This is a genomic window from Planctobacterium sp. AWM4_229, from assembly GCF_056160305.1.
Genome location: NZ_JBSWWX010000003.1, coordinates 345,248 through 397,182 on the forward strand (window position 1 = coordinate 345,248; position 51,935 = coordinate 397,182).

Consider the following 51,935-nt stretch of genomic DNA (forward strand, 5'->3'; position numbering starts at 1 on the left):
CAGTAAAGAACGCCCGATTGATGGAGATGGAAAGCAAAGTCAAGGAAATGAACGCGCTGATGAGTATCTCCAATGAGGTGGTATCCTCACTGGATATGGATCAGGTACTTAATCTGGTAGTTAACCGTACAAATGAGTTAGTGGACCTCTCCCTTGGTGCTATTGCGCTATTGAATGATGATCAAACGCTCTCTATGAGTGTTATATCCGGTGGCCAAAAAGTCGATGCCGCAGATGCCAGACAAGTTGCAATGCTGGCATTAATGAAACAGGTTCAAAATCTTGAACGCTCAGTTTATGTTGCAGATCGCGAACGCTACATCGCCAGTCAAAAGGGCAAACTGAACGATTGGGTTAAGTATATGCGAGCACAGGACGTACAGAGTCTTTGGTCTATCGCTATTAGAGATGAGGAAGGCGTTTTAGGGGTACTTTGGTTTGAAAGTAAAAGTCCTCATTTTGCTGACGGCGGCAAGGGGGATTTGTTGCATATTATGGCGTCACAAGCGACAGTCGCGCTGCGCAATGCTAGCTTGTTCAACAGCATCACCAATCGCAAGTCGCTAAAGGGTTTAAAAGACGCAACGATTAAGTGGTTTAAAAACAAAGGTCAGCGCGCAGCTATTATTGCTGGCACACTTGCCACTCTGTTATTGAGTTTTCATTTTCTACCGGTTTTGCGGTGGGTTTCTGCCCCCACAACGGTAGAAACGCAATTAGGCAGAGGTATTTTCACTCCCGTAGACGGTCGGATCAGCAACATTCTTGTACGTGAAGGACAATCCGTAAATGCCGGCGACGTTGTGGCCGAGCTGGATAAAACTGCCATACGGCTTGCACTGACTGAGGCTCAGGCACAAATGGCGATAGCGGAGCGGCAGATTGTTGAGGCTCGGGCTGAAAAAGACAGTTTCGCTTTATCCAATGCCATTATTCAACGTGAATCCACTCTGGCCAAGGTGGTCAAATTGCAAAGTGATTTAAGCAATACAGAAATCGTTGCTCCCATCTCAGGTGTCGTGCTAAACACCAATGTTGGCGAATTGATGGGACGCTTCTTTGGGCAGGGTACAGAGATTTTTCGCATCGCCAATCCCGATAAATTCCGACTCGTGGTACATGTTGCTGAAGAAGACATCATGGATGTGCAACTGGAGCAAGATGTCAGAGCGGTACTGAGAGCCCGTCCCGGTGAGTACGTGTATGGCAAAGTCCTGCATGTAGGGCGGTCTTACGAAGTTCCCACCACCATACTCGAAACGGAAGAGGAAGTAGATACCAGTGAACTTAAAACCGGTTTTGTGGCAGAGGTATTGATTACTAACTCTGATTACAAAGTACTGCCAGGGATGACCGGACAAGCTCTGATATATACGCCAGAGACATCAGTAGTGCAGCGCTACTGGCGAAGATTGCGCAATTTCTTTATTTATACGTTTGGGCTGTAATCCTTGAGTGCCATACCCGCGCCATTGAGAGAAGAAGTCAAAGTTCGTCGCTTTGTGCAGCAAGGTGACGTCAGCTTTGTGGTTAAAGAGCCGGATAAGCAAGAGTATTATCGGTTTAGTGTGCCCCAGATGGAGCTGATCAAGTTATTTGATGGCGTGCACGATCTCACTGCCATAGTTGAGCGCTTTAATGAAACTTCAGAGTTGTATGAATTTGATGTGGATGCTGCAGAATCGGTATATCACGCCTGTAAAGATTACCAAATACTGAAACGGACTAAACAAGAAGAAAATGTCGCATTATTGGAGCGCATCAGAGATGAACGAAAGAAGTCGCTAATTCAGGCAAAGGGTAGTGTCTTGATGATGCGTTTTCAGCTGGTTAATCCCAATAAGTGGTTTGACAATATCATCGAATCCATTCGATTTATGTGGTCACCGCAAGCGTTAAAATTACAAGCGGGCTTTATTTTGTTGGCCTTTATCACGATATTGTTTAATGCTGAACGTTTTGCTCAAGACTTTACCCAAGTTTATCTGCAAACCCAGGTAAGCGGTGTGATTTATATCTGGATGATCGCACTTTGCGCCATTGCGTTGCATGAATGCGGCCATGGACTCACTTGCAAGTATTATGGCGGTGACGTGCATGAAATGGGATTTCTTCTACTGTGTTTTCAGCCCTGCCTGTATTGCAATGTCAACGATGCATGGCTGTTCGAAAACAAAACCCACAAAATTCAGGTGGCCCTTGCCGGTGTCTGGGTGGAACTCTTATTGGCGGCGCTAGCGACAATGATTTGGCTGCTGGTGGATGTCTACAACCCCATTGGTTATATCGCATTCGTGTTAATGACTATTGGCACAGCAAGTTCCCTATTGATCAACCTTAATCCTTTGCTCAAATTTGACGGTTATTACATTTTGACAGATTGGTTGGAAATGCAAAATTTACGACAAAACTCTCTGGCCTGGTTTTCATGGAATCTTAAAACTACACTTTTCAATAGTGACGATGAAAAACCCCTTAATCCGACGCCAAGGGAGAGACGGGTTTATTGGATTTACGGTACGGCTGTGGCGGTATATATGACGCTGATGTTGTCCTTTATCGCCTGGCTAGGATATCAGTTTGTTTATGCTCAGTTGGGCTTCTTCGCCATTATAGGCTTTTTATATCTTGCCTATAGATTGATTAAATCCATTACAGGAAATTGGTTAATGACAATTGTGCAATGGACCCGGCTACATCTGTGGCAGGGGCGGAATAGGAAAATTAGAACCTTAACCTGTAGTTTGGTTGCTCTATTGGTTGCGATTTTTTGGCAACCCAACTTGACCTTGTATTCCGACGGAGAAATCTCGGCCGATACTCATGTTGTTTATAGCCCGGCAAATGCCTTTGTGGTCAATGCAAACTATTCAGATAGAAAAAAGTTGGAGTTACAGACAGGGGAACCATTTCTGCAAATGGCCTCGCCTGAATTGACTATTTTAAAGCAGGAGCTAGAAGCGAGACAGATGGAGTTGCAGGGCCAAAAGGTTGCAGCCATGCTGGAAAATGAATCTTCACCTCAGGCGAGATTGGCTATTGAGCTCGGGCTGGTGGCAGAAAAACTACTGTCCACAGAACAGAAATTGCAAGCTTTACAGGTGAATGCACCTGAGGGTAACTGGTCTGTGGAAGGTTTATCACCTGATCTTATTCAAGGGCGTTTTTTCTCAGAGCAACAAGAAGTGCTAAGGCTGTTGTCAGAGGATAGTCGCTATTTTGATGCCATTGTTGATCAGCGTGATGTGTCCTACCTGTCCCCGGGAGATAAAGCTAAAATTAAACTTAATGCTCAGCTAAGTGACGTATTAGATGCTGAGATTCAGGTGATTTCTGCACTGGCAAAATCTGATGGTGTAGAGCAAAAAGTGTTGGTGCGCATGGTGATAGATGGATGGGATGGTGATGACTATCTGCCGGTGGGAATAAGCGGTGAAGCTAAGATATACGGAGAAAAGCGGCCTCTGTGGCAGCATTTTGTTTTTAAAATAAGAAAGTTCTTTAGAGCGGATTTATGGTTGTGATGAAATTTGTATTCACTTGTGCACTGCTTTTAATTACACAATTGGCCCTAGGCGATGCCCTAACGTCAGTGCATCTCAGGGGGGTTGTGGTGCCCGCGCAACAGGCCAAACTATCCGTAGCGCAGCAAGGACAGGTGGAGTGGATAGCACCAGATGGCACTGAAGTGAAAAAAGGGGAAACCCTTATTCAAATTAACGCTACGAAGCTGAATGCAGAGATGATTCAGGCACAGGCCATGTACCAGTCATCACTCGCTGAGTTGGCGGCAGCAAATCACAGCCTGGAAAAAAGCCGCCGTTTGGTGCAGGAGAATATACTATCTGATATCGCTCTCACTGAAGCTGAGTTTTCGGTTAAAACCGCTGAAGCGAAAGCGGCGGTAAATCAGTCGAAATTGGAGCTGGCAGAACTGGCCGTAGAGCAAGCAATCGTTGTTGCTCCCTTCGATGGTGTGGTGGCCAATAGCAAGATTTCCATCGGTGAGTGGGCGCAGCCTGGTGATCCGATATTGGAATTTGCATCCTTGAGAGCATTGAGTATGTCGCTGGATGTGCCTCCTGAATATACCGAAACATTATCTCCCGGAGACAGCACAACTGTTTTATTTGCTGGTAAAGCAATTGGTACCGCGACAGTAAAGCGTTTATTCCCTCTTTTACAACCTTCCAGCGGTTTGCGCAGGGTCATCTGGACTGTGGAAACTGATGAAACCATGTTGATTTCGGGACGTTATGTGGAGCTTAAAGCATGGTTTTAAGGTTAGTCAGGTTTTTGGTGCTCAGCGTTTTGCTGATAGTTGAATTGGCCAGTGCCGAGACCTTAGAGGAAGTATTAAAAAAGGCATTTAAGCAGAATTTAGATTATCAAATTGCCCTGGAGCAATTGCAAACCGCCTACAATAATGAGCGAACTGCCTTTGGGCAGCTGTTTCCTGACGTTAACCTTACGGCAAATCGCAACGAGCAACTAAGTAATAATCAGCAGCTACTCAACAGTAGTGATTATTCCGCTCGACTTGAGTTAAGCCAGGTATTGTATGACCCTGCCGTGTGGCACGCCTGGAAAGTGAGTGAGCTGCGCACATTGACTGCTGAGTTGGCATACTTGCGACAAAAACAAATTTTGGTGTTTAACGTCAAGCAGGCCTGGTTTCAATTGATTACTGACAAAGCGCTTGCAAAAGAAGCTAAGGCTTCGCTTGAGCGCTTGAAACAACACCGCAATAATGCTCAACATTTGTATGCGAATGGCAAGATATGGCGCAATGATTTATTGCAAGCTGATGTGCGCGTGGCACGCGGAGAACAGGCCAGGTTGATAGCCGAGAATACAGTAAAACGAACTTTGACCAATCTGAACGTACTTTTGAATCAAAATATTCTGGTTGATATCCAGCCGCTAGAGGAAACTTACGAGGTGAATTCGGCAGCGGAACTAGGGCAGAGTTTGTCCACTGCACTGGCCAATCGGCCCGATCTTAAACAGCTTCAAGTGGCTGTTCAAATTGCTCGCAACGAAAAGCAAAGTGCGCGTTCTGGGTATTTTCCCAAACTAACGGCGAGGTTGACGCAAAACCACCTCTCAGACCAGTTTGATTTTGCTGACTCCTCGAGAAATACCCAGCTAAGTATTAACATGAATTGGACCTTGTGGGACAACTTCTCCGTCCGCAATCAGAATCGTAATGCCCTTCATGCGATTGAAATCGCGCAAAAAAGCCATCAGCAAACCAGAGAGTTGGTGCAACAGGAAACCCACAATGCCTGGCTGGCATTGCAGGAGGCAAAGCAAAACATAGCAGTGTTGGAACAGGCGGTGGATCAGGCCGAAGAAAACTTCCGGGTAACGGAGATTCGTTACAAGGAGCAATTGAGCACTGCGAATGATGTATTGGATGCACAAGACTTGTTAACCAGCACACGCAATGATTTGTTAGCCGCCAGAGGCGACTTCTTTAGCGCTTTAGCGCAACTAGACTTTGCCATGGGTGTTGAAAAATAGGAGCTTACAAAGATTCTGCCGCACTTGCCCAAAGCTTTGATATAATTGAGCTTTCCTGTTTCCTCCCAATTGAGATGTGCGAGCATGCTTAAGAAAATTAATATTGCTGAAAAGTTTTCATTATTTGATGATTTATGGGCACCTAAGGTTTTAGGAGAAGCTAACCAGCAGCTGATTAAAATTGCCAAAGGGCAGGGGCAGTTGGTGTGGCACTGCCATGATCATGAAGACGAACTCTTTATCGTTTTTAAGGGTGAGTTAAAACTGCATCTTCGACCTGATAATCAGGCACAGCATACCGTAGTACTAAAACCAGGTGAATTATTTGTTGTTCCTCAAGGCATGCAACACTGCCCGGAAGCTGATGAAGAGACGCATTTCATGATGTTGGAACCCAAAAGCACACAACATACTGGAACACATAGCACGGAGCAGACTAAAACCTTAGCAGAGCAAACATGGATTTAATATGAGTAGGCATGATTTTGATGTAGTGGTTTTTGGTGGTGGCATGGTGGGGGCTGCAGCTGCCTTGGGGTTTGCCAAACAGGGCTACAAAATTGCCATCGTTGAACCGGTTTTACCTAAGGAAATCGAAGCTGGCACAGAGCCAGAACTTCGAGTCTCTGCCATTAGCCTTGGATCTGAACAACTGTTAACGCAACTGGGAGCCTGGCAGTATCTGTTGAGCCAACGAGTGCAGGCGTATAAACAGCTTTCTGTGTGGGAAATGCCGCAGGCCAAAACACAATTTGATTGTGAACAGGTACAAGTGAGTTGGCTTGGACACATCATGGAGAACCTCAACCTGCAACTGGCATTGCATAAAGCATTGCAAAACTTTGAGACTCAATTGACCTGGTTTACTTCAGGTGAGGTTATTGATGCCGATTTGGGGCTGTGTAATCTTGATGGTCAAGAGCAATCTGCTTCTTTGGTGATTGCCGCTGACGGAGGCTTTTCAGCAGTCAGACGCAGTGTGGAACTAGGTGAAACCGGATGGCAGTACCAACAGAAAGTATTGTCAGTGAATATTCGGACTCATGAGCCTAGTTTAGCACATACTTTTCAGCAGTTTAGTGAAGATGGCCCTATGGCCTATTTACCCTTGTTTGATCACTTCGCTACCTTGGTTTGGTACCACGATGCTAATCGGGTAGATGAATTAATGAAACTCAACAAGCCACAATTAAAGGCGCAATTGCTTGCTGCGTTCCCAGCATTGCATAGTGATTTCGAGATATTACAGCAAGGCAGTTTTCCGATTCGACGCAATCATGCCAATCAATACTACAGGGGAAGAGTGGTACTATGCGGAGACGCTGCCCACAATATCAATCCATTAGCCGGGCAGGGGGTTAATATTGGTTTTCAAGACGTCAAAGCGCTATTACAGGTCAACCCAAATTTACCGCTACAGGCGCAATTGGCTGGCTATGAAAAGGCGCGGCGCAAGGAAAATACTTTGATGATGTCAGCAATGGACGCATTTAACCTTGCATTTTGCGATTCCAATCCAATATTAAAAGGCATACGAAATGTGGGATTGTTTTTGGCAGAGCGCAGTGGTCCACTTAAAACAATTGCACTTAAACGGGCTTTAGGGATAGGTACAACGTTATGACAGTTTTTATAATATTGGGGTTGCTGTTCCTGGCACTGTTTATTGTGGTGCCCCTGGTGGAAAAGCACGGTAAGCGCCACACGCCAGAAGAATTAAACAAGATCACTCGCTGGATATGGCCATTGGTGGGCATTATGCTGGTATTGCAGCTACTTAATATGGCATTTTTCTGAAGCAGGATTTACACCTGCTTCAGAGCATTAAACTTGCAATAATTACTACCAGATCCCTTTTTCAGTTTCGCCTTGAATTTCACACTCGCCGGTTTTGTATTCCGGTTTCTCACCGGCATCCCGCTTGTCAAAATAATGCTGACTGATTGCTACTATGGTGGGGGTTAACATAACAATGGCAATAATATTAATAACCGTCATCATACCCAAAGCCATATCCGCCATGGCCCATACTTCCGGTAAGGCCGCACTGGAGCCCCATAAAATCATGGCCAGGTAGCCTGTTGTATAGATTGTTCGTCCTACCTTGTGGTCAAGCTTAAACATGTGCAAGTTACTCTCACCATAAGCATAGTTAGCTACAACTGAGGTAAAGGCAAACAGGCTTATTGCTGCGGCGACAAAATCAGCACCGATTTCACCTAAGTGGCTTTCCATTGCCGATTGGGTCAGACGAATGCCTTCCATTTGATCGCTTTGCGAGCCGCCTGCCAGAAGAATGATAACCGCAGTACAGGTACACAGAATCATGGTATCGATAAACACCCCCAACATTTGTACATATCCTTGTGATACCGGATGGTTGGGGTTTGGTGTAGCGCCCGCGGCCGCATGCGGCACACTGCCTGAACCTGCTTCGTTGGAGTACAAGCCTCGTTGGATACCATTTTTTATTGCAGCACCTAAGGCACCAGCACCTGCTTCGTGTAAGCCGAACGCCGAGCTGATAATGTCACCCAGGATAGCAGGAACATGTTGAATGTTGAGTAAGGTGATAATCAGTGCGGTTGCGACGTAGGCCACAGCCATAAAAGGCACAATGTATTCAGCAAAGGTGGCGATTCTTTTGAGCCCACCAATAACGATAGCGCCTGCCACTAAGATGATCACTAAACCACTATAAAAAGTGGGAATGCCGTAGGCATTATTGAGTGCGTCGGTAATGGTATTGGCTTGTACTGCGCTAAAGATAAATCCATAACCAAGAAACAGACAAAGGGAAAAGGCGATAGCCAACCAGCGCTTGTTCAGACCTTGCTGAATATAATAAGCCGGACCACCACGAAATTCGCCTTTTTCATCCCTGACTTTATACAACTGTCCTAAAACGCTTTCCGCGAAGCCGGTTGCCATACCTAATAGCGCAATCATCCACATCCAGAAGATGGCACCTGCACCACCTAGAGATATAGCGACAGCTACACCCGCCAGATTTCCCGTGCCCACTCGGGCCGAGAGACTCGTGCAGAGTGCCTGAAAAGAAGAAATACCTGATTCGTCGGATTTGGTACTGCCTTTCATCACCGAAAACATGTGACCAAAGTGACGGAATTGCAAAAATCCCAACTTGGCGGAAAACCAAAAACCAGCAAAAACCAGCATGGGAATGAGAATCGGGACCCCGCCAATTCCGGGGAGAGAAATGGTGCTGCCCCAAAGCACACCATTGATGGCTGAAACAATATCGTTTACCAAAATATTTGACCTTATTGTTTTTTGGCAACAATACTGACTTCTGTGAAAGGAGATGTCCAGACGAAACTGGTTAGAACAGATTTTTGATTGAGAAATAAAAAACGCCAGACAATGTCTGGCGTTCTTATTTGGCTGGGGTAGCTGGATTTGAACCAACGAATGGCGGGATCAAAACCCGCTGCCTTACCGCTTGGCTATACCCCAATAGATAACAGCAAACGCTGCTATCTAAAAAAGGTGGCTGGGGTAGCTGGATTTGAACCAACGAATGGCGGGATCAAAACCCGCTGCCTTACCGCTTGGCTATACCCCAACAATGTATGGTGCGGAAGGAGAGACTCGAACTCTCACGCCGTGAAGCACTGGAACCTAAATCCAGCGTGTCTACCAATTTCACCACTTCCGCAGAATTTGGTGGCTAAGGCGGGACTCGAACCTGCGACCCCATCATTATGAGTGATGTGCTCTAACCAGCTGAGCTACTTAGCCTTTAACCCGACCTCTCGTCGAGTGGCGCGTATTATGCTCATCTCCCTTTATCAGGTCAACCCCTTTTTATGACAAATTTATTAACTGCTGCTGATATGTACAAATCGTACAAAAACTAGCGGTTTTGTGACGGAAAATTAACCCTTTGGTCAGAAACGGAGGATAAATCCCACAATAATCTGGTTTTAAATTGGCAGGAAACATCAAAACAAAACCGGAAATAGCTCTTTTTTCTAAAAAATAGGTATTTAGCTGCAATTTATTGCGATTTTAAATCTAAAAAATGTAACTAATAATAATCTTACTGAAATTAACAACACAGTGAGACCTTATTATGAGCAATGTATTAGTGGTGAACAGCAGTATTAATGGTGAACAGGGTAACTCTAACAAACTTGTGCAGAGCTTTATTGATGCTCTGGCTGCGAAAGAGGAGATTACCCTTAAGGAACTGGATTTAGATAAAGAACAATTGGGGCATTTGTCATCTGAAGAAATGCAAGCCTGGATGACAGCAGTTGAGCAACGCAGCGAAAAGCAACATCAGTTGGCTGGTATCTCTGATAATTATGTAGAACAAGTGAAAAAAGCCGACACCTTGGTACTGGGCGTACCCATGTATAACTTTGGCATTCCTTCAGCTCTGAAAGCTTGGATCGATCGCATTGCCAGAGCAGGGGTTACCTTTAGATATACTGAAAATGGCCCTCAAGGTTTGTTGAGCGATAAAAAAGTATATGTGTTGGCTGCTCGTGGCGGCATGTATGCCGGTACGCCAAAAGATACTCAGACAACTTACCTGAAAGACTTTTTCGCTTTTGTTGGCTTAACTGATGTGGAATTCATTTATGCGGAAGGGTTGGCGATGGGGGAAGAGTCAGCATCTGAAGCTTTTGCAAAAGCAAATGAAAAAATTATTGAACTAATTGGTCAAAGAGGTGCCTAAACTATTGCAGTTAGCAAAGCTGACGTTGTTATCTCCCCGATAACAGCTCCGTTAGCTAAAGTGTGTTCCAAGTTGAGTGTGCTTATTGCCCCGTTGTATATAACGGGGCTTTTTTTTGCTCTAAAATAAGCTTACTTGGGCAAGGCGCTGTTGATATCGTCAATAAATTTTTGATCTTGCGGTTTGGTATAGGAGGTATAGCTGGTAATGGTTTTACCATCGCTGTCTATCAGGTACTTATAAAAATTCCATTTTGGTTCAGTACCCGTAGCTTTGGCCAACTGGCGAAATAGGGGATCAGCATCGTCGCCTTTAACATGCAGCGGTTCAAACATCGGGAATTTAACCCCATAGGTCAACTCACACAGTTCCGCCGTTTTAGCTTCGTCTTCATCTTCTTGATTGAAATCGTGACTAGGAAAACCCAGCACCACTAATCCTTTGTCTTTGTATTCTGAATATAGCGCTTCCAAACCCTCAAATTGCGGGGTAAAGCCACAGTAGCTGGCAGTGTTAACGATGAGTACGGCTTTATTACCGAATTCTGCACACAAGTTGACGGTTTCCTGGCTATTCAATTTGCGCTTTAAGTGCTTAAGTGGAGCTGCGCAATCTGAGGCCATCACCGGACTGACCGAAAGAACGGAAAATAAAATAAGACCGAGTATTTTTTTCATTGAGGAGTTCTCTTTATTTTGTTTAGCAATGGTACTTCATTTGTCCAATGTCGGATCAATTGTTAGATAATTTGTAATTATCATAATACCAATTCCAATAAACATTTACCCAACTCAGTGGGAGATGAAAAGCATTTAGACAAGACGGATGTTTAAAGGTCTAGTGGGGCTCGATAACTGCTCCTGCGTTATTCTAATCACCTACATCCATGTAGGGATAAATCAAAAACATCCAACACCGTATAAATGCTTTTCAGCCCCATCGAAGACGCGCCTCAGAAACATTATTTATGATATTCATCCCTGAATATCACCTGCTTCGCAGACCAGCGAAAGCTGTTCAAAAGTTTTCCCGAAACTTTTGTCTTTGTTGTGCGAAGTTCACAAGACCACCAGTATTCTTTCATTCGCACGCCTCGAACTAATGTCCCTGAGGTTGCGCTGAGTGTGCAAATGTTTATTGGAATTGGTATAAGACCGTTTGCAACTGCGTTAGATTGCAGCTTTAATTAGCTGCGATAAAAAATCAATAAACGACGGAATATTTATGTTCTCCAGGAAATTTAAATTAACACTTTTGTCAGCGACTGCTGTGTTAGTAACGGCCTGCGGTGCCACGGCGGATAGTGCTGGTTCCGCTTCTGCTATGGCTCTGCAGCCTACATCTGTGCCACCTGTTATTGCGCAAATGGCGAATCAGGCTGAACCAAAAGGCATTACTTTAGAAAAAATTATGTCGGATCCTGATTGGTTAGGGCGTCAGCCTGGTAATTATTTTTGGGCCGATGATTCTCGTACTGTGTACTACAGTCGAAAGCAAGCAGGCACCCCGATTCACGATCTTTGGTCCATAGACACGCTAAATTCTGAAGCAGGAAATGGCCAGAAGGTAGCAATACAGGAGCATTTTTCTATCAGTGATGAATTGGTCTATTCACCGGATCGAACAATCGTAGCCTGGATCGCAAATAATAGTGTTTACAGTAAAAATTTGGCAACAGCAGAAGTGCAGCAGCATACGCAGCACCTGGGCTCGCCTTATGATCTAAAGTTCAGTTCTTCAGGCGATCTGATTTATTCAGATGCGGGTGCGGTGTACCTGATTGCCATGGAGAGTGGAAAAGTATCACAATTGTTGGCCTGGCATTATGCTAAAGAGCCTCAGGCGCTAGAAGAGCCAGCAGATTATATCGCTGAAGAGCAAATTAAACTTATTCAATATGTCGCATCAGAGCGAGATAAGCGCAAACAGCGTTTCGAACACAATAAAGCGGTAAAGCAGTCGAACCCCACGGTAAACCAAAACGTCTTCTATTTTGATAGCAGTATGGAACTGGTGGAAGTCAGCGTATCCCCAGATCTTAGCAAAGCTATCGTAGTTAATCGCCAATCGGGTGAGTCTCGCTCCGATGACGATATTATGCCCAACTACATCAAAGATAATGGCCGTATTAAAGCCGAATCTGTGCGTGCCAGAGTGGCAGATGCCGAACCGGTTGAGCATCAAATCTGGTTTCTGGATCTCAACACTCAAGAAAAACACAAATTGGAGTATGACGCGCTTGATGGTTTTGATGAGGATGTATTAGCCAGTGTTAAGGCAGAAAATGCCGCCCGTAAAGGTGAAGAGTACGAGAGTGAAAAGGCGCCCAGAGCTATTGGTTTAATGGTGGACTGGTACTGGGATCAAAGTGCCATTCAATGGAATGCTGAAGGCACAAACGTGGCGATCATGCTGGAGGCTTGGGACAACAAAGACCGCTGGATAGCGACAGTAGACTGGCAGGACAAGGTATTGCAACAGCAACATCGATTGCATGATAATGCCTGGATAAACTACAAATTTAATAGTTTTGGCTGGTTGAATAACAGCGATTCACTGTATTACCTGTCTGAAGAAACCGGTTTTGCCAACTTATATACAAAGCCGCTGAACGGCAAAGCGAACAACCTTACGCCGGGTAGTTACGAAGTGGACGAGCTCACGCTTACCCAAGACGACAACTATTTTTATTTCCAGGCCAACAAAAAGCACCCCGGTATCTATGAGATTTATCGAGTGGCGTTGATATCTGGCAAGATAGAAAGCATGACCGACCTCAATGGCCAAACCTATTACGCGCTGAGCCCGGATGAAAAATCCTTGTTATTGCATCACTCCAAATTAACCTTACCGCCAGAGTTGTATTTACAATCAGCACAGCCTCAAGCCATGGTTACGCGTTTGACTCATACTGTGAGTGATGAATTTCTGGCTTACGATTGGGTGGCCCCACAAATAGTGCCCGTTGCATCAGATCACGTTGAGAGTCCGATATATTCGCGTGTTTACATGCCCAAACACTTGAGTTCAGAAAAGCAATATCCGGCAGTTATCTTTAATCATGGAGCGGGTTATTTACAAAATTCCCATTTAGGCTGGTCTGGTTATTTCCGGGAGTTTATGTTCCACAGTTTCCTTGTACAACAAGGCTACATAGTGATGGATATGGATTACCGCGCTTCAATGGGATACGGCCGAGATTGGCGCACAGCTATTTATCGCCAAATGGGCACCCCAGAAATTCAGGATCTGCAAGATGGCGTTGACTGGTTAGTGGAAAATGCCCGAGTGGATAGAGACAAAGTGGGTACCTATGGTGGCTCTTACGGTGGCTTTATGACATTTATGGCGTTGTTTACTCAGCCTGAATTATTCCAGGCGGGTGCTGCGCTGCGTCCGGTAACTGATTGGGCTCATTACAATACGCCGTATACATCGAATATTCTGAATATTCCCGATGTCGATCCCATCGCATTTGAGCGCAGCTCCCCCATCTACTTTGCTGAAGGCTTGAACAAACCACTGTTGATTAATGCTCCGATGGTGGATGACAACGTCTTTTTTGTTGATGTTGTGCGTTTAGTACAGCGTTTGATTGAGTTGAAAAAGGAAGATTTTGAAACGGCTATTTATCCGGTAGAACCTCATGGTTTCAGAGAGCCAACTTCCTGGCTGGATGAATATCGACGCATTTATAAGCTCATGGAAACCCATGTGAAATAGAGCGCGAAATAGCTGACCAACTCAGGCACCTTCGGGTGCCTTTTTTATTTCTGTTGCAGGTTTGAAAATGAAAGCACATAGCATTCCGGTAATAGCACCAAATAAATGAGCATCAAAAGCAACGTTGGCTTCTATCAGCATCGCTGTATGTGCATCTCCTCCGGCTATTTGCTCATGAACAATCTTAGCGATTATCGCGATGAGTAATAGCCAGCCAGTTGGATCCTTATGTTTGATGTCATGAATCACTCCCCATACGAATAACCCATGAATAACACCGGATAATCCCACATAGAGGGTAATATCTGAAAACAGCAACATGGTTGCGGAGATACCGGCTGCAATGCTAATGAACAAACCTAATAACAGGGCAGGGCGATAATATTCACCGTGCAATGCCCACAACAGAAACAGGCCCCCAAGATTAAGACACAAGTGGTAAAAATTGGTATGTAACAGATGGCCGGAAATCGTTCGCCAATATTCACCAGCTGTAATCATCAGGTTATTGTAATTCAGTAAATGATGTACCGACTCATCTATCATGAATAAGACGGTGGTACAGATACCGATTTGCAAGAACATGAACCAATGTTCCATTTGCACGGGTAACTGAAATCTGGACATAAAATCGATTTTATCTCGGTAGCAATTGCATCACAGCGTTGCAGGGTTTATGTTGGCATACTCTAATTTAAACTTCAGTTTAACAGAATAACGGATCCCTATGTCACTGATTTTGATAGAAATACAACAGCACTGTCTGGTGCTAACCTTGAATCGCCCAGAAAAACGCAACGCCCTGAGTTCTGAGATGTATCAACAGTTGGCTGATGCATTGAATGCTCATCGCGATAATGAACAGATCAAATCGGTACTGATTACTGGTGCTGGAGAGCATTTTACCGCGGGCAATGATTTGAGCCAATTTGCTAAAGTACAAGGAAAAGATGAGTTGGCATCTACTTTGGCCTTTATGCAGGCATTGTCCTCGTTTCCCATGCCAGTGATCGCGCAAGTTAGAGGCATGGCAGTGGGGATAGGCACCACCATGCTTTTACACTGTGATTTCGTGTACTGCGATAACACGACAATTTTTTCACTGCCCTTTATTAATTTAGCATTAGTGCCGGAGTATGCATCAAGTTTACTATTGCCCGAATTGGTGGGGCACCGAAAAGCGTCGGAATGGTTGATGCTTGGGGAGTCATTTGATGCGTCTGAAGCGGAAAACCAAGGTTTGGTCAATAAAGTAGTGGCGACACAGGATTTAGAAAGTACCTGTGAGAAAGTGGTTGCCAGTTTGGCCAAAAAACCAGCAATGGCGCTAAAGCAGACGAAAGCATTAATGAAATCTTCGGCAGATAAAGTAAACTTGCAAATAGACACTGAAATTGACGTTTTTGTACAACAGCTCAAGTCTGAGGCGGCGAAAGAGGCTTTTTCAGCTTTCCTGGAGAAGCGCAAGCCGGATCCTTCGAGGTATCGCTAGCCTCAAAAAGACCTTTAACTAACGATTGTGTTGTATAATTCGGCGTCAAATTATGACCTGCATTTAGAGGATTTGTTGATTTGTTGAAAACCATCCTGCCTGTTTTATTGTTGATTGTTGTAAGCCAGTTCGCTTTTGCACAATCCAATAAAAAGCCAAGAGAAGACGGAGAGCCTGAAGCCGCAACGGGTTATAAAACCAAAGCTGCGGTTTCAGGTGAAAAATATATGGTGGTGGCTGCACACCCTTATGCGTCCTGGGTAGGCAAAAAAATCATCAACGAAGGCGGTAGTGCCATAGATGCAGCGGTAGCTATCCAGGCCATGCTGACTTTGGTAGAGCCTCAATCTTCCGGCATAGGCGGTGGTGCCTTTATTCTCTATTGGGATAATAAAAACAAACAATTGCATACCTTTGATGGCCGGGAAACAGCGCCTTCGGCCATTAGCCCCATAGAATTTATGCGGGGCAACAAACCCATGCCTTGGAAAGAAGCCGTCGTTGGCGGCAGTTCGGTTGGCGTGCCCGGTGTTTTAAGAGCCTTGGAATTGGCTCATAATGAATTTGGTGTGTTGGATTGGCAGCGACTTTTTTTAGATGCCGCAGCCATTGCTGAAGAAGGGTTTCAGGTTACGCCGCGACTGGAAAAATTGGTGGGGCTGGATATCCATCCGGGACTGAAAAAATTCACCAATACCAATATTTATTTTTACCCCGGTGGTAAACCGATTAAAGCTGGCTTTAAGCGCAAAAATGCCAAGCTTGCTCGCACCTTTCATGGCATAGCGCTCGAAGGTGCAGACTATTTTTATAAAGGAGAGCTGGCAAATCGCATCGCTAAAACTGTGCAGAACTCCTCTATCAGACCAGGTAAGCTGAGTGTCAAAGATATCGCGGATTACCAGGCGCTTAAGCGGGATCCCATTTGTGGCTTGTACAAACGCTTTAAGATATGTGGCATGGCACCACCGGCCTCAGGCGGTATTTCAGTGTTGCAGATTTTAAAGATGTTGGAAGGGTTTGAGATGCAAAATTATTCCCCCAATAGCGTTGAAGCCATTCATTTGTTCACGCAGGCATCGAAACTGGCATTTGCCGACAGAAATACCTACATTGCTGATATCGATTTTACCCGTTTACCCGTCGCAGCTTTGATTAATCAAAGCTATCTCACTCGCCGCGCAGAGCAGATATCGCTGGACAGCAATATACGTTATGCACGGCCGGGGCCCGCTTATTCAGAGGCATTTTTACAGAATGACGGTGCCTACGAGTTACCCAATACCAGCCATATTTCAATCGTTGATAAGGAAGGCAACGCGGTATCCATGACCACCAGTATAGAATATGCCTTCGGTTCGGGGTTAATGGTGGAAGGCTTTCTTTTGAATAATCAGATGACGGATTTCAGCTTTAAACCTTCTAACGGGGCAAACAGAGTATTAAACCGGGTAGAGCCAGGCAAACGCCCCAGAAGCTCCATGTCACCTACCATGGTATTTGATGAGAAAGATAACCTGGTATTAGTTATTGGTTCTCCGGGCGGCAGTCGTATTATTAACTATGTGGCACACACCATTATGGCGGTGTTGGATTGGGAACTGGATGTTCAACAGGCGATTAGCTTGCCTAGATTTACTAATCGCAATGACTATACCGCGCTTGAAAGGGGCACTGCACTTGAAAAGTTGGCTGAAGAGCTCAAAGCAAAAGGCCACCAAAAACTTAAAGTTATCGATTTAAATAGTGGTTTACACGGAATTCAGATTAAAAACGGGCGACTGATAGGTGGGGCTGACCCAAGAAGAGAAGGCATTGCTGTAGGGCAATAGTGCAAATGCAGTACAATTCTTAACAAGGAGATTTTATGTGGGAATATAAAATAATTGACTCTAACAGTGTTGAAAAAGCCGGTTTTCTCAAAGGACGCACATTGGAAGCGGTAGAGGCTTACTTAAATGAATTGGGACAGGACGGTTGGGAGATTATTGATCTGGATTTCAATATGGATCCCACTTTGCCGGGCGGTCCCACTAGTTTTTTAGGTGTTGCAAAACGCCAAAAATCATAGTCTTTAAAAGTGGCGCGTCTGTCACCAGACGCGCCATTTCATCAAGGGTTTAGTTGATAACTGTTACCCAACTCATCTTGCAATACCATGGCGATGCCATCTACGGCAGATACCTGCAGTGTTTCTTCTATTATGCGGCTACTAAATGTCCAGCCACCCGGCAGGTTTAGTTGCTCTCCTAATGTTTTCAAATCGTCCATCTGGAGTTCGGGAGCTGAAATACGGCTAAAAGACTGCATGACGTATTGATTACCATCGCTGTCGGTTATCTCGTAAATTCGTCTGCCTGGATAAAACACCCAGGTATTGCTTCTGGACACTGCACCTGGAATGTAGGCTTCACTTTCACCTTCACTCGCTGTTAAATCAACGGTGGTTAACAGACGCATGTTGATTGCACCAAATTGTTGAAATTGATCGTCGTCACTCACGCCAACAGTATCTCCGCCAATGCTTTCATCTACGACGAAGAAGCGCGGACCATTAGGGATTGCGCTCAATGCACCACTTTGTTGTGCAATAGCATCAAAATCCATGGCATCCCACTGTGCTTGTGGACAAAATCCAGCACCAGGTGTACCCCATATTTCGGCGGTGAAATTGGCACCATCTGAATAGGAAAGTAAGATCTCGCAGTAGCGGAAGTTGTATTGTGTTCCACCTGCTGCTAATGGTTCATCAGGAGTTGTGGTTTGCAGAAAGTCAAGGTAATGCAGTCCCAGATCCAAACCTACATCATCTTGGATAAAGTGCCCTGCATCGAATCGACGGTGATCATTACCATCGGAACCAGGTACGTGTGATATCCATTTTTGTTGATGTTCTTCACTGCCAAAGCCGTCATCGTGGATGCCTGCATTGATCATAAAGGGGTTGTGATATGCTCCAAGGGTTTGCCACGCTCGCAAGCCTTGCATGGTTATGCCAGTCATCATAGATGGAAAAGCTCTGATTGCGGCTTTGTGATCCATATTCGGATAGGGCGCATTATAAGCTGCGAGTTCTTCGTCGGTGAGTGTAATTTCGGTTAACGACTGTAACACATCTCCTGCCAACCAATCTGGTGCCGCTGCAGCATAATCTATCCATTGCTGAAAACCTTCTACAGGATCCTCTGATTTACTGGCAAAAAAGGTACTGGCATCGGGTAAAGACTCATCTATTTCAAAACTTGGATATTGGTAAGGATTGCCATCTTGGGGGAACAAGAATAAGTCGCCATTGGCAATAGTCACCCTGGCAAAGCGCTCAGACATATCACCCGCGACACGAAGACCAATCAGACTGCCCCAATCTTGTACAAATAAGTTTATATCGGTTAATTGCAATTGCTCAATGAAACCTTTGGTCAATGCAACATGGCGCTCGTATTGATGGAATTCTACGTCAGTTGGTTTATCTGATTTCCCCATACCGAGGTTGTCTGGCGCGATAACGCGATAGCCTGCATCGGCAAGTACCGGGATCATTTTCCGATATAAATATGACCAGCTAGGTTGACCGTGCAACATTAATATAATTTCACCATCTTCCGGGCCTTCGTCCACGTAATGCATGCGTAGGCCATTCAGGTTCACGTAATTCGCTTCAAAGTCGTATTCCGGTAAGCCGTCAAAACAGGCTTCTGGCGTGATAAGGTATTCGATGCCAGATTCTGTGGTTTGCAGTGTATTCTCTGCTGCTGTGCATGCCTCACTTTCTGGGCCGGTATCAGAAGGCGTATCAACAACGGGGGGACTCGTGATTGGTTCCTCTACAGTTTCTACTGTATCGTCAGAACCACAGGCGCTAAGAAAGCCCGAAAGCATACACGCGAAGGCAAGTTTACGCAGTTTCCATTTGTTTCGTGTCGCGTTCATCTTTGACGCTAAAGGTAATTCACTCATTTTTGATTTATCCTCTAATTTGAGTTTTTGGCTGCAAGTTTTGATGGAGACTATGGATAACATCAAAGGTTTTATTGCCTATAGCTAAGTCTGTATGGATGGTGAATTTTGCGGTATCAGCGGTACACCCGAGTGCTATTCAATTTTTGTGAATGTCGATAATATACACACTCACATTAAGAGAGAGTTAATAGATATTGCAATTCGATAACACGCAAAAGTCCGGTCACTTAGTTAAATATCGCAACAAAGCTCAGTTGTGGATTTTCCTGTTGGTATGGCCATGGCTAAACATTTGTTTGATGACAGTGGCGTTGCATTTTCAGGAATTGTTGAGTTTCGACATTTTTCTCAATGCTGCTACCAAAATCTGGGGGTGCTTTGCCGCTGCTTATGTTGCATTTTATGTTATTGAAAAAGTACTTCTGAAGTTGACATTTGCTCGATATATCGAGCGAGATTGGTTATTCAGGCCCTTTTTTGTCATCTTATTGTTTTTACTTTTTGCGCCCGTGGTCGATGTGCCAGTTGAACATACCGCTCCAACAGCGAAGCTTATTCCCCTTATTCTAATTACTCTCGAAGCACTTATTTATATGGCTGTCATGTATATATTACATCAACAGCAACGCTATTATTTGTCACGATTGCGAACACAAGAAGCGGAACTGCAAATGTTAAAAATGCAATCTAATCCTCATTTTTTGTTTAATACCCTCAATATCATTGCTTCTGAAGTCACCCAGGACGCTGAAAAAGCCAAAGAAATGATCTTTGACTTATCAGATTTGCTAAGAAGAACGGTGCAATTATCCCAGCAACAGTGGGTCAGTTTAGAACAAGAACTGCACCTGGCTGAATTGTATTTACTTTTGCAACAGAAGCGCTTTGAGGATCGCCTGACTTTCGACATCGACAGCCCAGAGGATTTAAATTATAAAAAAGTCCCCTCACTGATGCTTTTACCCGTGGTGGAAAATGCCGTTAAATATGGCATAGCACCTTTCGCACATCCCGGTCATATCAGTATTCATGTCGCATTGGAAAAAAAACATCTTGTAATAGAAGTGCTTGATACCGGGCAGCCATTCGATACCAGGCAGGTTAAACAAGGAGAGGGGTTGAGGATTTTGAATGAAACGATGCGGCTGCATTTTGGTGATGAATTTGATGTGAAATTACTATCAACTAATGAAGGTGCGAGTATGCGCATTGGATTTCCTGAGTTGAGTAGTACAGATTAATCAATGGAATGGGGATGAAGTGTAAAACAATTATTATTGTTGATGATGAGCCCGCCGCCAGACGCAGCTTAAAAACCGTAATTGATGATTTTTCAGAACTTAAGGTGATTGCGCAACTCGGTGACGGTAAGTCAGCTATAGAGCAAATCACTATGCTCAAACCTGATATTGTATTTCTCGATATTGAAATGCCGGAAATCAATGGTTTTGATGTGGCAAAGGCAACTCGGCATTTAGATTACCAATTGGTATTCTTAACAGCTTACGAGCATTATGCCTTACAGGCATTCGAGACTAATGCCATCGATTACATGGTGAAACCTGCTCGTCCAGAATTAATCAGAAAAAGTATCAACAAAATTTTGCGTCAGGAAGATGTTGCATTAAATAAACATGAGAATGAAGAGGATAGTGGTCATCTGGTTTTAAATGATTATCAACAGCAAAAGGTAGTTGCACATTCTCATATCAATTTTATTGAAGGTATTGGTCGTTACAGGCGTATCCATCTCACTGAGCCAGGTTGTGAATTGCACAATAGTGAAACTATTATTTGTGATATGACGTTAGATGAATTGAGCTCGCGCTTACCGGAGAATGCTTTTTATCGATTGCACCGCAGTTATATTATCAATAGCGCACGAATTCTTCAGTTAACCGCTCAGTCCCGGCGTCATTTTGTCCGTCTCGCTGGTACAGAGACACTGATCCCAGTTTCCCGCAGTTTTTTAACGACACTGAAACAGCATCTGGATGATTTGAAGTAAAAATGGGTCAGCCAAATTTATCCGCTAATATGGCTTCCACCACCCACTTGCCATCTTCTTTGATCATCTGAACCGTGCGTAACTCGTCAACAACATTACCCTGATAGTTACCGGTGAAGAAAACCGAAACTTTTTGGCGGGTGGCGAATTCAGAACGGCCCACTGAGTCTCCGGCATCGATTTCCATAATCACTTCGCCGTCATAGCGCAAATTGATTAAGTGTCGCGCCACATTGGTGGAGGTGTGGTAAGACTTCATCAGGCGTTGCATACGCGGAGATGCGTGTTTTAGAGCAGTTTGAAAGTCGTTGCGATTGTAGATACTGTCGAAAAAAATGAGTGCCGACATGTCAGCGCTGTTATTGATCTCTGAAGAGTCAAAATCGTTATCACACGCAGTCAACAGAAATACTAAAAAGGGAATGATGAGAGCCAGTTTTTTCATACAACCTAAAAACGCTGTCAGTGAGTTTCAGGCACATATAGTCTGAGTTTTTCTCTTAAAAGTAAAGGGAGGTATAGCACCTCCCTTAAATTTAATAATAGAGCAGTCTTACTGCTCTAATTCATTTTCTGAGAACAGGCCTGCGAACAGCGGGCTGGAGAGATAACGCTCGGCCGAACTTGGCATAATAACAATGATGTTTTTACCTTCATTCTCGGGGCGCGCTGCGATTCGTTGAGCAGCGACCACTGCGGCACCAGAAGAAATACCAGCCAGGATGCCTTCTTCTTTCATCAGACGGTGGGCCATAGCAATGGCATCGTCGTTGCTGACTTGTTCTACCTCGTCAACCAAATCCAGATCCAGGTTACCCGGGATGAATCCTGCTCCGATACCTTGGATTTTGTGAGGTCCCGGGGTCAACTCTTCACCCGCTTTGGCTTGAGTGATAACGGGTGAATCAGTAGGCTCAACCGCAACAGTTGTAATTGCCTTACCTTTAGTTTGTTTAATGTAGCGACTAACACCCGTAATTGTACCGCCGGTACCCACACCTGCGACAAAGATATCAATGTTGCCATCAGTATCTTCCCAGATTTCAGGACCTGTAGTTTTCTCGTGAATTTCAGGGTTGGCTGGGTTATCAAACTGTTGCAGTAAGACATACTTATCTGGATCCGAAGCAACAATTTCCTGAGCTTTTGCTACTGCGCCTTTCATGCCTTTGGGTGGCTCAGTTAATACTACGTTTGCACCCAGCGCTTTTAATAATTTACGACGTTCCAAACTCATGCTTGCTGGCATGGTTAGTGTAAGTTTGTAGCCTCTGGAAGCAGCCACAAATGCCAGAGCAATACCCGTGTTACCGGACGTTGGCTCTACCAGCTCTTTGCCCTCGCTTAAAATACCGCGTTTTTCGGCATCCCAAATCATGTTAGCGCCGATACGGCATTTAACACTGAAGCTGGGGTTTCTGGATTCCATTTTTGCGTAAACATTACCTTGGGTAACGCGATTAAGCTTAACTAGCGGCGTACCACCGATAGATTGTGAATTATCTTCAAAAAACTTCATAATATGTCCTTGAAATACTGGCAATTATAATTTGCAGGCGCACAGGTTATTATCACACCTGAACACGATTAAGCACTAGATTAGGCCGATTTGCTTAAAACGAAAGTGTATTTTGCTATAACTTATTGTTAAATTTTTTGAAATTAAAATTCTTTGGAGAAAAGATGTCCTTTCAGGGTTCAGAAAACTACCTTGCTACAAAAGACTTACAAATGGCTGTGAATGCCGCCATTACGCTGGAAAAGCCGCTGTTAATCAAAGGTGAGCCCGGAACCGGGAAGACCGTGCTGGCTCAAGAGTTGGCTAATAGCCTGAATGTCCCTTTACTGCAATGGCACATTAAATCTACTACTAAAGCACAGCAAGGCTTGTATGAATATGATGCAGTTTCTCGTTTGAGAGATTCACAACTAGGTGATGACAAAGTACACGACGTTGCCAATTACATTGTAAAAGGCAAGTTATGGCAGGCGTTTGAAAGTGAACAACGAGCCGTCTTGCTGATTGACGAAATAGACAAAGCTGACATTGAGTTTCCCAATGATTTGTTGCTGGAACTGGATAAGATGGAGTTTCACGTTTATGAAACTCAGCAAACCATTAGAGCAATACAACGTCCCATCGTCATCATTACCTCAAACAATGAAAAGGAACTACCGGATGCGTTTTTGCGTCGTTGTTTCTTTCACTACATTAGTTTTCCGTCTGAAGACGAAATGCGTCAGATAGTGCAACTGCACTATCCTGATTTGAAAAAATCTTTGTTAAACCGCGCATTGGAGTCGTTTTTTAATTTACGGGATATTCCGGGGTTAAAGAAAAAACCTTCAACTTCTGAGTTATTGGACTGGTTAAAGCTGTTAGTGGCGGAAGATATCTCCGAAGACGTACTGCATGACAGCAACAGCAAAAAAGCCATTCCGCCGCTGTATGGCGCATTGTTAAAGAACGAACAAGACATTCACTTGTTTGAAAAGCTGGCTTTCATGGCCCGTCGCTAATGCTTATTCCGTTCTTTTTTAAATTGCGGGAATACCAGTTGCCAGTTTCTTTGCGGGAACTACTGGATTTACTCAATGCCTTAGACAATAACCTGGCTTTTGCCGATCTGGATGGATTTTACCATTTGGCGCGAGTGTGTCTGGTGAAAGATGAAGCCAACTTCGACAAGTATGACAGAGCCTTTGCCGATTATTTTAAAGGCGTACAATCGATTGACTTGTTAGGTAAGGAAATACCTGAAGAGTGGTTGCGCAAAGAGTTTGAGCGTTTGTTTACGGATGAAGAAAAAGCGCAAATTAAAAAGCTCGGTGGCCTTGAGGAGTTAATGGAAACCCTGAAAAAACGTCTGGAAGAGCAACAAAAAAGACATCAGGGTGGCAATAAGTGGATAGGCACTGGTGGTACGTCTCCCTTTGGTTCAGGCGGTTACAATCCCGAAGGCGTACGTATTGGTCAGGAGGGCAATGGCCAATTTTCGGCGGCCAAGGTTTGGGATAAACGGGAATTTAAAGATCTGGCCAGTGACGTTGAATTAGGTACCCGTAATCTGAAAGTGGCACTGCGCAAGCTGCGCCAGTTTGCCAGAACCGGCGCACAGGAAGAACTGGATATGGCTGGCACTATCGGTGCCACTGCAAAAAACGCAGGCTATTTGGATATTAAAATGATGCCGGAGCGTCACAATGCTATTAAAGTGCTGTTGTTTTTTGATGTTGGCGGCTCGATGGATGCCCATATTCAGGCCTGTGAAGAGTTGTTTTCAGCTGCCCATGCCGAGTTTAAACATCTGGAGTTTTTCTATTTCCACAACTGTATTTACGAAGGCGTCTGGAAGGACAATAGCCGTCGCCGTAAAGAGACGATTTCTGTCTGGGATATCATTCATAAGTATGGCAACGAATACAAGGTGATTTTTGTCGGTGATGCCACCATGGGGCCTTATGAAATCACCTATCCAGGTGGCAGTGTAGAGCATTGGAATGAAGAAGCAGGGGCAGTATGGATGAATCGCTTGCTGCAACACTTTAACAATGCCATTTGGTTGAACCCACAGCCAGAGCAATACTGGTCCTATTATGCCTCGGTGAAAATCATGCACGAGATTATGGAAGCGCGAATGTTTCCATTAACTCTGACTGGCATAAGTAACGGCATTAAAGAGCTGCTATAACGCAGCTGCTGAAGGTCAATTCACCATAAAGCGGGGATAAATCCAGTCCAGATTTTGCAGTATTATCTCTTTGCCATGGATTTCCAGTGAGTTTATCAGCTCACTCATGGCCAAAGGGGTAAGTGCCGACTGGAACTCGGATGCCTGAACTTTGTGGCTAATATGCCAGGGTTCGAAGGCGACTCCATCACTTTTTCCAGTGAAAGGACAATAGAAGCCGAAATCCTCGAGATGGGCGTCCATCCATCTTTTCAGGCGTCCACACGGCCCGGTGCTTTCGTACTCTTGCGGTACTAACTGCAGTGAATTACCACTATCTTTAATTGCCGGGGCATCATAGATATCAATATCCGTTCCCCAGTGATGACGACTTGAACCTGGCAATGCTGACCAGATCAAGATGGTTTCTAACTTTTGTTGATCGCCTAGCCGAGCAATATCGCATTGCTTACCATCGCGATCCAGAACCGGCCGTATGCCATCCCATTTTTCGTTCCAGATGGTTAATTGGCGCTCCACTGAGCGATAGCTACTGGCGATATCCAGGCTGACTCCCGCATTGCTAGCTGCTTGCTGCAGTTTTAGAAAATCCGTTACAACCGCCTCGTGCAGCTGATGCTTACCATCAATGGTGACTAAGGGCAGGTTATTCAGTAATTGCATCAGGCTCAGTCTAATAATAGTTCCATCAGAATAGCTTCGTACATCAGAGCCAATTGCTCAAGGTCTGCCATACGCACACATTCATTGACCTTGTGGATAGTGGCGTTAACCGGGCCCAACTCAATGACTTGCGCCCCCGTCGGAGCGATAAATCGGCCGTCAGAGGTGCCACCTGCCGTAGACAGTTGTGTCGCTTTTCCTGTCACCGACTGGATAGCCTTTTGCGTTGCGGCTACCAGTTCCCCGGATGAAGTTAAAAAAGGCTGACCATTAAAGGTCCATTTGATGTCGTACTCTAAGTCGTGCTTATCCAGTATTTCTCTGGTTCTGGCGATGAGTTGCTGATCGGTAACCTCAGTGGAAAAACGAAAATTAAAGCAGATATCCAGATGACCGGGAATAACGTTACCCGCCCCCGTACCCGCGTGAATATTGGAAATTTGAAAGCTGGTTGGCGGGAAAAACTCATTGCCTTCGTCCCATGTCGTTGCGCTTAACTCTGCTAGTGCAGGGGCTGCAATATGCACCGGATTTTTAGCTAAGTGAGGGTAGGCCACATGGCCCTGAATTCCTTTGATGATAAGATCACCTGTCAGGGAGCCACGCCGTCCATTTTTGACGATGTCACCTACATGTTCGGTGCTCGATGGTTCGCCCACCAGACACCATGTGATTTTTTCGTTGCGCGCTTCCAGGGTATCAACCACCCGCGTGGTACCGTTGATAAAGGGGCCTTCTTCATCACTGGTTATGAGGAATGCAATAGAACCTGTGTGTTCAGGGTATTTTTCCACAAAGCGTTCAGTGGCAATTAGCATGGCTGCCAGACTGCCTTTCATATCTGCAGCACCACGGCCAAATAAATATTCACCGTCTTCAGTGGCGTTAAATGGCGGATGTTGCCAATTGGCTTCCGGGCCGGATGGCACCACATCGGTGTGCCCGGCAAAGCAAAACACCGGGCCCTTACTACCACGTCGAGCCCACATATTGGTGGTGTCTTCAAATACCAGCTGTTCAATATTAAAACCGAGTTTACTCAGTTTTTGCGCCATCATTTCCTGACAGCCAGCATCTTCCGGTGTTACAGAGCGACGATTTATCAGGTCTTTGGTGAGATTAATGACATCGCTCATCAGCTAAAGCGCTCATCAAGTTGCTTGACTGAAAAGCCCAAAATGAATTCGCCATCCACTTCAATGATAGGGCGTTTTATCATTGCCGGGTGTTGCAGTAGTAGCTCAGCGACATTGTCGCGCGATACGGCGGCTTTTTGTTCGTCACTCAACTGTCGCCAGGTGGTACCACGCTTGTTCAGCACTTGTTCCCAATCCAGCTTATTTAGTACCGTTTCTAACCAGTCTTTATCCAGACCATCTGCGCGATAATCGTGAAAGTTAAAATCAACCGATCTTTGTTCAAAATACTTTTTGGTTTTTTTTATGGTGTCACAGTTTTTAATACCGAATATGGTCAGCATGTTGGTTCCTGTTAATTACTACTGGGATTTAAATATAGAGATCCATCAAAACATCCTCACTGCTTCTCACCTGTCGGTAGTGGGGACGAATGCCTGAGAGGCGATCACTGTTTAATATGGTGATGGCGGCAAGGGGGGATTTCAATGTGTCTTTCATTTTTCGCAGGTTAAAATCTAAAATTGGTTCACCGGCAGCAATACTGTCTCCGGTTTTGGCATAGTGTTTAAAACCATTGCCCATCATGATTTCTGGGTTTTGTCCCAATTGGATTTGCATGCGAATACCTTGTGCAGATTTAATTCGCAATTGCTCAGATGTGGGGTACAGCTGCTCGATTACACAGTTAAAAGGGGCCACTACCTGATAACCGCTAAGCTCCAGTGCCACGCCTTCGCCAAACATTCTTTGAGTATAGAGTTTCTGAGGATAATTGTTTAACGGTAAAACCTTACCATTTACGGGTGACAAAACAGGGATGTGTTTCTTGAATTCAACATCATCTTCGGAGTCGATCAGTCGCCCAAAAAGCAGATTCATAAGATAACTTTATAGCCGTCCTTTTCCAGTGCTTCTGCTGCGTTATTTAAGTCGCGCTCTTTCACAAGGAAATAATCTGTTTCAAAGGTTGAAACTACAAAGATACTTACCTTTGCTTTAGCCAGAACATTGCCGATTTGTGCCATTATACCCACCATTGATAACTCAAGAGGGCCGAGTACCTCTAAAGCTCTCCAATCGCCATCAGATTCCTCGGAATCCACATTAACGGTTTCAGGCACTACAATTGACAGTTCATCATTGGTTTTACCAATAAAGAATACCGAAGCATTGAATACCTGACGAGGTACTTCTGCATCAGCAGCCAAACTATGGACTGTAAATACTTGTGGTAATGTGGCGAGTGTTTGTTTTGGCATAACATGTCCTTTGCGAATCTTGTAAGATTGTGCGCAACCTTGCAACAGAGTTCAAGTAAAGATTCAGTTGTGAATAACTTAAGTGGATAAGTGTAGTTATTCACAAAGTTTGTGGGTAACTTTGGGGGTAATCACTGTTTAACTTGTCAAGTTGTTGAAATATAAGGTTTATTTGTTCTGGTGTGATTTTAAACAATCCACAGATGTCTTGTTTTTTTTATGATCAATGTGCTTGTTTTTTGATTAAAAGGGTATGATCAGTATCAAAATAGTTTGCTTAGAGATTTAATGAAAACTGTATTAAATGTGTACGCTGGTCCCCGGGCCATGCAAATGCTCAAAGTTTATGGCTTTAATCCGGATTTATTTCATACGGTGCTTGGTGCATCGGGGGGACCAAAATGGTTTGTATTGGCAGGTATCGATAGAGTATTGATATCGGAGTTTTTTAGAGACAGACAGCAGCCTCTCAATATGGTGGGCTCCTCAGCAGGTGCATTTCGCTTTGCTTGTTTGACTCAGCCGGATCCAGTGAGCGCGATTAATCGCTTAGCCAAAGATTATTCTGAAACGGTTTACAGTGACAACCCAACCATTGATGAAATATCGGATAAAGCGGTAGCCTTGTTAGAAAACATGTTGCCGAAGGAAAATCGCCAGCATGTTGTCAATAACCCGATATTTGTTGCCCATCTTATTGCTGCCCGTTGTCGTGGCCTGTTGGCGCCGGAACGCAAAGCAATACAATATCCGGGACTGCTGGTGAGCGCGGTGGCTAATGGCCTTAGTCGACGCTACCTGAATAAATTTTATGAGCGTTTTGTTTTTTCAGGCAACCAGCAGCCGCTTAGCTTTGAAGACCCAGCTGACTTGAATACCAGACACGTCAAGCTGACCGAAAACAACATTATTGATGCGCTATTGGCCTCGGGAGCTATTCCTGGTGTATTGCGGGGTATCCCAGATATTGAAGGCGCCGGCAAAGGCATGTTCCGCGATGGCGGTGTCACCGATTATCATTTCGACCTGAAGTTTAAAGCGACAGCGAGACCGGATGAGCAAAACACAGCTGCTCACCAACAAGTGAATAACGATTTAGTGCTGTTTCCGCATTTTTTTGCGGTTCCCAAGCCCGGATGGTTCGACAAGTCCTTACCCTGGCGACACCCACACAGAAGTAGTTACGACAATGTGGTGATGGTAGTGCCATCTGATGATTTTGTGGCTTCTTTGCCTTTTGGCAAGATCCCGGATCGCCATGACTTTACCAAGATCCCCGTTAATGAAAGATTGTCCTATTGGAAAACGGTTTTATCGGAAACTGACAGGCTCGGCGAGGCGTTCCTGGCTTTGCAAAACCCGGCTCAACTGCAAAGTGTATTGCAACCATTACCCTTTAAACTGAGTTAAAAGATAGAGCGCCCCAGTTCGCTGGTGAATATCGACAACGCCTCGCTGCCTGCCAGTGAGTTACCAAAGTGGTTGAGCTCTGGAGACCAGACGCAAACACTGCACTCGCCGGGAACGATGGCCACGATGCCACCGCCGACACCGCTTTTACCGGGTAATCCTACCCGGTAGGCAAAATCGCCAGCTTGATCGTATAAGCCACAGGTGGCGAGTAGGGCATTGAGTTGTTTGCTTTGCCGCGGACTGACCACTTGGCTTTGGGTAATCGCGGACTTTCCCTGATTGGCTAAAAAAGAAAACGCCTTGGCCAGTTCAACGCAGGACATCTCCACCGCACAGGCATGAAAATATACCTTAAGCACCTGTTGCACGTCGTTTTCGAAGTTGTTGAAGGATTTCATCAAATGCGCCATGGCAGCATTGCGATCACTAAACTCTCTTTCTGATTTAGCCACGATGCGATTGGAGGTGATACTTTTGGTACCGCAGAGATCCCAGAGTAATTCCTTAAGCCGTTGTTTCGGCGCTGAGAGACGGGTTGTCAGTAAGTCGCAGACTTTTATCGCCCCTGCATTGATAAAGGGATTACGCGGAATACCCTTTTCCAACTCCAACTGAATGAGGGAGTTAAAGGCTTGGCCTGAAGGTTCACGGCCTACTTTATCCCACAAAGCTTCGCCATAGATATTAAAAGCCAGAGTCAGATTTAGCACTTTAGAAATACTCTGAATGGAGAAGGCTTCGTTGGCGTCACCTGCGGAATAGATATTGCCATGGATATCGCAGATGGCCATACCCAGCTTGTTGCCGCTGACTTTAGCCAGGGCCGGAATGTAATCTGCCACCGCACCTTTGCCCAAGAGCGGGCGCACTTGGTTTAAAATGGCATCCAGGTCCAGTTCATGGCAGTCCAGGCATTGACTCATGTTCACAACTTTAATTACGGGGAAGTGAGCGAGTTATAAACCTGAAGATTTTGACATGCAAGTAAAGATTCCACATGCAGCGAGATGCTCAGTGCTGGTTTGACCATAGGCAATGCTGTTTGTTTAAAACTTGCTCGAACTCACCGTACAAATAAAAAATCGCTTGCACCCAAACCATCAGAGCGCTACCATACGCGCCGCTTCGAGATACAGGCAGTTCATGCCAAATCTCAATACAGTGCGTCTATAGCTCAGTTGGTTAGAGCGCTACCTTGACATGGTAGAGGTCCCCTGTTCGAGTCAGGGTAGACGCACCAATACAACCCTTTAAATACGAGGGTTTCAGAGTTTCGAATAAATAGAACAATAAAAAGCGTCCCATTTTTGTCCCATATCCGTCCCATTATACAGTAGTTCCTAAAAGCTGATGTTTGCAGCGATAACCCGAGTCCACTGCACTTTATTTTCAAGATAAGATTGCTTCGAACGTTTGTCCGTGTGACCAGCGCGATCCCCTGAATCAATGCCTATTTCTTCCAGCATCCTCATAGCCAGCCCGCGGATCTGGTGAAAGCCCGGGCGATATTTTGGATCGGCTTCTGACATCTTCACGGTGATAAAATCGGGTAGGTGGTTTCTGGCTGTTTTTTTCGGGTTGGGGATCTGCAGGTCTAATTCTAGGCTATCCCGTACCTCTGAAAACTTCTTGCTGATCTTGTCCCTAGAGCATTGTGTAATGTGGCTGCACTCTTTGGCCTGCTTTTGTCCGGCCTTGGGTATGTCATGGACGATGTAGGGACTCGCTATGTTGTCTGTTCTGGATAAGCGGATCACTTTATCTAGCTCTCTAGTGATGGGGATTTCCACCCTGGAAGCCTGCTTCTTTTCGACTTTCAAGCGGTGAATACGCATGTACCCCAAGACTTCGAGCCCGGTTTCCTCGTCAATAAAGGGCTTATCCATATAAGTACAGTCTTTGTAACGCGCTTTGTGCATTTCCTGTACGGCGTGAGTGGTCTGGAAAGACAATGCCATAGCGATTTTAAGGAAAAAGGGTGCAGCTTCATAAATCGCTTTAAACTGCTCCAACTGCAAGGGCTGCTCCTGCTTTTCCTCTTCGATTAATTTTGCCTTATCTTTCGCGTAGAGCCCGTTTATTAGCGACATATCTCTTAGCCACTTTTCAACCTTCCTCAGAAAGCTCAGTTTTGCGTTGTAGACGCCGTTGGATTTGCCTGCGGCAACTACATAGGTTTGCAGGTACTGTGTTACATGATGTTCGTTGTATTGCTTGGACCAGACATCGCCCAGCAGTAGGGTAAAGCGCTCACAGTCGGCCTTGAAGGTTTTTAGCTTCTCTCTGCCAAGTTCTTTGTTGGATTCCACACAATCAATTACCCGGGGAATTGCCTCAGACAATTTGATGTTGAACGGATCTTTTTCGAATAGTTTTTCTTGCCTGATGACTTCGGGATCGCGATCAGCAGCTTCCAGTCTTCGACCTAATTCAATGGCCTCTATTGCCGTGTAATCAGTGGGAAAGTATTCTTCTGTGTTGTCCCTGAAGCGATAGTAAAAACGCTCAACGCCTCGTAACTTTTTTTGATACAGGCCGGTTGGCCAGTGCTTTTTTTTATCGCTTCGCCTACGAGGTGCCATTAAGAAACTTTCCTTTGATTGCGTCTTGCCATGATTTCTTCAAATTGCCTGTCTATGTTCGATGGGGCCCTTGACTCTTCATAGATAAGATAGCGACCAGTCGGTGTTTGCTCAATTCTATATCCTTCTTTGGCCAAAACACCGCTTTTACACCAGTTAATAACCGTCTTGGCTGTAACGGCGCCGCCGTGTTTTACTATGGCGAATTCAGAGGGTTTGTAAACATTCATGATGGCTCACAGGTACTTTCTTAATGGTTCACTAACGGGCAGATATTTCTTGTTCAATTCTGGTTCGAATTTGTGAATGTAAAACATTTCAATGTGATCTAGTAAAAACCTATGGGGCAACCCAAACGCTCTCACAGAATCAAAAACCTTTCCTTCTGCCTGGTGCGTCGGAATTCTGACATTCATTTCAACCGACTGGCCTACGTATACAATTTTATTAATGTTGATTAGGAAATACACTGCGATAGCAGGGTAATCATCTTCTTGCGGAAGATTTAGAATTTCATCAACAGTAAAAATATACTTCCCGGCAACCCTATCAACCCACTCAATAGGCGCAATTCCTTCCAATTCCCAAGGCTCTAGATGACTCTGGTCTTCAAGTGGGCGGTCTAGATTGTTTAGCCAATCATCGGTTGTCCAAACATTTCCATGAGCATCAGTTTCATAGGTATAGCCGCGCTCCTTAAACCACTTCTCTTGGTCGGCTTTGCGAGTGTAGCCGGTCATAATGACAATAGTATGCTCTGTTAATATCTCCATAACTCCCCCTTGCTCACTTAACTGATACCTTTAAAAAGCATCACTTAACTGAGCTAACTAATTCATGTTGCCAATTTCATGGATGGTTTTGTTAAGTTCATCCAGTGTTAGTATGCTACGCTTTAAATTCTTGCAGATAATGTCAAATGTATACGCTGCCATTTCAACATCGTAACCATTGCAATAAATAGCGATTAGCGCCTTTTTTGTGTTTTCATTGAATCGAGTGATGCTTAATAGCTTCTCCATTCGTTTTTGATTTTCTCCGCCTGCCACCAAAGGCAAATACATGGAGCGTTTGGCTGGCATTACTTGTTTACTCCCGTTTTCAGGGTTGTTTTTACAATAGAGGCAACCAGTTTGATTACCTTCAGGCACAAAATTCTGGCACTCAAAGTTGTATCTTTTATCTGAGCAGATATCACCAATTGGCCTGTTTTTATCGGGTTCCCATTTGGGGCAATATGCCTTTACAGGGTTGGGTAATTTTCCGTTTGAGTCGATAGCCACGTTTATTTCTCTGCCGATTTATTTAGTAAATACTGCGCCCCGTGCCAGAAAACTCTGGCTGTTTTTATTACGTGTTCATCAGTATTAAAAAATGTTTTAATTTCGCTGATAAACTCTTTCTCAGTGTCGCTCCCTTCGAGCAGTAACGCCCAGCATTTGCCAGCCGACTCATAACAGTTGCTCATCGTTAATGCCTTATTCTCTTCTTCGGTTAGCTCATCAAACATCGCTTTATTCACCTTTTGTTTTTGATTCAGTCCAGGCTATAAAATCACATGTACTAATGGTTGTTGACATTTCCATTCCGTTATTAGCAACAAACGCCACGCGAGTCTGGCGTGAGGCCATGTAAACTTCACTTACTTCATCGACACCACCGGGCAAGAACAAATCTATAAATTCTTTCTCATTATCGAATGCGGCTCGTATGTATTTTCTAAGTTGCTCTCTGAAGGTCATGTGTTTTTAACCCCCGTTTAATTTGCCAACTAACACAACTGAAAAGTACACAGCTGCTAGTATCCAAAATAGTTTATTGAGTTTGCGAAGCATTGGTTGTTACCCCTATGCAATTTGTCTAAATTCGTGCAAACGGTTAACGCCTGCAGTGTAAAAGTTAAACCCTTTTTCAATCCCGATATAACCACGACCGGTTTCTAAACAAGCTTCACCTGAAGAGAAGACGCCCGCTGTATTATCAAGCACGACTTGGCCTGGGTCTGTGTATGTTTTTATTAGTTGAGAAAGCAAGGGAACTGGCTTCTGGTTTGGGTGTAGGCGTTCTGAGTTAGGCACCGGAGCGCACTTAATGACTGAGCGAGGGAAGCGCTCTGTGCTTCCTCCTCCTGACATTGTTTTTGCGGAACCGTAGCAATTACCAGAGTGGCTTGTGTAATAGTTATTCACGGGCCTGTGGCCGCTGGTTTTCTGCGGGTTGTACTTCGGTGATTTTCGATAGAAGACACAAATGTATTCGTGGGCTTGCAACGGCATTCTATTGGCGTTTAGGTGTCCGGTAGCCCGAGTCTTTTCCCAAACCCAGTCATACCTATATTCGGCCAAATTAGTGCCGCACAGAACCTTGTCAAAGGGCGGCTTTGCGAATAACACAATGGCACCGTTTGGTTTAACTACTCGTCTGTACTGCTGCCACAAAGCCCTCATGTCGATGCATTTATCCCAACTTTGGACAGTTGTGCCAAATGGGAGATCAGCAAGAACCATATCTATGCTGTTTTTTGCTAATTTCGGCATTAATTCCAAGCAATCGCCGTGCTGCAGTTCAAACATGCGTTTATTCACCTGTGTTAAATCGTTTGTTCCACTGAGTTGTTACATGCTGTTTAGCTCGCTCTACGAACTCTGGCGCATAACAAACACCTTCATCACTCCAAGCACCATCTTGCATACGCTCCTCAATCGTCATGAGGTCGCAAATTTGAACGCAGGACGAAGCCATACCGCAATCACATTCAAGATCATACTGGGTGCCTTTTCCGTGAGGATATTCAGGAGTCCCGCCGCAAAAAGGACACGGCTTAAGCTTTTCTACATGCATCTGATTGTTTCTTTTGCTCTAATTTAGAGCTGATAGTTTGAAAAATAGCGGCGGATTCATGCTCAGGAATGTCGCCAGCCCTGCAAACTCTTTCAATGAACTCTTCGAAATTGTTGCTATCTCTAGCGGCGCTTCTAATATTATTTGCAATAATAAATTGAAGCTGCTCTTGCTGATTCATTAACATTGCTGCTTACTCCAATCAAAAAGGTGGTTTATCGGTTGATTCGAACTGCGTACACGTGGGTTGGCCGTCCTCGCCATAGCAAATTTCCGCTGGATACTCAGGCTCGTCGGTGTCATAAAAGTGCATCTTCATTGCCAACTCACAACCGTCAAATTTTGCGCATTGGCTACAAAATTCACTTTCGAAAATATGACCTTCAGTGCCATTACTGGGGCGGTATTTCTCACCGGTGCGAGTCTTCATCTGTTCAGCAAGATTTTCTGTAAACATCGTTTGTACCCCTAAATAAAATGACCAACTGAGCGGCCCACTTTAGGCGCGTACCACTCGTAGAACTCTTTGATAGAAAGCTTCCAATGACTTGGAAAATGAAGCTCAATCTCTGGCTCCCATATCGTTTGCCCCATCGCTTCACGCGGCACCCAAGTAATTTTTTTTACCTCTAGGGTCAACCTAAAATCATTTTCCCACTTTTGCTTAGAGCGAATGTGATCGCCTACATTGGGAAGGACTGGAAATTGGCTTGGCCACTTTTCAGCAGGACCTAAATCCAAATTAGTAAAGCAATTTACTTTCATGCGTTTATTCACCCGATTGTTTGAGTAGAGCTTTGAGTTTCGCTTCCAGTTGGCTCAACTCAAATTCAGCGTCTTTAAGCTCGTCACTTAGCTCATTTACTCGGCCTGTTGCTTCTTCGATTTCTTCCTTGAGATCGTCTATTTCTTCCAAAAATACTGCGTTATCTGACATACGTTTTTTCACTCCGCTTTAATACAGTTATTTTTTTCATATTCAGCCGCTTCAGCAGCCCAATCGACAATGAATGCGATATGTAATTCGCAACATTCTTGAGCAGTTGAAAAAGGGAACCCGTTTAAATTTGACATGTGCTGACGACCTTCTTTTTCGCATATGTAAAATGATGGGCCGTATTCGGGACCGTCCGAATCATCAGAGCAGTGACGGCAATTTTTACAGCTTGCTAAAACTGGCTTTCCTTCAAAATCTGGTAAGTGACCTTCTGGAATATCCGACATCGTTGTTACACCTGTGAAAAACTGTGAATAAGAAAGCCAGAAATCAGGCCAACTAAAGGAAGAACGACAGCTACAATCAAGGCTTTTAAACGCTGTTCGGCTCCGGTTTCCTGCTCGTTATAAATGTCCAAACCACGCGCCCCCATGAAAACTGAAATCACGCATGAAATACCAGCGGCCTGTAACATTGTGATTGCCTGAACACCCAGAGGCACTATGAACCAGCCCCATAAAACAGATGCCACGAAACCGCCCCAAAACATACTTATTGCGCTTATTGCTAAAACTAAAAACATAATTTATTCCTCTCTCATTTCTTGCTGGATTAAGTCAAATTCAGCTTTTGCTTTGTCATAGCCCCGCAACCAATCCTCGTAATTTTCAGACTCAATTTGATAGCGGTTATTCTCGCGTTTGTAGTTTGCAAAGAAGTCGTCATAACCCGCTTTTTCAGCATCCTGTTTAGTAGCCATCTGCTTTTTACCTTCTATAGTTTTGGCGCTTATTGCGCTTTTCGAATTGCTTGTAGTAGGGCTGATTCGGCTGCCTTGGCGATGCGAGAACAGGTAATTCTGATAACTCGGGAATCTGATTTACTGCCAAATCAAAGTCCTGAAAAACTTCAATATTGTTTTTGATAGCAACGGAGAGCTTTTCTAAAGCGGCGGCTAGTAGTTCACCGTCTTCACCCAATATCAGAATATTCATCCCGTTGTTACCCTTGCTTATGTTGAGTGCCGGGAGCGTATTGATACTTGTCCAGGCTCATTAAAAAACGTATCGCCATTGCCGCAACTTGTAGTGCTTCTGCTTTAACATCTTCATGCGAAGATTTGTGAGGCTCATAGCAAAGCTGGAGTACAGACTTTTTCAATTCTCCAACCTCTTCATCCAACACAGCGCTTGCATGTAGCGGGTCTGTCGGCCACGTTGGAAACTTCTCAACAGCACGGCTTATTTCTTCGTTTACTTGATTCACTACAGTTTCGAATTTCACGTTTTAACCCTCGTGTTTTCTGCGCAGATAAATGAAATCGGCGCAAATTGATGTGTTTTGTAAATTTCTGCCGCAAGTTCTGTTATTCACGTTTATTCCTCTGTATCTACTTGACTTAATAATTCTGTGAATTCTGGCTCTTCAATTTTCGCAATGCCGCAAATAAAGCCAAAGAAGTCCCCCTCAGTCTGTGAGCGCTCTACAGCTTCACGGATAGCATTTTGTAAGTGTTCAGTTTCGGGACTCACGTTGTTACCCCCTACCTTCTAGTATTTCTGTGGCGTTATATAATGAATCGTCAGATTCTTCATAGAGGGCTTCCAATGCGTCATCTTGACGGGCTTTTAGCGCCACAATTGCTTTAATATCGTCATAAGATCGCATTGAAAAATCAGCACAGGAAGACACCAGTGTTGGAGTTCCGTCAACTACGTCATAACTGCAAAGCTGCACACTCGGCTCTTCGCCTGGGTACTGAATGGGTTGCTCCACATACCACTGATGGAACTTTTCACTAAAGAACCACTTACCTTCAATGCTATCCATTAAATCTGGTGCGTTGTTTAATATCTCTTCGTTAGTCATGTCTGTTCACCTCTAAAAATTATGGTTTTTGCCGTTAACTTTTACAGAAATAAGCTCAGGCTCTCCCATCGATAGAAAGTCTTCGGGGTCACAATTCGCGACTAAACTATCGTGATTAAAAAAGTCCATCTCATCATCAGGCCAATCAATTTCCTGCTCGACTTCAACGTTATACTTAACTCTTACTGTTGCCATCGTTGTTTTTACCTTCCTATAAATAGGGTTTAAGTTGCTTCTTAGCTCTCGCCACATCTTCTCTTGCGCGTTGAGCGAAAGGCTTAAAGGCTCGACTAACTCCGTAAAATAAACCATGCCCTTTGGTCTCTAACTCTTCGTTATTGTCTTTACGCACATAGACGCGCCACCCATCAGATTCAGTTTCGATAAGCACCTCTTTGCAGTAGCTCCTTAAAAAGCCAAGCATTTGTTGCAGGTCGAAACCAAGATATTTGGAAGCCATTTTTTTTCCTCTTATAAACTTTCATAAAGATCGAGTAGTGCACCCTGGGTACTGCCCGAGCTGTGCACATACAAGTAAATTAAGTCGCTCTGTTCATGCCTGACCAGAGTAGAAATTATGTCTTCAGAACTGGTGTGTGGATTCTGAGAAAGGCGAGTTGCAAAAGCCTTTCTTCCGCAATGACTGGATAATTCATCATTCCAGCCAGCGTTTTTACACCAGGTAGAGAACAGGTTTTGCAGAGTGTCAGCGGCCCAATAGGTAACTGGTTCGCCGTCTACCGTTTCGCGCTCTTTTTTCTTTAAGCTAAAGCCGCGACCACCCTCAGATAATATGAAAGGAGAGTGCGGTTGAAGGCCCCTGAATACATGTTTGTCTTTAGTGGTGCGCTGGCCTTTCTTGAGCCTTAGTTCAACGTACTGATCAAAAGCGATTCTCGCTCTGCGATTAACAAAGACGATCTGGTTCGCGTGACCGTTTTTGCAAATTGCCGCCGGCAGGTGAACGATGTCGCGCCATTTACCAGTTGGCCACATGAGCATTTCAACGGTTACCTGGGCAGTTTCAGAAATCCTGAAACCTAGTAACTGGAAAAACAGGATTGCTTCGTTGCGCTCTGGATTGCGACCCTCTCTGGCCCAGAACAACAAGCTTTTAATTTGGGCATCAGTCGGAGCGCTTGCGCCCTTTGCCTCAAGTGTTCTGGAGCGGTCAATGCGTCTACGTCTAGGCACAGTTGGATGCTCCTATGCTTGAGTACATGTTTTTTAAAACTGTGCGTACTCTTTCGTCTGAGCGAATAACTTTGGGCTTGATAGTGGAAACCTGAAGCCCGGTCATAGCATGAAGTGATTTAAGCGCATCAACCTCTGGGACACCTCTGCCCATAGAGTTATTCCAGGTATTAACTATGAAGGACTCTTGCAGCGCTTTGGTGTCGATGCTCTCACCGAAGTTAATTCGTTTTAAGTAGTTGTTGAGTGTATAGGGCTCTAAATTATCCCGGTTGTTGACTCTTGTTTTGAAAACTTCGCCATCTGGCTTTCTGAACAGTCTTGAGTCGGGCTTAAGTCCACCAAACAGACCAACATTGCGCAGCTGTTCAAAATCATTCTCCATACGCCATTCAATGGTCTTGTTTAGCAAGTCGAACACCAGACCTTTCTTGCCAATAACAAAATAGCGATTGTCCTGGCGGCCTGTAATTCGTTTCGGCATGATAACTTCTGGCTTAATCATTCCGCTTTCGGTCAGAACGTCCTCAACATTTAAAAGAGAAAGCTCTAACTTACTGCAGTAGCAATAACCGCACATTGCTATCATCGCAGCATCATTAACATTGGTTCTTCGTGTCTGACGAAGCGCCAAAGCTTTTATTTTTCTGACTGATAAATGTTGTGGTATTGCCATCTTAAATATCCAAACTTACTGTTTTTGTTGGCCTTTTCTCTGCGCTCACTTACTCAGTTAAACTTGTGGAAAAGGTTCATTTACCTATTATTCAGGCTTCAAATCTGAAGTTGTTTTTCATCGCTTTCACCGTTCTCATCTTTATGAAAAAGGCCAAATCTGTCGTAATGGCCAAAGCTTTCAAACTCTTTCGGGTGCAGTGGAGCAGGGCGGATTTCCAGAACATTTGAAAAGCCGTCATACTCCGCGTTATTAATTACAACTCCGTATTCAATCCCGGTTAGCTCTGTGAAAATTTCCTCAAGTCTCGATTCCAGTTCTGCAACCTTGACTTCAGAATTGTTTACGTCAGCTAGCCTGAGAATTGCCATGGTCTACCTCACAAGCAGTTAAGTAGAGCAGGGTATTGCAGCCCGATGGGCGCAAAAGGGATGTCGTCATCAAACGAAAAGCCAGGCTCTTGCATTGGCTGCGCCGGCTGATTCTGATTCGATGGACGTTGTTGGTTATTGGCATTGGATTCATCTTGGCTCTTGGTGCCGCCTATGAATTCCATTTTTTCAATTATTGCCTCCGTGACATACCTGTCCTGACCATTGTTGTCCTGCCATTTTCTGGTCTTGCTTTTACATTCCAGATAAAGCTTCGTACCAGAGGTAACATATTGCTGAATTAACTCGGCGAGCTTTCCAAAGGCTACGCATTTGTGCCAATCTGTTATTTCTTGGCGGTTTCCTTGCGAATCTTTGTAGCGCTCTTGAGTAGCTAGAGAGAAATTGGCGATAGCTTTACCATCTTGTGTAAATCGTACATCTGGTGCTTTGCCAACATTTCCGGCGAGTATTAAACGGTTAGCCATTACGCAGCCCTCGCCATTCTTAACTGCTTCTCTATGTCGAGAATGTAGTTCTCGGCTTCGCCAAGCTTGTTACAAACTCTCTCAAGTTCTTCTGACTGGCTAATATCGTAGTCTGAAGGCCATAAATCTAATGGCTCATAAGTGATAGCTGATGGCGCATTACTGGTGGCCGGAACGGTTGTTTGCTGTGTGATTGGCGCAGAACTTAAAACAGGCGTCTCAGAATTGATTGCCGTGTCCTGATTTTGTAATTCCTGTTGCTGGCGCAATGCTTCGGCTTTGGCGCGTTCCTCAGCTTCTTCGCGGGCTTTTTGTTCGGCCTGCTGGCGTTCATAATCAGCAATGCGTGATTTAACCAGGTTGGCAAAGTCATCAGTTGGCTTATTTAAAATCTGCACTTTGTCACTGAACAAAAATTCAAACTCAGCCGGGATAAGTGACAGGTTCTTTCGGTAGAGCTCAGCCAGTTCGTTTAATTCGATCTTGGCCTTAGCTAGCGTTGTATCGATTGCATCAATCAGGCTGGACATTGTGCGCTTGCCTTTTACTGCACCTGCAAAGTCGGGGTTGGTAAAAGCAAGTGTTACACCTACAGATTGACTAAGGTTTTCGCTGAACTCCTGCCATAGTTCAAAGCCACGCTTAATTTCACGCCGTTTAATTTCTTCCTTTCGGGCCTTAACGTTTTTATCCAGCTGCAGTCGAGTTTGACGAAGCTTTTCCTTTACCGCGTCAATAGTCAGCATGACATCTTCAATACTGGCTGTTTGAGCAAGAGCAGATTTTTTAACCGCTTCCAGTTCATCCTCGGCTTTTTTGCATAGCTTTACGTCAGCTTCGGCGTTAGCAAAGTCCTGGTCAGTTTCGAGCTCTGTATTGATTTCAGCAATGTAAGTTTCAGCCGACTGCTTAAACTGAACAATATTAGTGTTTTTAACTTCACCGGTAATTTCAAGGAATAGCGCGGGTAAGCCTTTTTTAACTTCGGCTTGTGGCTTTTCTTTGATTTCAGTAGGTACGTATTCTGCCAAGTCTTTCTGGAACTGCTTCCAGCCAGCTATAAGCGCTTTTCTGCGCTCTGGTACGCTGTGATAACTCAGGTGTTCGAAGTTATTTTCCGTGCCATCTGAAACAACAAAAACAATATGGTCAGCTCCGGAAACTAATAACTGGTGTTCCATCTGCCAGTAATAGTCCGGACCGATATTGTTGTCGATTACCGTCTGCGGCAATTCCTTGTTCCAGCCTTTATGCTCAAATCCGATGGTCCAAAGCATGTTTAAGCCATCGAATGACGCGAGCAGCGGTAGTTCGTCAATCTCATTCACTCCAGTGACCGGGTAAAGCTCTTCGCTAATCATCTGCTCTACAATAGGGCGGGCCAGTTCTTCCAGCTGGTGACCTTTGTCCAGAATGTTTTTCTGAACGTAGTCGCTGAACTCTTTGGCGGTTCCGGTGGCTTTTGTGTGAAGCAGTTGCGAACGCGTCATGTGCTTGGATTCGCCCATCATTGCCGCCGCTTCAGAAGCCGTAAAGTGTGTTTTTCTGACTTGTAGCCATTCGTCACTACCTTGCACTAGATTTAATGTTTTCATGATTAAGCTGCCTCTGCGTTAAGGTTTAAAATTTGATTGGCAATATCTTCTGATACCGTGTACTTGCTCTTGATCATGTTGAGCAGGTCAACCGGGTCTTTGCCTTGTCTGATTGAGTTCGTCCAGGCGCTTGCATTGTGATCCAGCATGGATTGCGTGAACTCGGGCAATGTCGGAGTAATGTCTTTTTCTTCCCTTACGATGGCGCCAGTTTGCTCAAAACGTTCTGCTTCGTCGGGGTCAACAATTCCAGAAATACCAAAGGCGTAACGCCCGGCCTGTATAGTTGCCTTGTGGCGCAACATCCGGTTAGGCCACTTCTTCCAGGTGTCGGTATTGCGAGTGCATTCACTCATGTACTCAGTCACTGTTACCGGGCGAGTGGTGTTTTTTCGGTAGATGGAACACTTGATAGCAACCAATTGGCCGTTATCTAAAATATCCTCATGCTCCATGCCATCAAACTCGGGATGGTTAGTGATAATTTTGAGCCAGCCATCAATCGACACGATAGGCTGAATGCCGCCCCCTTTGGCCGGGAATGCGTAAATCTCTTTTACCAGAGGGTTTAACTTGTATTCATTGGCAACGGCCATGAAGCTGACAAACTGGTCATTGGTAACCTGGTTACCACCGTTAGGCATGACGGTATTGATTACTATGCTGTGAAGCTCTTGCTCGCTAACTGAAAGGCGCTTTGCGACTTGTGCTAATGCTGTAGTCATATTACATACCCTCCAAAAAAGCCGGACGTCCTTGTCCTATGGATAAACCCAGGTAGTGGTTTGGAGGTAAATCGTCAGAGCAATAAGCGGCGAGGTCGGCCAGTAAACCGGGGATGCGCTCTTGCTCAGTATCGAGGTTAATTGTTCTTACCGGGCTTTCTGTATGAAAACCCTCATAAACAACTACGTTGATGGAATCTTTCTTAAGGCCGCTAAGCCACCAGTTTGCGCGTTTGCCGGGTATGTTGTTAATTGCCCGACATGCGTTATCAATATCTAATACGGCTTGTTCAGCCTTTATTTCGTTACCCATTCTGATACACTCCTGTGCTTGCTAATATTGGCTAATCAGGTTCCGCAAAAACGTTGTTAGCCTGTTTTGGTTGGCTCCCGAAAGGGGGCCTTTTAACCATTCAGCTGGTGACTGATGCGCCCTTACTTGGTCCGAAGAGAAACCAGTAAAGCAATCACCATGTGAATGGTCAGTAATTCAGTGGATTTGCCCCCTCAATCTTTGCTCTTTCGAGTTTTTTCGGGATTAATTCACTCAAAATCCCTTCAATCACCGATAGAATTGTTTCTGAATTGTTTCTGAAAAGAAGTTTTTCGATGTCTTCATGCGTGCATTCTTCGGTTAAATCTTCCGAATCTATGTCCACGCCGTTTACCGTAAGGGCCTGGCTATCGAGGAATGATTGCGCCAAAAGCGTTAAATTGTCCTCAATGTCACATTCGTCTATTTGAAATTCAGGGGTTGGCAATACTATTTGTGGAGTATTTACCACAAACATATGAACCTGTGGGATGTGCACCACGGAATGAAGAATTTTTTTACCTGCTTTTTCTTGCCCCAAATGTGCAGTGGTGTTAACTTGCTGTTTAATATCCCCTTTAGCAGCAATGCCTGTAGGAAATTGCTTACAGACACCAGTTTTTGAACTGTTATTATGTGGGACGGAATTAACAATATTTTGGGCTGTGTTATTCACTGTGACATTCCCCATATTTAGTTAAATGTAATAGTTAGTAATTAATCAAAAGTGATGCGTTGATTAGTTACCTTGATAAAGTTTGCAATATGATGTTGATGTAAATCGCAAACCGTGTACAATTAAATGTATGCGTTACGCGGAATTATGTCAAGTCAAAGTGTGTATTTATTTTTGTTTGTCTTGATTGCGGAGTGTTAGCAGGTCTAAAGCTCTGGTAAATTGCATAACACTGTACACAAGTACAGTTATTAAAGAGCAAAATTACTGGAGAATTAGAGATGAAAGCAAATTGTAGCGCACTAAAGAAAATAGCAATCGTACTTTTAATTGGTGGATTTGGTTTTTCTGCTGTTGCCGGAGGTGGCAACGGTAATGGTGGTGAGCCACCAAAGAGATCAAGCCAGGAAAATGGAGAAGGTTTCAGCATCTGTAAGTCATTCCCTTCTATTTGCTTATTGGCATCAGGTGGCGGGAATGGGAATGGAGATGAGCCTAAAGAGTAAGTTGACGGCAGAAGAGATAAAACAACTTTTTTACCTAGTGGGACAAATCGGGCTGATCATTGATATGGTGGCTCTTTTTGTCCTTAACTTAGTTAGATCTGAAAGAACTGCTTTTGTTGCAATACTGACTTTTTCAGTGATCTTGAACTTTTTCCATTTTGGATGGGAGTGGTTTTTAGGATGGCTGGGGGAGCAAGGGGAAGGTGGCCAGTTTAAGCCACTGGTCAGAAATTTGTGGTACTTGGGATTCGCAATCACTGATTTTTATATGGTCAGGCTTGCTGTCAAGTATTGTGCTAGGCACGATTTAACGAAAGGTGAGTTCGGAACTTTAGTACTTTTTAGTTATTTAGTTGTTGGGTTCATTCAGATAGCGAGATACTTAGATAGAATCATTCTTGAGACAGATGTGTTGGGGGCATTTTATAAAAGCGCGATTCCTACCATAAATTCATTAGTGACAATCTTCGTTATTATTTATCTTTCTCTGACTTTATGGTCCAAGTATTCCCCAAGCACTTATAAAAGGTGTGAGGCTGGTTATTTCAAGCTCAAAAGATGGCTTGCTCTTTTAGTGCAAGGGCTATTGAGCAGAGCAAAAACACAATAATGCTATGGAAACTATAGTGGTAAGGTTATTGGCATGAACGATATTTCGGTTTTTTTAAATTTAATACTGGTTCTTTTCGCTTCAATTTTTGGTGTGATTGAGGTTGTGAGGTTTTACTTATACTTTAAGGGTAAATCTGAATTAGATGAGATAAAGAGTCGCAACCAAGGCATTGAAGATGTTGAAGTCTTAGTAGATCAGCTCTTAGATTTAAAGAATCACTGTGCTAGCTTTTCAGAGTTTAGTGAAGAGCAGGATCTAATATATGAGAAGTTGAGAAAAAACAGGGTTTATCGCAATGCCCTGAAAAAAGTTAATAGACATAAGTTACCCAACGTTATCCAGCTTGAGCTTCATCGTAAGGCTGTTGGCGGTCGCAAAGCTTCTTAAATATAGTAGCTAAAAAATCATCAAACCCATTTTCACGAGATTCAGTTACAATTCCAAACTCTTTGGCCTTGTCTAATTGATTTTCAATAATATCCATTATTTCCTGAGTCTGAATGAAAGGCGCTTGGGATTTGGACTCCTCTAATAAACTGGTGATCTCTTTCCCTGTTATTAGGAAATACACACCCGTTTTACCAATCCTACTTTCAAGACATTCACCAAGATACACCAAATCATCGGTCTTTGGCTTTCTGTATCCCGTCTCATAGTTCGATATTCTGGACTTTTTCCACCCAGTTATGGCAACAAGTTCGTCTTGAGTAAGATTTGCTAACTTCCTCACTCTTTTTACTCTATCAGCTAAAGATTGCATTTGCCTGCTTATTATAGTCTGCGTAGTGCGGATATTGTTGCATAACTTCGCACACTCTGTAAATATTACAGTTACAATAGAGTCAATATTATTGCCATTAAAAATTCAGAACAGAATTAAAAAAACCTTAACTAAAAAGGATTGCCCGACCATGATGATTAGCAATATATTTGCATTTTTTAGCAGGTCGCTGAAAGGAGGAATGCAAAGGGCTTTACACACCTATGGAGGAGAACCCTCAAAACTTATTCTTCAGCACATGTATTGTTACGTTTCTTCACACAGTTATGGGTACGAAATATACGCCAATTGCTACCATGAATGCTTTGAGACTCAAATGACTAGTAACATGTTAACTGTCTATAAGTCTAGAAACTATGATAACCGCCAAGAAGCTGAGGCAAATCTAGATATTCAAATAATTAATGCTTCCAAGCACTTCAGAGAGGTAAAGTTTTATAGGACTAGATATCTCCCTGAATACGGAGTGAATTCAGAAGTGTTTGGAGAAGATTTGTGCTGTCAAAATGCAAACTGGTTTGCTAGCAATGGCTACCCTAAAAATTTTTGCGGAAACTGTGGGGCCGCTTATTATGAAAAGCCAGAAAAACTTCTCTGCGAAAAATGTGGGGAACCGCTCAGTTTGTAAATCTAATAAGTAGTTCACCCTATACACAAATAAAACTCCTCTCCATTTAGTAAATTTTAGGTTAGCAAAAAGCTTTTATTCTTGATTTAGTGTGCATAATGCGTAATTATAAATCGCAAACCGTGTACGTGGTAATCAAATGAAGAATAGAATTAGGGAATTGCGAAACAGCACCTCGCCTAAAATAACTCAAAAAAAGTTGGATGGCATTTGCAGCCTAAAACAAGGTCGAATTTCCAGTTATGAGACGGAGGCAAGAGCTCCTAGCTTGGAAACGGCGAGACGAATAGCTTCTGCATTATTAAGGCTTGGAGCCAAGACGCAGGCTGGTAATAAACCATCATTTGACGACGTCTTCCCCCCTGAAAAGGAGGATGCGGCGTGAAGTGGTTAAAGCGTAAATTTGCCAAATGGCTGGCACCTGAATTCGAAAGTCTTATCTCACACCGTGCCATTCCATTAGCTGAAGGTCAGGAAGTCCGGCACCGTCATTTTTCCGGTAGATTCAGAATTCAACGCATCTCTGGCAATAAGAATAATGCCACCTGTATAGATCTGGATACCAAAGAAAAGCGAAAATTCAGGCTGGAGCTATTGATCGGGATTCGAGTATCAAGGGGTGAGGTGGCCGAAGCCACCTCTACATCAAAGGATGCCAATCGTGTCTAGGGCAACTAGCAGCGCGGTAAGTGCGCCAATCACCTTAGCCACATCAAGGTTCACTTTAATGCGGATGTTGGAATGTTTCATTGAAGTTAGTACCTTCGAAACGACCCAACGCGTTAGGTCTTTATTAGACCGTTTGGATTATACTGCCAAAGTACGGATGGCAGTTCGGTCTGCCCTGTCTAGAATGGGCTCGCCTGAAGAGAATGGCGCTAACTCATACGCGGGTAAAATTCATAACAAGTCCCAGACTGTCATGCCACGGGTACCACCCTTGGATCAACCCCCCCGTATTGGAAAGCTGTATTCTCTATACATCACTACCAATGATGTATGGACGCCCGGTTTAGCATCTCTTCCATTATTCAAGGAAAGCGGAAATAAGACCCCTTGCGAGTCAGCATTACCTGGTCTTCGAGAAGCGTATGTCTTAAATCGGCTGCTTAAAGAATGGCTTAATCAGCTTACCGCAAAGTGGAACTCATTTAAAACGGAATTACTTCTTCCATTTCAGCCAAATAAAAAAGCCAATGATCAGCAATATGAGAATTGGTGCAGCCGAATCAATAAAGCTGTTTGTGTTAACAGAGCTTTCAGATTCTTGTTGAATGGTAGCTGGCGCTTTTCCTCCACCCGTAATAACTTTATCGGGCATTTTGCCGCCACCGCCTCCAATCTGCTCTCTGGTAGGTTTTTCGCCGCCAGAGCTGACTTGTTCAAATCGCTGAGGCTTTTCACCGCCAGAACCAACAGACAAACCGATAGGGGGCTTTTGCTTGCCGCCAGCAACTTCAAATGTTGGCGGGTCTTTCTTGCCACCTGTAATCAAATCATCAATGTATGGCTGCTTCTGTTTGGAGCCAGTTACTTCAAGCGTGGGCGGCTTCTGTTTACCACTACCTGTTACCAGAATATCGAGAACAGGGGGGTGCTGTTTACCGCCTCCGAGAGAAAAGAACTTCAGGAAATCGCGCTTTCCTCCGGGCTTACTAGCGTTGCTGAAATTCATAATTTAGAACGCCTTAACGATATCAAGATAGATTCTTGGTTTAGCAACCTGGGTCGGGTTGTTAATGATGTGCTTAATATCCATGACAACACCGTTCAGGTTTTGTCCTGCTGCATTGTACGAAATGACATCACCTCGAAGAGGAAGCCGCTCAAATTTACCAATAACGCATATTGGCTGTTCTTCCTTTTCGGCGTGGTACTGGAGTGTCGCTTCAATCATTTCAAATCCTTTTTCAATTCAATTCTTAGATGTGAATCAGAGTATATATCTACAAAACAACGGGAAGCAAATTTCTCAGGAGGTATCTATGCAACAGCATGAGTGTTTCGTTAATACAAATGGTTGCCTGGCCTTACTGCCAGTTAATCGCGAACTGGCCTGTAAAGCCGCCGCCAATGACGATGGGAGAGGGCCGCAAGACAATGTAATGCCATTGGCTAAGATGGCGAAGAAAGACGGCTACGAGCCTTTAGGGGCTGCTTAAAAAACAAAACCCCGTTAACGCTCTGGTAAAGCAACGGGGTTAAGTCATACAGACGAGGTTATTATGACAAATACTGCGGAGGTGTACAACCTTCAGGAAATTAAAGAGCGGGGTGGTATCGTGAAAGCTGATACTGACGATGGTTTTATCATGCTCGCCACCACGTTAAACAGGCACTTAGGCAAGTTTGGCTTATATCGCCTTAACGGGCGAGAGCGGTGCTTTATCGATTGCGTTATTGAAAAGACTTTTGGCTACAAAAAGAAAATGGATTGGATCAGCGAGCAGCAGTTTGCTGAGTTTATGGAGTTAGATGGCACATCAAATATCAGCAAGATTAAAAAGGGTTTGCTCAACAAAAAAATCCTCATCGAGGACGGTAAAAAGATAGGAGTAAACCCTATTGTTTCAGAATGGGAAACCGTCAAAAATAACTCGTCCGACAAGTCAAATTCGACTGCTAAACAGTCAAAAACGACTGGTGACAAAAACAGTCAAAAACGACTGGTTGAACAGTCAAAAACGACTGGCGGGCAGTCAAAAACGACTGCTATAGCAGTCAAAAACGACCCCCACAAAAGAATAAACTATACAAAAGATAATAATACAAAAGATAAGGGGGCTATCGAAAACATCGATTTGCCTGGTTGTTTGCCAAGAGAGAATTGGCTCGAATTCATATACCACCGAAAGACCATTAAAAAACCCTTATCTGAACTTGCCGCTACCAAGTTTTTGAAAAAAGTTGGAAGGTTCCACGGTAAAGGCTATGACGTGATTGAGTGCATTGACCAGGCTATCACCTCTGGCTGGTCGGATATTTACGAGCCTAAAAACTTTGGGCCCATTAAACGCCAGTTACAGCCTGAAAACTTCGAACAGCGCGATTACGGCGAATCGTCAGTGGCTTTCATGGAGAGCGGTAATGAGTGAAGTTCAGACTAAAACCATGACCTGTGCAAAGCATGGGAAATACCAGGCAAATTACATTGAACTGTTTGGTCGCGAGATATGCAAAAGCAAGTGCCCTGCATGCGAAGCGATAAACAACGAAGTTGCCAAAAACAGTCAAGCCGCAGCAGAGTCATACGAGCGACAACGCCGTGTGAACCAACTGCATTGCGATGTTCCGAAACGTTTTGGCAAGGCCGGTTTTGATAACTATCAAGCGCCAGAAGGTAGCGGCGAGTCCAAAGCATTGGGAACATGCAAGCGATTTGCTGAAAAATTCCCTGAACTCTCAGATATTGGGGCTGGGATGATTTTTTGCGGTAGCTTGGGAACGGGTAAAACCCATCTTGCCATCTCGATTGCAAAGCACGTTGTCAGCTTAGGTTTTGCTGCCAGATACATGAACGTGATGAATATCATCAAGTTAGTACGTGAAACATGGGACAGGGAGGCGGCACCGGGGGCGGAGCGGGAAGTAATGAAGCAGCTCACAGAGTGCGACTTGCTGGTCATTGATGAAGTAGGTGCGCAGATGGGAACTGAGAACGAGCGAAACATTTTGTTTGAAATCATTAATGGCCGCTATGAAAACGTCAAATCTACCATTGTTATTTCAAACCTTGACCGGAAAGAAGTTGCAAGCCTGATCAGTGAGCGCTCCGTTGACCGCATCACCGAGGGCGGCGGCGTACTTACTTTCAACTGGCAAAGTTACAGAGGGAGAAAGGCCGCATGAACTCACTAGACATACGCACAAACTGGTCAAAATCCATTAAATCAGATGTTAACCAGGGCAAAGTTGAAAAGCGCCGACAGATTGAGTTAATCGAAATGGCTAAGCGCTACAAAGCGGAAAACGATTGCACATTTGAAGAAGCCAGAAAAGTGATGGGACTGTAATGCAGGGAAACTACCACACCATTAACTCAGAACAGTCGCTCAACGACTTCATCAGGAAGTTAAGGGGCGATTGGGAAAAGCACAAGTGGTTGCAGGTTCAAGTTGCTAATGAGAAGCAAAGGAGCCTGTTACAGAATAATTCATTGCACCTTTACTGTGACATGGTGGCCAATCAGTTAAATGATATGAATCTGGACGTCAGGGATGTATTGAGTAATTCAAAGCGGAAAGAAATCCCATGGACCGCCGCCGCGGTCAAAGAGCATTTATGGCGCCCGACTCAGGTAGCCTACAACGGCAAGCATTCCACAACGCAGGCCAGCACCAAGGACTATCCAGCAATCTATGATGCATTAAACAAGGCATTGGGCCAAAGCTTCGGTATATACGTGCCATGGCCCAGCCGGGAGGCGGCATGAAAATAGTTAGCAAGAAAATCCGCAACTCGGCTAAAGGTGAATCTTGCACACTAAGAGTTAGCCCCGATTGCCAGGATGGTGAGACGGTTGTTTTCTGCCATTTGAACTCAGGGTTTAGAGGTGTCGGCCTTAAAAGTCCAGACTTATTCGGCGTATACGGGTGCATGCATTGTCACCAGCTACTTGACGCCAACAAAGTGGACGCATACGACCAGTTGAGGGCGTTACAAGAAACTCAAATGAAGCTCGCTGAGAAGGGTTTGATTAAGGTGGCCGCATGAGAACCGCGGCAAGGAAGGATGATAATCACAATGAGATTTCAGCTACCTTTGAGAGTCTTGGGTACACCGTGCTGGACATAAGCCAGTTGAAAAACTGCTGCGATATCTTTGTTGCAAAAGCAAAGCGAACAATTGCGGTAGAAATAAAAGATGGAACCAAGATGCCGAGCGCCAGAAAGCTTACTAAAGGCGAGCAGCAATTCAGAGATTTGTGGCGCGGGGAGTGGGCGCTCATCGAGTCTGTCAATGATGTTATTGAGTTGGATAAAAAAACAAGTTAAGACCGTGCGCAACTGATTAAACAGCCGCAGAAGCTGTAAAGCCGACGCTTAAGAAGCGGTACAACATAACAACAGGTGATTTATGCAAAAAAGTTACTTCGATCCGGTTAAGTTCGTCAACAAAATAAAACGTTTAGCCCGTAAGCCTGTAATCACATATCGAGGTAACGAGCGCATTCAATACCGGTCAGCAGCAGTTAAGGGGTAGGGTATGATCAGAACAACAAACGTAAAAATTGCAATTGCACAGGCTACTGATACCGGGTGGCTGAATAGCTCCCCGTTATCTGACTACGTGAGTTCTCGCGCCAGAGATAAGAATAAAGCCACTAAGCCAAAGCAGACCGCTGTTCAATCAATTACCGAAGCACAAGCACGGATAAATCAAATCAACAAAGAAGCCGCTGAGCGTGAAGCGCTGCGACAAAAGAAACTGGCCGAACTGGACAAGGAGGAACGAGAGGCTATCGAGCTATCCGAAAAGCAAATCGCTGAGAACGAAAAGAAGCGTCGGCAGTTAAAAGAAAGCCAGATACATGCTACCAACCACCGCAGCCGTAAAA

The 51,935-nt window shown here is 44.4% G+C and carries 75 protein-coding genes and 5 tRNA genes (2 of these 80 running past the window's edge); 32 read left to right on the top strand and 48 right to left on the bottom strand.

Going from position 1 to position 51,935, the window contains the following annotated elements:
* The 7 genes from ACXAGP_RS07865 to ACXAGP_RS07895 form a co-directional block, all read left to right on the top strand.
* On the top strand, positions 1-1,448 hold the 3' portion of the coding sequence (locus ACXAGP_RS07865) for a GAF domain-containing protein (protein ID WP_475260618.1). The gene continues 547 nt to the left of window position 1, outside the view; 1,448 of the gene's 1,995 nt are visible here — the last part of the coding sequence; the start codon falls outside the window, past its left edge; it ends in the stop codon at positions 1,446-1,448.
* Positions 1,449-1,451: 3 nt separating this feature from the next.
* Positions 1,452-3,524 (top strand): hypothetical protein, encoded by a 2,073-nt coding sequence (locus ACXAGP_RS07870; protein WP_475260619.1) that lies wholly within the window; start codon positions 1,452-1,454, stop codon positions 3,522-3,524.
* On the top strand, positions 3,524-4,282 hold the full coding sequence (locus ACXAGP_RS07875) for an efflux RND transporter periplasmic adaptor subunit (protein WP_475260951.1): 759 nt from the start codon (positions 3,524-3,526) through the stop codon (positions 4,280-4,282). The genes ACXAGP_RS07870 and ACXAGP_RS07875 overlap by 1 nt, the downstream gene beginning before the upstream one ends.
* Positions 4,273-5,526, top strand: a complete 1,254-nt coding sequence (locus tag ACXAGP_RS07880) for a TolC family protein (RefSeq protein WP_475260620.1) — start codon at positions 4,273-4,275, stop codon at positions 5,524-5,526. Before ACXAGP_RS07875 ends, ACXAGP_RS07880 begins: the two co-directional genes overlap by 10 nt.
* An 84-nt stretch (positions 5,527-5,610) precedes the next feature.
* Complete coding sequence (locus tag ACXAGP_RS07885) at positions 5,611-5,994, top strand: cupin domain-containing protein (protein WP_475260621.1); 384 nt, start codon at positions 5,611-5,613, stop codon at positions 5,992-5,994.
* A gap of 1 nt (position 5,995) precedes the next feature.
* Positions 5,996-7,150, top strand: a complete 1,155-nt coding sequence (locus tag ACXAGP_RS07890; protein WP_475260622.1) for an FAD-dependent monooxygenase — start codon at positions 5,996-5,998, stop codon at positions 7,148-7,150.
* Positions 7,147-7,323, top strand: a complete 177-nt coding sequence (locus ACXAGP_RS07895) for a hypothetical protein (protein ID WP_475260623.1) — start codon at positions 7,147-7,149, stop codon at positions 7,321-7,323. The genes ACXAGP_RS07890 and ACXAGP_RS07895 overlap by 4 nt, the downstream gene beginning before the upstream one ends.
* A gap of 45 nt (positions 7,324-7,368) precedes the next feature.
* On the opposite strand, the gene ACXAGP_RS07900 is transcribed toward ACXAGP_RS07895, so the two are convergent.
* The 5 genes from ACXAGP_RS07900 to ACXAGP_RS07920 all read right to left on the bottom strand — a co-directional run bounded on the left by ACXAGP_RS07900 (position 7,369) and on the right by ACXAGP_RS07920 (position 9,288).
* On the bottom strand, positions 7,369-8,799 hold the full coding sequence (locus ACXAGP_RS07900; protein ID WP_475260624.1) for an alanine/glycine:cation symporter family protein: 1,431 nt from the start codon (positions 8,797-8,799) through the stop codon (positions 7,369-7,371).
* 129 nt (positions 8,800-8,928) lie between these two features.
* Positions 8,929-9,003: transfer RNA gene (locus ACXAGP_RS07905), tRNA-Gln, on the bottom strand.
* Positions 9,004-9,037: 34 nt separating this feature from the next.
* Positions 9,038-9,112, bottom strand: a tRNA-Gln gene (locus ACXAGP_RS07910).
* A gap of 8 nt (positions 9,113-9,120) precedes the next feature.
* Positions 9,121-9,205: transfer RNA gene (locus tag ACXAGP_RS07915), tRNA-Leu, on the bottom strand.
* A gap of 6 nt (positions 9,206-9,211) precedes the next feature.
* Positions 9,212-9,288: transfer RNA gene (locus tag ACXAGP_RS07920), tRNA-Met, on the bottom strand.
* Positions 9,289-9,622: 334 nt separating this feature from the next.
* Here ACXAGP_RS07920 and ACXAGP_RS07925 point away from each other — a divergent pair.
* Positions 9,623-10,234 (top strand): FMN-dependent NADH-azoreductase, encoded by a 612-nt coding sequence (locus ACXAGP_RS07925; protein ID WP_475260625.1) that lies wholly within the window; start codon positions 9,623-9,625, stop codon positions 10,232-10,234.
* A gap of 131 nt (positions 10,235-10,365) precedes the next feature.
* Here the strand turns inward: ACXAGP_RS07925 and ACXAGP_RS07930 are convergent, their stop codons facing one another.
* Positions 10,366-10,911, bottom strand: a complete 546-nt coding sequence (locus ACXAGP_RS07930; RefSeq protein ID WP_475260626.1) for a glutathione peroxidase — start codon at positions 10,909-10,911, stop codon at positions 10,366-10,368.
* A 547-nt stretch (positions 10,912-11,458) separates the two neighbouring features.
* On the opposite strand from ACXAGP_RS07930, the gene ACXAGP_RS07935 reads away from it, so the two are divergent.
* Entirely contained in the window at positions 11,459-13,957 is a 2,499-nt protein-coding gene (locus tag ACXAGP_RS07935; RefSeq protein WP_475260627.1) for a S9 family peptidase, read from the top strand.
* A gap of 21 nt (positions 13,958-13,978) precedes the next feature.
* Here the strand turns inward: ACXAGP_RS07935 and rrtA are convergent, their stop codons facing one another.
* Positions 13,979-14,584 carry a rhombosortase gene (gene rrtA / locus ACXAGP_RS07940; RefSeq protein ID WP_475260629.1) on the bottom strand — a complete coding sequence of 202 codons (606 nt, stop codon included), beginning with the start codon at positions 14,582-14,584 and terminating at the stop codon, positions 13,979-13,981.
* A gap of 100 nt (positions 14,585-14,684) precedes the next feature.
* Between rrtA and ACXAGP_RS07945 the strand changes: the two genes are divergently transcribed.
* From ACXAGP_RS07945 to ACXAGP_RS07955, 3 genes are all read left to right on the top strand, one after another.
* Entirely contained in the window at positions 14,685-15,449 is a 765-nt protein-coding gene (locus tag ACXAGP_RS07945; RefSeq protein ID WP_475260631.1) for an enoyl-CoA hydratase, read from the top strand.
* An 83-nt stretch (positions 15,450-15,532) separates the two neighbouring features.
* A complete protein-coding gene (gene ggt / locus ACXAGP_RS07950) occupies positions 15,533-17,281 on the top strand; it encodes a gamma-glutamyltransferase (RefSeq protein ID WP_475260952.1) in 1,749 nt (582 codons plus the stop codon).
* A gap of 35 nt (positions 17,282-17,316) precedes the next feature.
* A complete protein-coding gene (locus tag ACXAGP_RS07955; protein ID WP_475260632.1) occupies positions 17,317-17,520 on the top strand; it encodes a DUF4177 domain-containing protein in 204 nt (67 codons plus the stop codon).
* Positions 17,521-17,561: 41 nt separating this feature from the next.
* Here the strand turns inward: ACXAGP_RS07955 and ACXAGP_RS07960 are convergent, their stop codons facing one another.
* Entirely contained in the window at positions 17,562-19,406 is a 1,845-nt protein-coding gene (locus ACXAGP_RS07960; protein WP_475260633.1) for a haloalkane dehalogenase, read from the bottom strand.
* A gap of 197 nt (positions 19,407-19,603) precedes the next feature.
* On the opposite strand from ACXAGP_RS07960, the gene ACXAGP_RS07965 reads away from it, so the two are divergent.
* Together ACXAGP_RS07965 and ACXAGP_RS07970 are read left to right on the top strand one after the other, a co-directional pair.
* A complete protein-coding gene (locus ACXAGP_RS07965) occupies positions 19,604-20,650 on the top strand; it encodes a sensor histidine kinase (RefSeq protein ID WP_475260635.1) in 1,047 nt (348 codons plus the stop codon).
* A 14-nt stretch (positions 20,651-20,664) separates the two neighbouring features.
* On the top strand, positions 20,665-21,417 hold the full coding sequence (locus ACXAGP_RS07970; RefSeq protein WP_475260636.1) for a LytR/AlgR family response regulator transcription factor: 753 nt from the start codon (positions 20,665-20,667) through the stop codon (positions 21,415-21,417).
* 7 nt (positions 21,418-21,424) lie between these two features.
* On the opposite strand, the gene ACXAGP_RS07975 is transcribed toward ACXAGP_RS07970, so the two are convergent.
* Together ACXAGP_RS07975 and cysK are read right to left on the bottom strand one after the other, a co-directional pair.
* Positions 21,425-21,862, bottom strand: coding sequence for a hypothetical protein (locus ACXAGP_RS07975; protein ID WP_475260637.1), 438 nt, complete (start codon positions 21,860-21,862; stop codon positions 21,425-21,427).
* A gap of 108 nt (positions 21,863-21,970) precedes the next feature.
* A complete protein-coding gene (cysK, locus tag ACXAGP_RS07980; RefSeq protein ID WP_475260638.1) occupies positions 21,971-22,936 on the bottom strand; it encodes a cysteine synthase A in 966 nt (321 codons plus the stop codon).
* Between the two features lie 164 nt (positions 22,937-23,100).
* Here cysK and ACXAGP_RS07985 point away from each other — a divergent pair, with 164 nt between their 5' ends.
* Together ACXAGP_RS07985 and ACXAGP_RS07990 are read left to right on the top strand one after the other, a co-directional pair.
* The gene (locus ACXAGP_RS07985; RefSeq protein ID WP_475260640.1) at positions 23,101-23,937 is read left to right on the top strand and encodes an AAA family ATPase; all 837 of its coding nucleotides are present in this window, start codon (positions 23,101-23,103) and stop codon (positions 23,935-23,937) included.
* Positions 23,937-25,109, top strand: coding sequence for a vWA domain-containing protein (locus ACXAGP_RS07990; RefSeq protein ID WP_475260641.1), 1,173 nt, complete (start codon positions 23,937-23,939; stop codon positions 25,107-25,109). The genes ACXAGP_RS07985 and ACXAGP_RS07990 overlap by 1 nt, the downstream gene beginning before the upstream one ends.
* Before the next feature lie 15 nt (positions 25,110-25,124).
* Here the strand turns inward: ACXAGP_RS07990 and ACXAGP_RS07995 are convergent, their stop codons facing one another.
* Genes ACXAGP_RS07995 through ACXAGP_RS08015 form a run of 5 tightly spaced genes read right to left on the bottom strand, consistent with a single transcriptional unit; the run spans position 25,125 to position 28,170 of the window.
* A complete protein-coding gene (locus tag ACXAGP_RS07995; RefSeq protein ID WP_475260642.1) occupies positions 25,125-25,772 on the bottom strand; it encodes a M15 family metallopeptidase in 648 nt (215 codons plus the stop codon).
* Between the two features lie 5 nt (positions 25,773-25,777).
* Positions 25,778-26,908, bottom strand: coding sequence for a succinyl-diaminopimelate desuccinylase (dapE, locus tag ACXAGP_RS08000; RefSeq protein WP_475260644.1), 1,131 nt, complete (start codon positions 26,906-26,908; stop codon positions 25,778-25,780).
* Positions 26,908-27,252, bottom strand: a complete 345-nt coding sequence (locus ACXAGP_RS08005; protein ID WP_475260645.1) for an ArsC family reductase — start codon at positions 27,250-27,252, stop codon at positions 26,908-26,910. The genes dapE and ACXAGP_RS08005 overlap by 1 nt, the downstream gene beginning before the upstream one ends.
* A gap of 28 nt (positions 27,253-27,280) precedes the next feature.
* The gene (locus ACXAGP_RS08010; RefSeq protein WP_475260646.1) at positions 27,281-27,790 is read right to left on the bottom strand and encodes a PTS sugar transporter subunit IIA; all 510 of its coding nucleotides are present in this window, start codon (positions 27,788-27,790) and stop codon (positions 27,281-27,283) included.
* A complete protein-coding gene (locus ACXAGP_RS08015) occupies positions 27,787-28,170 on the bottom strand; it encodes an ACT domain-containing protein (protein WP_475260647.1) in 384 nt (127 codons plus the stop codon). The genes ACXAGP_RS08010 and ACXAGP_RS08015 overlap by 4 nt, the downstream gene beginning before the upstream one ends.
* A gap of 288 nt (positions 28,171-28,458) precedes the next feature.
* Here ACXAGP_RS08015 and ACXAGP_RS08020 point away from each other — a divergent pair, with 288 nt between their 5' ends.
* Complete coding sequence (locus ACXAGP_RS08020) at positions 28,459-29,580, top strand: patatin-like phospholipase family protein (RefSeq protein ID WP_475260648.1); 1,122 nt, start codon at positions 28,459-28,461, stop codon at positions 29,578-29,580.
* Here ACXAGP_RS08020 and glsB read toward each other — a convergent pair.
* A complete protein-coding gene (gene glsB / locus ACXAGP_RS08025) occupies positions 29,577-30,506 on the bottom strand; it encodes a glutaminase B (RefSeq protein ID WP_475260649.1) in 930 nt (309 codons plus the stop codon). The genes ACXAGP_RS08020 and glsB overlap by 4 nt on opposite strands.
* Positions 30,507-30,746: 240 nt before the next feature.
* Here glsB and ACXAGP_RS08030 point away from each other — a divergent pair.
* Positions 30,747-30,823, top strand: a tRNA-Val gene (locus ACXAGP_RS08030).
* A gap of 100 nt (positions 30,824-30,923) precedes the next feature.
* On the opposite strand, the gene ACXAGP_RS08035 is transcribed toward ACXAGP_RS08030, so the two are convergent.
* The 29 genes from ACXAGP_RS08035 to ACXAGP_RS08175 form a co-directional block, all read right to left on the bottom strand.
* Positions 30,924-32,165, bottom strand: a complete 1,242-nt coding sequence (locus ACXAGP_RS08035) for a site-specific integrase (RefSeq protein WP_475260650.1) — start codon at positions 32,163-32,165, stop codon at positions 30,924-30,926.
* Positions 32,165-32,395 (bottom strand): hypothetical protein, encoded by a 231-nt coding sequence (locus ACXAGP_RS08040; RefSeq protein WP_475260651.1) that lies wholly within the window; start codon positions 32,393-32,395, stop codon positions 32,165-32,167. The genes ACXAGP_RS08035 and ACXAGP_RS08040 overlap by 1 nt, the downstream gene beginning before the upstream one ends.
* Positions 32,396-32,401: 6 nt before the next feature.
* Entirely contained in the window at positions 32,402-32,938 is a 537-nt protein-coding gene (locus tag ACXAGP_RS08045) for a hypothetical protein (RefSeq protein ID WP_475260652.1), read from the bottom strand.
* Positions 32,939-32,995: 57 nt separating this feature from the next.
* Positions 32,996-33,448, bottom strand: a complete 453-nt coding sequence (locus tag ACXAGP_RS08050) for a hypothetical protein (protein ID WP_475260653.1) — start codon at positions 33,446-33,448, stop codon at positions 32,996-32,998.
* 2 nt (positions 33,449-33,450) lie between these two features.
* The gene (locus tag ACXAGP_RS08055) at positions 33,451-33,675 is read right to left on the bottom strand and encodes a hypothetical protein (RefSeq protein WP_475260654.1); all 225 of its coding nucleotides are present in this window, start codon (positions 33,673-33,675) and stop codon (positions 33,451-33,453) included.
* A 4-nt stretch (positions 33,676-33,679) separates the two neighbouring features.
* Positions 33,680-33,907 (bottom strand): hypothetical protein, encoded by a 228-nt coding sequence (locus ACXAGP_RS08060; protein WP_475260655.1) that lies wholly within the window; start codon positions 33,905-33,907, stop codon positions 33,680-33,682.
* A 105-nt stretch (positions 33,908-34,012) separates the two neighbouring features.
* The gene (locus ACXAGP_RS08065) at positions 34,013-34,738 is read right to left on the bottom strand and encodes a DNA-methyltransferase (RefSeq protein ID WP_475260656.1); all 726 of its coding nucleotides are present in this window, start codon (positions 34,736-34,738) and stop codon (positions 34,013-34,015) included.
* 4 nt (positions 34,739-34,742) lie between these two features.
* Positions 34,743-35,006 (bottom strand): Lar family restriction alleviation protein, encoded by a 264-nt coding sequence (locus tag ACXAGP_RS08070; RefSeq protein WP_475260657.1) that lies wholly within the window; start codon positions 35,004-35,006, stop codon positions 34,743-34,745.
* Entirely contained in the window at positions 34,987-35,187 is a 201-nt protein-coding gene (locus ACXAGP_RS08075) for a hypothetical protein (RefSeq protein WP_475260658.1), read from the bottom strand. The genes ACXAGP_RS08070 and ACXAGP_RS08075 overlap by 20 nt, the downstream gene beginning before the upstream one ends.
* 21 nt (positions 35,188-35,208) lie before the next feature.
* On the bottom strand, positions 35,209-35,463 hold the full coding sequence (locus ACXAGP_RS08080) for a hypothetical protein (protein WP_475260659.1): 255 nt from the start codon (positions 35,461-35,463) through the stop codon (positions 35,209-35,211).
* An 11-nt stretch (positions 35,464-35,474) separates the two neighbouring features.
* Entirely contained in the window at positions 35,475-35,771 is a 297-nt protein-coding gene (locus ACXAGP_RS08085; RefSeq protein ID WP_475260660.1) for a hypothetical protein, read from the bottom strand.
* 4 nt (positions 35,772-35,775) lie between these two features.
* Positions 35,776-35,943: a hypothetical protein gene (locus ACXAGP_RS08090; RefSeq protein ID WP_475260661.1), complete on the bottom strand. Its 168-nt coding sequence runs from the start codon at positions 35,941-35,943 to the stop codon at positions 35,776-35,778.
* 8 nt (positions 35,944-35,951) lie between these two features.
* Positions 35,952-36,230 carry a hypothetical protein gene (locus ACXAGP_RS08095; RefSeq protein WP_475260662.1) on the bottom strand — a complete coding sequence of 93 codons (279 nt, stop codon included), beginning with the start codon at positions 36,228-36,230 and terminating at the stop codon, positions 35,952-35,954.
* 5 nt (positions 36,231-36,235) lie between these two features.
* Entirely contained in the window at positions 36,236-36,526 is a 291-nt protein-coding gene (locus tag ACXAGP_RS08100) for a hypothetical protein (protein WP_475260663.1), read from the bottom strand.
* A 3-nt stretch (positions 36,527-36,529) separates the two neighbouring features.
* Positions 36,530-36,703, bottom strand: a complete 174-nt coding sequence (locus ACXAGP_RS08105) for a hypothetical protein (protein ID WP_475260664.1) — start codon at positions 36,701-36,703, stop codon at positions 36,530-36,532.
* A 7-nt stretch (positions 36,704-36,710) separates the two neighbouring features.
* Positions 36,711-36,938 carry a hypothetical protein gene (locus ACXAGP_RS08110; RefSeq protein ID WP_475260665.1) on the bottom strand — a complete coding sequence of 76 codons (228 nt, stop codon included), beginning with the start codon at positions 36,936-36,938 and terminating at the stop codon, positions 36,711-36,713.
* Between the two features lie 7 nt (positions 36,939-36,945).
* Entirely contained in the window at positions 36,946-37,227 is a 282-nt protein-coding gene (locus tag ACXAGP_RS08115; protein WP_475260666.1) for a nucleoside triphosphate pyrophosphohydrolase family protein, read from the bottom strand.
* Between the two features lie 92 nt (positions 37,228-37,319).
* Positions 37,320-37,475: a hypothetical protein gene (locus ACXAGP_RS08120; RefSeq protein ID WP_475260668.1), complete on the bottom strand. Its 156-nt coding sequence runs from the start codon at positions 37,473-37,475 to the stop codon at positions 37,320-37,322.
* A gap of 4 nt (positions 37,476-37,479) precedes the next feature.
* Positions 37,480-37,812: a hypothetical protein gene (locus ACXAGP_RS08125; protein ID WP_475260669.1), complete on the bottom strand. Its 333-nt coding sequence runs from the start codon at positions 37,810-37,812 to the stop codon at positions 37,480-37,482.
* A gap of 12 nt (positions 37,813-37,824) precedes the next feature.
* Positions 37,825-38,007 carry a hypothetical protein gene (locus ACXAGP_RS08130; protein ID WP_475260671.1) on the bottom strand — a complete coding sequence of 61 codons (183 nt, stop codon included), beginning with the start codon at positions 38,005-38,007 and terminating at the stop codon, positions 37,825-37,827.
* A gap of 16 nt (positions 38,008-38,023) precedes the next feature.
* The gene (locus tag ACXAGP_RS08135; protein WP_475260672.1) at positions 38,024-38,272 is read right to left on the bottom strand and encodes a hypothetical protein; all 249 of its coding nucleotides are present in this window, start codon (positions 38,270-38,272) and stop codon (positions 38,024-38,026) included.
* An 11-nt stretch (positions 38,273-38,283) separates the two neighbouring features.
* Positions 38,284-39,006, bottom strand: a complete 723-nt coding sequence (locus tag ACXAGP_RS08140) for a tyrosine-type recombinase/integrase (RefSeq protein ID WP_475260673.1) — start codon at positions 39,004-39,006, stop codon at positions 38,284-38,286.
* On the bottom strand, positions 38,999-39,682 hold the full coding sequence (locus ACXAGP_RS08145) for a hypothetical protein (RefSeq protein WP_475260675.1): 684 nt from the start codon (positions 39,680-39,682) through the stop codon (positions 38,999-39,001). Before ACXAGP_RS08145 ends, ACXAGP_RS08140 begins: the two co-directional genes overlap by 8 nt.
* Before the next feature lie 98 nt (positions 39,683-39,780).
* Positions 39,781-40,053 (bottom strand): hypothetical protein, encoded by a 273-nt coding sequence (locus ACXAGP_RS08150; RefSeq protein WP_475260677.1) that lies wholly within the window; start codon positions 40,051-40,053, stop codon positions 39,781-39,783.
* Positions 40,054-40,061: 8 nt separating this feature from the next.
* Positions 40,062-40,541: a single-stranded DNA-binding protein gene (locus tag ACXAGP_RS08155; RefSeq protein WP_475260678.1), complete on the bottom strand. Its 480-nt coding sequence runs from the start codon at positions 40,539-40,541 to the stop codon at positions 40,062-40,064.
* On the bottom strand, positions 40,541-42,136 hold the full coding sequence (locus ACXAGP_RS08160) for a YqaJ viral recombinase family protein (protein ID WP_475260680.1): 1,596 nt from the start codon (positions 42,134-42,136) through the stop codon (positions 40,541-40,543). The genes ACXAGP_RS08155 and ACXAGP_RS08160 overlap by 1 nt, the downstream gene beginning before the upstream one ends.
* A 2-nt stretch (positions 42,137-42,138) precedes the next feature.
* Positions 42,139-42,861 (bottom strand): RecT family recombinase, encoded by a 723-nt coding sequence (locus ACXAGP_RS08165; protein WP_475260681.1) that lies wholly within the window; start codon positions 42,859-42,861, stop codon positions 42,139-42,141.
* Position 42,862: 1 nt separating this feature from the next.
* Entirely contained in the window at positions 42,863-43,174 is a 312-nt protein-coding gene (locus ACXAGP_RS08170) for a hypothetical protein (RefSeq protein ID WP_475260682.1), read from the bottom strand.
* 169 nt (positions 43,175-43,343) lie between these two features.
* Complete coding sequence (locus tag ACXAGP_RS08175; protein WP_475260684.1) at positions 43,344-43,850, bottom strand: hypothetical protein; 507 nt, start codon at positions 43,848-43,850, stop codon at positions 43,344-43,346.
* A 281-nt stretch (positions 43,851-44,131) separates the two neighbouring features.
* Between ACXAGP_RS08175 and ACXAGP_RS08180 the strand changes: the two genes are divergently transcribed.
* From ACXAGP_RS08180 to ACXAGP_RS08190, 3 genes are read left to right on the top strand one after another with little or no spacing between them, the layout of a single operon-like run.
* Positions 44,132-44,356 carry a hypothetical protein gene (locus ACXAGP_RS08180; protein WP_475260685.1) on the top strand — a complete coding sequence of 75 codons (225 nt, stop codon included), beginning with the start codon at positions 44,132-44,134 and terminating at the stop codon, positions 44,354-44,356.
* Complete coding sequence (locus tag ACXAGP_RS08185) at positions 44,328-44,966, top strand: hypothetical protein (protein ID WP_475260686.1); 639 nt, start codon at positions 44,328-44,330, stop codon at positions 44,964-44,966. The genes ACXAGP_RS08180 and ACXAGP_RS08185 overlap by 29 nt, the downstream gene beginning before the upstream one ends.
* A 33-nt stretch (positions 44,967-44,999) precedes the next feature.
* Complete coding sequence (locus ACXAGP_RS08190) at positions 45,000-45,356, top strand: hypothetical protein (protein ID WP_475260687.1); 357 nt, start codon at positions 45,000-45,002, stop codon at positions 45,354-45,356.
* Here the strand turns inward: ACXAGP_RS08190 and ACXAGP_RS08195 are convergent.
* Positions 45,304-45,729: a helix-turn-helix domain-containing protein gene (locus tag ACXAGP_RS08195; protein WP_475260688.1), complete on the bottom strand. Its 426-nt coding sequence runs from the start codon at positions 45,727-45,729 to the stop codon at positions 45,304-45,306. The genes ACXAGP_RS08190 and ACXAGP_RS08195 overlap by 53 nt on opposite strands.
* Before the next feature lie 37 nt (positions 45,730-45,766).
* Here ACXAGP_RS08195 and ACXAGP_RS08200 point away from each other — a divergent pair, with 37 nt between their 5' ends.
* The 3 genes from ACXAGP_RS08200 to ACXAGP_RS08210 all read left to right on the top strand — a co-directional run bounded on the left by ACXAGP_RS08200 (position 45,767) and on the right by ACXAGP_RS08210 (position 47,047).
* On the top strand, positions 45,767-46,378 hold the full coding sequence (locus ACXAGP_RS08200) for a hypothetical protein (RefSeq protein ID WP_475260689.1): 612 nt from the start codon (positions 45,767-45,769) through the stop codon (positions 46,376-46,378).
* A 139-nt stretch (positions 46,379-46,517) separates the two neighbouring features.
* Entirely contained in the window at positions 46,518-46,763 is a 246-nt protein-coding gene (locus tag ACXAGP_RS08205) for a helix-turn-helix transcriptional regulator (protein ID WP_475260690.1), read from the top strand.
* Positions 46,760-47,047, top strand: a complete 288-nt coding sequence (locus ACXAGP_RS08210) for a hypothetical protein (RefSeq protein ID WP_475260691.1) — start codon at positions 46,760-46,762, stop codon at positions 47,045-47,047. Before ACXAGP_RS08205 ends, ACXAGP_RS08210 begins: the two co-directional genes overlap by 4 nt.
* Positions 47,048-47,540: 493 nt before the next feature.
* Here the strand turns inward: ACXAGP_RS08210 and ACXAGP_RS08215 are convergent, their stop codons facing one another.
* Positions 47,541-48,053, bottom strand: a complete 513-nt coding sequence (locus ACXAGP_RS08215; RefSeq protein WP_475260692.1) for a hypothetical protein — start codon at positions 48,051-48,053, stop codon at positions 47,541-47,543.
* A 3-nt stretch (positions 48,054-48,056) separates the two neighbouring features.
* Positions 48,057-48,275 carry a hypothetical protein gene (locus tag ACXAGP_RS08220; RefSeq protein ID WP_475260693.1) on the bottom strand — a complete coding sequence of 73 codons (219 nt, stop codon included), beginning with the start codon at positions 48,273-48,275 and terminating at the stop codon, positions 48,057-48,059.
* An 88-nt stretch (positions 48,276-48,363) separates the two neighbouring features.
* Between ACXAGP_RS08220 and ACXAGP_RS08225 the strand changes: the two genes are divergently transcribed.
* The 8 genes from ACXAGP_RS08225 to ACXAGP_RS08260 form a co-directional block, all read left to right on the top strand.
* Positions 48,364-48,540 carry a hypothetical protein gene (locus ACXAGP_RS08225; protein WP_475260694.1) on the top strand — a complete coding sequence of 59 codons (177 nt, stop codon included), beginning with the start codon at positions 48,364-48,366 and terminating at the stop codon, positions 48,538-48,540.
* A 63-nt stretch (positions 48,541-48,603) separates the two neighbouring features.
* Entirely contained in the window at positions 48,604-49,473 is an 870-nt protein-coding gene (locus ACXAGP_RS08230; RefSeq protein WP_475260696.1) for a replication protein, read from the top strand.
* Positions 49,466-50,227 (top strand): ATP-binding protein, encoded by a 762-nt coding sequence (locus tag ACXAGP_RS08235; RefSeq protein ID WP_475260697.1) that lies wholly within the window; start codon positions 49,466-49,468, stop codon positions 50,225-50,227. The genes ACXAGP_RS08230 and ACXAGP_RS08235 overlap by 8 nt, the downstream gene beginning before the upstream one ends.
* Positions 50,224-50,391 carry a hypothetical protein gene (locus ACXAGP_RS08240; RefSeq protein WP_475260698.1) on the top strand — a complete coding sequence of 56 codons (168 nt, stop codon included), beginning with the start codon at positions 50,224-50,226 and terminating at the stop codon, positions 50,389-50,391. Before ACXAGP_RS08235 ends, ACXAGP_RS08240 begins: the two co-directional genes overlap by 4 nt.
* Positions 50,391-50,810 (top strand): hypothetical protein, encoded by a 420-nt coding sequence (locus tag ACXAGP_RS08245; RefSeq protein ID WP_475260700.1) that lies wholly within the window; start codon positions 50,391-50,393, stop codon positions 50,808-50,810. Before ACXAGP_RS08240 ends, ACXAGP_RS08245 begins: the two co-directional genes overlap by 1 nt.
* Positions 50,807-51,091: a nuclease domain-containing protein gene (locus tag ACXAGP_RS08250; protein WP_475260701.1), complete on the top strand. Its 285-nt coding sequence runs from the start codon at positions 50,807-50,809 to the stop codon at positions 51,089-51,091. The genes ACXAGP_RS08245 and ACXAGP_RS08250 overlap by 4 nt, the downstream gene beginning before the upstream one ends.
* Positions 51,088-51,372: a hypothetical protein gene (locus tag ACXAGP_RS08255; protein ID WP_475260702.1), complete on the top strand. Its 285-nt coding sequence runs from the start codon at positions 51,088-51,090 to the stop codon at positions 51,370-51,372. Before ACXAGP_RS08250 ends, ACXAGP_RS08255 begins: the two co-directional genes overlap by 4 nt.
* A 211-nt stretch (positions 51,373-51,583) precedes the next feature.
* On the top strand, positions 51,584-51,935 hold the start of the coding sequence (locus tag ACXAGP_RS08260; RefSeq protein WP_475260703.1) for an OmpH family outer membrane protein. Its footprint extends 473 nt past the window's final position; the window shows 352 of its 825 coding nt (coding positions 1-352); its start codon is at positions 51,584-51,586; its stop codon lies off the right edge, out of view.

What these genes read in the sequence shown, in the direction of transcription:
- ACXAGP_RS07875 (WP_475260951.1), top strand. Translation starts at nt 3,524, where the DNA reads ATGAAATTTGTATTCACTTGTGCACTGCTTTTAATTACACAATTGGCC.
- ACXAGP_RS07880 (WP_475260620.1), top strand. Translation starts at nt 4,273, where the DNA reads ATGGTTTTAAGGTTAGTCAGGTTTTTGGTGCTCAGCGTTTTGCTGATA.
- ACXAGP_RS07885 (WP_475260621.1), top strand. Translation starts at nt 5,611, where the DNA reads ATGCTTAAGAAAATTAATATTGCTGAAAAGTTTTCATTATTTGATGAT.
- ACXAGP_RS07890 (WP_475260622.1), top strand. Translation starts at nt 5,996, where the DNA reads ATGAGTAGGCATGATTTTGATGTAGTGGTTTTTGGTGGTGGCATGGTG.
- ACXAGP_RS07895 (WP_475260623.1), top strand. Translation starts at nt 7,147, where the DNA reads ATGACAGTTTTTATAATATTGGGGTTGCTGTTCCTGGCACTGTTTATT.
- ACXAGP_RS07925 (WP_475260625.1), top strand. Translation starts at nt 9,623, where the DNA reads ATGAGCAATGTATTAGTGGTGAACAGCAGTATTAATGGTGAACAGGGT.
- ACXAGP_RS07930 (WP_475260626.1), bottom strand. Translation starts at nt 10,911, where the DNA reads ATGAAAAAAATACTCGGTCTTATTTTATTTTCCGTTCTTTCGGTCAGT.
- ACXAGP_RS07935 (WP_475260627.1), top strand. Translation starts at nt 11,459, where the DNA reads ATGTTCTCCAGGAAATTTAAATTAACACTTTTGTCAGCGACTGCTGTG.
- rrtA (WP_475260629.1), bottom strand. Translation starts at nt 14,584, where the DNA reads ATGTCCAGATTTCAGTTACCCGTGCAAATGGAACATTGGTTCATGTTC.
- ACXAGP_RS07945 (WP_475260631.1), top strand. Translation starts at nt 14,685, where the DNA reads ATGTCACTGATTTTGATAGAAATACAACAGCACTGTCTGGTGCTAACC.
- ACXAGP_RS07955 (WP_475260632.1), top strand. Translation starts at nt 17,317, where the DNA reads ATGTGGGAATATAAAATAATTGACTCTAACAGTGTTGAAAAAGCCGGT.
- ACXAGP_RS07960 (WP_475260633.1), bottom strand. Translation starts at nt 19,406, where the DNA reads ATGAGTGAATTACCTTTAGCGTCAAAGATGAACGCGACACGAAACAAA.
- ACXAGP_RS07970 (WP_475260636.1), top strand. Translation starts at nt 20,665, where the DNA reads ATGAAGTGTAAAACAATTATTATTGTTGATGATGAGCCCGCCGCCAGA.
- ACXAGP_RS07975 (WP_475260637.1), bottom strand. Translation starts at nt 21,862, where the DNA reads ATGAAAAAACTGGCTCTCATCATTCCCTTTTTAGTATTTCTGTTGACT.
- cysK (WP_475260638.1), bottom strand. Translation starts at nt 22,936, where the DNA reads ATGAAGTTTTTTGAAGATAATTCACAATCTATCGGTGGTACGCCGCTA.
- ACXAGP_RS07985 (WP_475260640.1), top strand. Translation starts at nt 23,101, where the DNA reads ATGTCCTTTCAGGGTTCAGAAAACTACCTTGCTACAAAAGACTTACAA.
- ACXAGP_RS07990 (WP_475260641.1), top strand. Translation starts at nt 23,937, where the DNA reads ATGCTTATTCCGTTCTTTTTTAAATTGCGGGAATACCAGTTGCCAGTT.
- ACXAGP_RS07995 (WP_475260642.1), bottom strand. Translation starts at nt 25,772, where the DNA reads ATGCAATTACTGAATAACCTGCCCTTAGTCACCATTGATGGTAAGCAT.
- dapE (WP_475260644.1), bottom strand. Translation starts at nt 26,908, where the DNA reads ATGAGCGATGTCATTAATCTCACCAAAGACCTGATAAATCGTCGCTCT.
- ACXAGP_RS08005 (WP_475260645.1), bottom strand. Translation starts at nt 27,252, where the DNA reads ATGCTGACCATATTCGGTATTAAAAACTGTGACACCATAAAAAAAACC.
- ACXAGP_RS08010 (WP_475260646.1), bottom strand. Translation starts at nt 27,790, where the DNA reads ATGAATCTGCTTTTTGGGCGACTGATCGACTCCGAAGATGATGTTGAA.
- ACXAGP_RS08015 (WP_475260647.1), bottom strand. Translation starts at nt 28,170, where the DNA reads ATGCCAAAACAAACACTCGCCACATTACCACAAGTATTTACAGTCCAT.
- ACXAGP_RS08020 (WP_475260648.1), top strand. Translation starts at nt 28,459, where the DNA reads ATGAAAACTGTATTAAATGTGTACGCTGGTCCCCGGGCCATGCAAATG.
- glsB (WP_475260649.1), bottom strand. Translation starts at nt 30,506, where the DNA reads ATGAGTCAATGCCTGGACTGCCATGAACTGGACCTGGATGCCATTTTA.
- ACXAGP_RS08035 (WP_475260650.1), bottom strand. Translation starts at nt 32,165, where the DNA reads ATGGCACCTCGTAGGCGAAGCGATAAAAAAAAGCACTGGCCAACCGGC.
- ACXAGP_RS08040 (WP_475260651.1), bottom strand. Translation starts at nt 32,395, where the DNA reads ATGAATGTTTACAAACCCTCTGAATTCGCCATAGTAAAACACGGCGGC.
- ACXAGP_RS08045 (WP_475260652.1), bottom strand. Translation starts at nt 32,938, where the DNA reads ATGGAGATATTAACAGAGCATACTATTGTCATTATGACCGGCTACACT.
- ACXAGP_RS08055 (WP_475260654.1), bottom strand. Translation starts at nt 33,675, where the DNA reads ATGTTTGATGAGCTAACCGAAGAAGAGAATAAGGCATTAACGATGAGC.
- ACXAGP_RS08060 (WP_475260655.1), bottom strand. Translation starts at nt 33,907, where the DNA reads ATGACCTTCAGAGAGCAACTTAGAAAATACATACGAGCCGCATTCGAT.
- ACXAGP_RS08065 (WP_475260656.1), bottom strand. Translation starts at nt 34,738, where the DNA reads ATGTTTGAACTGCAGCACGGCGATTGCTTGGAATTAATGCCGAAATTA.
- ACXAGP_RS08070 (WP_475260657.1), bottom strand. Translation starts at nt 35,006, where the DNA reads ATGCATGTAGAAAAGCTTAAGCCGTGTCCTTTTTGCGGCGGGACTCCT.
- ACXAGP_RS08075 (WP_475260658.1), bottom strand. Translation starts at nt 35,187, where the DNA reads ATGAATCAGCAAGAGCAGCTTCAATTTATTATTGCAAATAATATTAGA.
- ACXAGP_RS08080 (WP_475260659.1), bottom strand. Translation starts at nt 35,463, where the DNA reads ATGTTTACAGAAAATCTTGCTGAACAGATGAAGACTCGCACCGGTGAG.
- ACXAGP_RS08085 (WP_475260660.1), bottom strand. Translation starts at nt 35,771, where the DNA reads ATGAAAGTAAATTGCTTTACTAATTTGGATTTAGGTCCTGCTGAAAAG.
- ACXAGP_RS08090 (WP_475260661.1), bottom strand. Translation starts at nt 35,943, where the DNA reads ATGTCAGATAACGCAGTATTTTTGGAAGAAATAGACGATCTCAAGGAA.
- ACXAGP_RS08095 (WP_475260662.1), bottom strand. Translation starts at nt 36,230, where the DNA reads ATGTCGGATATTCCAGAAGGTCACTTACCAGATTTTGAAGGAAAGCCA.
- ACXAGP_RS08100 (WP_475260663.1), bottom strand. Translation starts at nt 36,526, where the DNA reads ATGTTTTTAGTTTTAGCAATAAGCGCAATAAGTATGTTTTGGGGCGGT.
- ACXAGP_RS08105 (WP_475260664.1), bottom strand. Translation starts at nt 36,703, where the DNA reads ATGGCTACTAAACAGGATGCTGAAAAAGCGGGTTATGACGACTTCTTT.
- ACXAGP_RS08110 (WP_475260665.1), bottom strand. Translation starts at nt 36,938, where the DNA reads ATGAATATTCTGATATTGGGTGAAGACGGTGAACTACTAGCCGCCGCT.
- ACXAGP_RS08125 (WP_475260669.1), bottom strand. Translation starts at nt 37,812, where the DNA reads ATGACTAACGAAGAGATATTAAACAACGCACCAGATTTAATGGATAGC.
- ACXAGP_RS08130 (WP_475260671.1), bottom strand. Translation starts at nt 38,007, where the DNA reads ATGGCAACAGTAAGAGTTAAGTATAACGTTGAAGTCGAGCAGGAAATT.
- ACXAGP_RS08135 (WP_475260672.1), bottom strand. Translation starts at nt 38,272, where the DNA reads ATGGCTTCCAAATATCTTGGTTTCGACCTGCAACAAATGCTTGGCTTT.
- ACXAGP_RS08145 (WP_475260675.1), bottom strand. Translation starts at nt 39,682, where the DNA reads ATGGCAATACCACAACATTTATCAGTCAGAAAAATAAAAGCTTTGGCG.
- ACXAGP_RS08150 (WP_475260677.1), bottom strand. Translation starts at nt 40,053, where the DNA reads ATGGCAATTCTCAGGCTAGCTGACGTAAACAATTCTGAAGTCAAGGTT.
- ACXAGP_RS08155 (WP_475260678.1), bottom strand. Translation starts at nt 40,541, where the DNA reads ATGGCTAACCGTTTAATACTCGCCGGAAATGTTGGCAAAGCACCAGAT.
- ACXAGP_RS08160 (WP_475260680.1), bottom strand. Translation starts at nt 42,136, where the DNA reads ATGAAAACATTAAATCTAGTGCAAGGTAGTGACGAATGGCTACAAGTC.
- ACXAGP_RS08165 (WP_475260681.1), bottom strand. Translation starts at nt 42,861, where the DNA reads ATGACTACAGCATTAGCACAAGTCGCAAAGCGCCTTTCAGTTAGCGAG.
- ACXAGP_RS08170 (WP_475260682.1), bottom strand. Translation starts at nt 43,174, where the DNA reads ATGGGTAACGAAATAAAGGCTGAACAAGCCGTATTAGATATTGATAAC.
- ACXAGP_RS08180 (WP_475260685.1), top strand. Translation starts at nt 44,132, where the DNA reads ATGAAAGCAAATTGTAGCGCACTAAAGAAAATAGCAATCGTACTTTTA.
- ACXAGP_RS08185 (WP_475260686.1), top strand. Translation starts at nt 44,328, where the DNA reads ATGGGAATGGAGATGAGCCTAAAGAGTAAGTTGACGGCAGAAGAGATA.
- ACXAGP_RS08190 (WP_475260687.1), top strand. Translation starts at nt 45,000, where the DNA reads ATGAACGATATTTCGGTTTTTTTAAATTTAATACTGGTTCTTTTCGCT.
- ACXAGP_RS08195 (WP_475260688.1), bottom strand. Translation starts at nt 45,729, where the DNA reads ATGCAATCTTTAGCTGATAGAGTAAAAAGAGTGAGGAAGTTAGCAAAT.
- ACXAGP_RS08205 (WP_475260690.1), top strand. Translation starts at nt 46,518, where the DNA reads ATGAAGAATAGAATTAGGGAATTGCGAAACAGCACCTCGCCTAAAATA.
- ACXAGP_RS08215 (WP_475260692.1), bottom strand. Translation starts at nt 48,053, where the DNA reads ATGAATTTCAGCAACGCTAGTAAGCCCGGAGGAAAGCGCGATTTCCTG.
- ACXAGP_RS08220 (WP_475260693.1), bottom strand. Translation starts at nt 48,275, where the DNA reads ATGATTGAAGCGACACTCCAGTACCACGCCGAAAAGGAAGAACAGCCA.
- ACXAGP_RS08225 (WP_475260694.1), top strand. Translation starts at nt 48,364, where the DNA reads ATGCAACAGCATGAGTGTTTCGTTAATACAAATGGTTGCCTGGCCTTA.
- ACXAGP_RS08230 (WP_475260696.1), top strand. Translation starts at nt 48,604, where the DNA reads ATGACAAATACTGCGGAGGTGTACAACCTTCAGGAAATTAAAGAGCGG.
- ACXAGP_RS08235 (WP_475260697.1), top strand. Translation starts at nt 49,466, where the DNA reads ATGAGTGAAGTTCAGACTAAAACCATGACCTGTGCAAAGCATGGGAAA.
- ACXAGP_RS08240 (WP_475260698.1), top strand. Translation starts at nt 50,224, where the DNA reads ATGAACTCACTAGACATACGCACAAACTGGTCAAAATCCATTAAATCA.
- ACXAGP_RS08245 (WP_475260700.1), top strand. Translation starts at nt 50,391, where the DNA reads ATGCAGGGAAACTACCACACCATTAACTCAGAACAGTCGCTCAACGAC.
- ACXAGP_RS08250 (WP_475260701.1), top strand. Translation starts at nt 50,807, where the DNA reads ATGAAAATAGTTAGCAAGAAAATCCGCAACTCGGCTAAAGGTGAATCT.
- ACXAGP_RS08255 (WP_475260702.1), top strand. Translation starts at nt 51,088, where the DNA reads ATGAGAACCGCGGCAAGGAAGGATGATAATCACAATGAGATTTCAGCT.